Origin of the sequence: Acetivibrio sp. (assembly GCF_035371925.1) — a bacterium.
Classification (GTDB): domain Bacteria; phylum Bacillota; class Clostridia; order Acetivibrionales; family Acetivibrionaceae; genus Hungateiclostridium.
The window spans coordinates 1-47,024 of sequence record NZ_DAORXT010000012.1 but is presented as its reverse complement, the minus strand read 5'-3'; the positions used below and the strand labels follow the sequence as shown (position 1 = coordinate 47,024).

At 38.8% G+C, this 47,024-nt stretch carries 47 protein-coding genes, 2 tRNA genes and 1 riboswitch; of the genes, 12 read left to right on the top strand and 37 right to left on the bottom strand.

The window, feature by feature from the left end; all coding sequences use genetic code 11:
- Positions 1-550 precede the first annotated feature (550 nt).
- Positions 551-624 (bottom strand) — tRNA-Gly (locus PLH43_RS03270).
- A gap of 75 nt (positions 625-699) precedes the next feature.
- Positions 700-774, bottom strand: a tRNA-Gly gene (locus PLH43_RS03265).
- 356 nt (positions 775-1,130) lie between these two features.
- Here PLH43_RS03265 and PLH43_RS03260 point away from each other — a divergent pair.
- Positions 1,131-1,748: a PilZ domain-containing protein gene (locus tag PLH43_RS03260; RefSeq protein WP_324360053.1), complete on the top strand. Its 618-nt coding sequence runs from the start codon at positions 1,131-1,133 to the stop codon at positions 1,746-1,748.
- 67 nt (positions 1,749-1,815) lie between these two features.
- Here PLH43_RS03260 and ribE (PLH43_RS03255) read toward each other — a convergent pair whose 3' ends face one another.
- From ribE (PLH43_RS03255) to PLH43_RS03235, 5 genes are all read right to left on the bottom strand, one after another.
- Positions 1,816-2,283, bottom strand: a complete 468-nt coding sequence (gene ribE / locus PLH43_RS03255; RefSeq protein ID WP_324360051.1) for a 6,7-dimethyl-8-ribityllumazine synthase — start codon at positions 2,281-2,283, stop codon at positions 1,816-1,818.
- Complete coding sequence (locus tag PLH43_RS03250) at positions 2,273-3,514, bottom strand: bifunctional 3,4-dihydroxy-2-butanone-4-phosphate synthase/GTP cyclohydrolase II (protein WP_324360049.1); 1,242 nt, start codon at positions 3,512-3,514, stop codon at positions 2,273-2,275. The genes ribE (PLH43_RS03255) and PLH43_RS03250 overlap by 11 nt, the downstream gene beginning before the upstream one ends.
- A 39-nt stretch (positions 3,515-3,553) precedes the next feature.
- Positions 3,554-4,207 carry a riboflavin synthase gene (ribE, locus tag PLH43_RS03245; RefSeq protein WP_324360047.1) on the bottom strand — a complete coding sequence of 218 codons (654 nt, stop codon included), beginning with the start codon at positions 4,205-4,207 and terminating at the stop codon, positions 3,554-3,556.
- Between the two features lie 73 nt (positions 4,208-4,280).
- Positions 4,281-5,393: a bifunctional diaminohydroxyphosphoribosylaminopyrimidine deaminase/5-amino-6-(5-phosphoribosylamino)uracil reductase RibD gene (ribD, locus tag PLH43_RS03240; RefSeq protein WP_324360055.1), complete on the bottom strand. Its 1,113-nt coding sequence runs from the start codon at positions 5,391-5,393 to the stop codon at positions 4,281-4,283.
- Between the two features lie 97 nt (positions 5,394-5,490).
- Positions 5,491-5,642, bottom strand: a riboswitch (FMN riboswitch).
- Between the two features lie 109 nt (positions 5,643-5,751).
- Positions 5,752-6,147, bottom strand: a complete 396-nt coding sequence (locus PLH43_RS03235; RefSeq protein ID WP_324360045.1) for a secondary thiamine-phosphate synthase enzyme YjbQ — start codon at positions 6,145-6,147, stop codon at positions 5,752-5,754.
- 251 nt (positions 6,148-6,398) lie between these two features.
- Between PLH43_RS03235 and trmB the strand changes: the two genes are divergently transcribed.
- Positions 6,399-7,055 carry a tRNA (guanosine(46)-N7)-methyltransferase TrmB gene (trmB, locus tag PLH43_RS03230; protein WP_324360043.1) on the top strand — a complete coding sequence of 219 codons (657 nt, stop codon included), beginning with the start codon at positions 6,399-6,401 and terminating at the stop codon, positions 7,053-7,055.
- Positions 7,056-7,108: 53 nt separating this feature from the next.
- Here the strand turns inward: trmB and PLH43_RS03225 are convergent, their stop codons facing one another.
- The 3 genes from PLH43_RS03225 to PLH43_RS03215 are packed head-to-tail and all read right to left on the bottom strand — an operon-like array spanning position 7,109 to position 10,766.
- Entirely contained in the window at positions 7,109-8,278 is a 1,170-nt protein-coding gene (locus PLH43_RS03225) for an iron-containing alcohol dehydrogenase (RefSeq protein WP_324360041.1), read from the bottom strand.
- Positions 8,279-8,303: 25 nt separating this feature from the next.
- Positions 8,304-9,071: a hypothetical protein gene (locus PLH43_RS03220; protein ID WP_324360039.1), complete on the bottom strand. Its 768-nt coding sequence runs from the start codon at positions 9,069-9,071 to the stop codon at positions 8,304-8,306.
- Between the two features lie 57 nt (positions 9,072-9,128).
- On the bottom strand, positions 9,129-10,766 hold the full coding sequence (locus tag PLH43_RS03215; protein WP_324360037.1) for a phosphate ABC transporter substrate-binding/OmpA family protein: 1,638 nt from the start codon (positions 10,764-10,766) through the stop codon (positions 9,129-9,131).
- Between the two features lie 318 nt (positions 10,767-11,084).
- Between PLH43_RS03215 and metF the strand changes: the two genes are divergently transcribed.
- Positions 11,085-11,954, top strand: coding sequence for a methylenetetrahydrofolate reductase [NAD(P)H] (gene metF / locus PLH43_RS03210; RefSeq protein ID WP_324360035.1), 870 nt, complete (start codon positions 11,085-11,087; stop codon positions 11,952-11,954).
- 52 nt (positions 11,955-12,006) lie between these two features.
- Here metF and PLH43_RS03205 read toward each other — a convergent pair whose 3' ends face one another.
- Positions 12,007-12,768 carry a site-2 protease family protein gene (locus PLH43_RS03205; RefSeq protein ID WP_324360033.1) on the bottom strand — a complete coding sequence of 254 codons (762 nt, stop codon included), beginning with the start codon at positions 12,766-12,768 and terminating at the stop codon, positions 12,007-12,009.
- A gap of 164 nt (positions 12,769-12,932) precedes the next feature.
- Positions 12,933-13,808 carry a M23 family metallopeptidase gene (locus PLH43_RS03200; RefSeq protein ID WP_324360031.1) on the bottom strand — a complete coding sequence of 292 codons (876 nt, stop codon included), beginning with the start codon at positions 13,806-13,808 and terminating at the stop codon, positions 12,933-12,935.
- Positions 13,809-14,047: 239 nt separating this feature from the next.
- Here PLH43_RS03200 and PLH43_RS03195 point away from each other — a divergent pair, with 239 nt between their 5' ends.
- The gene (locus PLH43_RS03195; RefSeq protein ID WP_324360029.1) at positions 14,048-14,311 is read left to right on the top strand and encodes a YkuS family protein; all 264 of its coding nucleotides are present in this window, start codon (positions 14,048-14,050) and stop codon (positions 14,309-14,311) included.
- Between the two features lie 57 nt (positions 14,312-14,368).
- On the opposite strand, the gene PLH43_RS03190 is transcribed toward PLH43_RS03195, so the two are convergent.
- The 10 genes from PLH43_RS03190 to PLH43_RS03145 all read right to left on the bottom strand — a co-directional run bounded on the left by PLH43_RS03190 (position 14,369) and on the right by PLH43_RS03145 (position 23,336).
- Entirely contained in the window at positions 14,369-14,764 is a 396-nt protein-coding gene (locus PLH43_RS03190; RefSeq protein WP_324360027.1) for a methylglyoxal synthase, read from the bottom strand.
- 18 nt (positions 14,765-14,782) lie between these two features.
- Positions 14,783-15,067, bottom strand: a complete 285-nt coding sequence (minE, locus tag PLH43_RS03185; protein WP_324360025.1) for a cell division topological specificity factor MinE — start codon at positions 15,065-15,067, stop codon at positions 14,783-14,785.
- Between the two features lie 13 nt (positions 15,068-15,080).
- The gene (gene minD / locus PLH43_RS03180; protein WP_324360023.1) at positions 15,081-15,881 is read right to left on the bottom strand and encodes a septum site-determining protein MinD; all 801 of its coding nucleotides are present in this window, start codon (positions 15,879-15,881) and stop codon (positions 15,081-15,083) included.
- Positions 15,882-16,133: 252 nt separating this feature from the next.
- Positions 16,134-16,817: a septum site-determining protein MinC gene (gene minC, locus PLH43_RS03175; protein ID WP_324360021.1), complete on the bottom strand. Its 684-nt coding sequence runs from the start codon at positions 16,815-16,817 to the stop codon at positions 16,134-16,136.
- Between the two features lie 67 nt (positions 16,818-16,884).
- Positions 16,885-19,014: a penicillin-binding protein 2 gene (gene mrdA / locus PLH43_RS03170; RefSeq protein ID WP_324360019.1), complete on the bottom strand. Its 2,130-nt coding sequence runs from the start codon at positions 19,012-19,014 to the stop codon at positions 16,885-16,887.
- Positions 19,015-19,113: 99 nt separating this feature from the next.
- Entirely contained in the window at positions 19,114-19,629 is a 516-nt protein-coding gene (gene mreD / locus PLH43_RS03165) for a rod shape-determining protein MreD (RefSeq protein WP_324360017.1), read from the bottom strand.
- On the bottom strand, positions 19,626-20,480 hold the full coding sequence (gene mreC, locus PLH43_RS03160; RefSeq protein WP_324360015.1) for a rod shape-determining protein MreC: 855 nt from the start codon (positions 20,478-20,480) through the stop codon (positions 19,626-19,628). The genes mreD and mreC overlap by 4 nt, the downstream gene beginning before the upstream one ends.
- Before the next feature lie 16 nt (positions 20,481-20,496).
- Positions 20,497-21,519 carry a rod shape-determining protein gene (locus tag PLH43_RS03155; RefSeq protein WP_324360012.1) on the bottom strand — a complete coding sequence of 341 codons (1,023 nt, stop codon included), beginning with the start codon at positions 21,517-21,519 and terminating at the stop codon, positions 20,497-20,499.
- Positions 21,520-21,590: 71 nt separating this feature from the next.
- Positions 21,591-22,184, bottom strand: coding sequence for a Maf family protein (locus PLH43_RS03150; protein ID WP_324360010.1), 594 nt, complete (start codon positions 22,182-22,184; stop codon positions 21,591-21,593).
- A gap of 258 nt (positions 22,185-22,442) precedes the next feature.
- Entirely contained in the window at positions 22,443-23,336 is an 894-nt protein-coding gene (locus PLH43_RS03145) for a hypothetical protein (RefSeq protein WP_324360008.1), read from the bottom strand.
- Positions 23,337-23,675: 339 nt separating this feature from the next.
- Between PLH43_RS03145 and PLH43_RS03140 the strand changes: the two genes are divergently transcribed.
- Complete coding sequence (locus PLH43_RS03140) at positions 23,676-24,302, top strand: adaptor protein MecA (RefSeq protein ID WP_324360007.1); 627 nt, start codon at positions 23,676-23,678, stop codon at positions 24,300-24,302.
- A 248-nt stretch (positions 24,303-24,550) separates the two neighbouring features.
- A complete protein-coding gene (locus PLH43_RS03135; protein ID WP_324360005.1) occupies positions 24,551-25,096 on the top strand; it encodes a DUF6648 family protein in 546 nt (181 codons plus the stop codon).
- 14 nt (positions 25,097-25,110) lie between these two features.
- On the opposite strand, the gene PLH43_RS03130 is transcribed toward PLH43_RS03135, so the two are convergent.
- Positions 25,111-26,790 (bottom strand): MASE3 domain-containing protein, encoded by a 1,680-nt coding sequence (locus PLH43_RS03130; protein ID WP_324360003.1) that lies wholly within the window; start codon positions 26,788-26,790, stop codon positions 25,111-25,113.
- Between the two features lie 231 nt (positions 26,791-27,021).
- The gene (lon, locus tag PLH43_RS03125) at positions 27,022-29,469 is read right to left on the bottom strand and encodes an endopeptidase La (RefSeq protein ID WP_324360001.1); all 2,448 of its coding nucleotides are present in this window, start codon (positions 29,467-29,469) and stop codon (positions 27,022-27,024) included.
- Positions 29,470-30,037: 568 nt separating this feature from the next.
- On the opposite strand from lon, the gene argJ reads away from it, so the two are divergent.
- Entirely contained in the window at positions 30,038-31,243 is a 1,206-nt protein-coding gene (argJ, locus tag PLH43_RS03120; RefSeq protein ID WP_324359999.1) for a bifunctional glutamate N-acetyltransferase/amino-acid acetyltransferase ArgJ, read from the top strand.
- Between the two features lie 206 nt (positions 31,244-31,449).
- Positions 31,450-31,881, top strand: a complete 432-nt coding sequence (locus PLH43_RS03115; protein ID WP_324359997.1) for a chemotaxis protein CheW — start codon at positions 31,450-31,452, stop codon at positions 31,879-31,881.
- A gap of 26 nt (positions 31,882-31,907) precedes the next feature.
- Here PLH43_RS03115 and PLH43_RS03110 read toward each other — a convergent pair whose 3' ends face one another.
- The gene (locus tag PLH43_RS03110; protein ID WP_324359995.1) at positions 31,908-32,417 is read right to left on the bottom strand and encodes an amidase domain-containing protein; all 510 of its coding nucleotides are present in this window, start codon (positions 32,415-32,417) and stop codon (positions 31,908-31,910) included.
- 342 nt (positions 32,418-32,759) lie between these two features.
- Here PLH43_RS03110 and PLH43_RS03105 point away from each other — a divergent pair, with 342 nt between their 5' ends.
- Complete coding sequence (locus PLH43_RS03105) at positions 32,760-32,966, top strand: zinc-ribbon domain-containing protein (protein ID WP_324359993.1); 207 nt, start codon at positions 32,760-32,762, stop codon at positions 32,964-32,966.
- A gap of 65 nt (positions 32,967-33,031) precedes the next feature.
- Here PLH43_RS03105 and PLH43_RS03100 read toward each other — a convergent pair whose 3' ends face one another.
- The 6 genes from PLH43_RS03100 to PLH43_RS03075 all read right to left on the bottom strand — a co-directional run bounded on the left by PLH43_RS03100 (position 33,032) and on the right by PLH43_RS03075 (position 37,183).
- Positions 33,032-33,415, bottom strand: coding sequence for a hypothetical protein (locus PLH43_RS03100; protein WP_324359991.1), 384 nt, complete (start codon positions 33,413-33,415; stop codon positions 33,032-33,034).
- Positions 33,416-33,573: 158 nt separating this feature from the next.
- Positions 33,574-33,954: a YtxH domain-containing protein gene (locus PLH43_RS03095; RefSeq protein WP_324359988.1), complete on the bottom strand. Its 381-nt coding sequence runs from the start codon at positions 33,952-33,954 to the stop codon at positions 33,574-33,576.
- Positions 33,955-34,148: 194 nt separating this feature from the next.
- A complete protein-coding gene (locus PLH43_RS03090; RefSeq protein ID WP_324359986.1) occupies positions 34,149-35,009 on the bottom strand; it encodes a zf-HC2 domain-containing protein in 861 nt (286 codons plus the stop codon).
- A complete protein-coding gene (locus PLH43_RS03085; RefSeq protein WP_324359984.1) occupies positions 35,006-35,533 on the bottom strand; it encodes an RNA polymerase sigma factor in 528 nt (175 codons plus the stop codon). Before PLH43_RS03085 ends, PLH43_RS03090 begins: the two co-directional genes overlap by 4 nt.
- 211 nt (positions 35,534-35,744) lie before the next feature.
- Positions 35,745-36,710, bottom strand: coding sequence for a LiaF domain-containing protein (locus PLH43_RS03080; RefSeq protein WP_324359982.1), 966 nt, complete (start codon positions 36,708-36,710; stop codon positions 35,745-35,747).
- The gene (locus PLH43_RS03075; protein ID WP_324359980.1) at positions 36,707-37,183 is read right to left on the bottom strand and encodes a PspC domain-containing protein; all 477 of its coding nucleotides are present in this window, start codon (positions 37,181-37,183) and stop codon (positions 36,707-36,709) included. The genes PLH43_RS03080 and PLH43_RS03075 overlap by 4 nt, the downstream gene beginning before the upstream one ends.
- A 233-nt stretch (positions 37,184-37,416) precedes the next feature.
- Here PLH43_RS03075 and PLH43_RS03070 point away from each other — a divergent pair, with 233 nt between their 5' ends.
- The gene (locus PLH43_RS03070) at positions 37,417-40,242 is read left to right on the top strand and encodes a glycoside hydrolase family 48 protein (protein WP_324359978.1); all 2,826 of its coding nucleotides are present in this window, start codon (positions 37,417-37,419) and stop codon (positions 40,240-40,242) included.
- A gap of 95 nt (positions 40,243-40,337) precedes the next feature.
- On the opposite strand, the gene asnS is transcribed toward PLH43_RS03070, so the two are convergent.
- Positions 40,338-41,732 (bottom strand): asparagine--tRNA ligase, encoded by a 1,395-nt coding sequence (gene asnS, locus PLH43_RS03065; protein WP_324359976.1) that lies wholly within the window; start codon positions 41,730-41,732, stop codon positions 40,338-40,340.
- A 56-nt stretch (positions 41,733-41,788) separates the two neighbouring features.
- Positions 41,789-42,811, bottom strand: coding sequence for an aspartate--ammonia ligase (gene asnA / locus PLH43_RS03060; RefSeq protein WP_324359974.1), 1,023 nt, complete (start codon positions 42,809-42,811; stop codon positions 41,789-41,791).
- Positions 42,812-43,000: 189 nt separating this feature from the next.
- On the opposite strand from asnA, the gene PLH43_RS03055 reads away from it, so the two are divergent.
- Complete coding sequence (locus tag PLH43_RS03055) at positions 43,001-43,612, top strand: peptidylprolyl isomerase (protein WP_324359972.1); 612 nt, start codon at positions 43,001-43,003, stop codon at positions 43,610-43,612.
- Between the two features lie 67 nt (positions 43,613-43,679).
- Here PLH43_RS03055 and PLH43_RS03050 read toward each other — a convergent pair whose 3' ends face one another.
- Genes PLH43_RS03050 through PLH43_RS03040 form a run of 3 tightly spaced genes read right to left on the bottom strand, consistent with a single transcriptional unit; the run spans position 43,680 to position 45,273 of the window.
- A complete protein-coding gene (locus tag PLH43_RS03050) occupies positions 43,680-44,405 on the bottom strand; it encodes an NAD-dependent protein deacylase (protein WP_324359970.1) in 726 nt (241 codons plus the stop codon).
- A 56-nt stretch (positions 44,406-44,461) separates the two neighbouring features.
- Positions 44,462-44,938: a hypothetical protein gene (locus PLH43_RS03045; RefSeq protein ID WP_324359968.1), complete on the bottom strand. Its 477-nt coding sequence runs from the start codon at positions 44,936-44,938 to the stop codon at positions 44,462-44,464.
- Entirely contained in the window at positions 44,935-45,273 is a 339-nt protein-coding gene (locus PLH43_RS03040) for a YtrH family sporulation protein (protein WP_324359966.1), read from the bottom strand. The genes PLH43_RS03045 and PLH43_RS03040 overlap by 4 nt, the downstream gene beginning before the upstream one ends.
- 192 nt (positions 45,274-45,465) lie before the next feature.
- On the opposite strand from PLH43_RS03040, the gene PLH43_RS03035 reads away from it, so the two are divergent.
- Positions 45,466-46,422 carry a Na/Pi symporter gene (locus PLH43_RS03035; protein ID WP_324359964.1) on the top strand — a complete coding sequence of 319 codons (957 nt, stop codon included), beginning with the start codon at positions 45,466-45,468 and terminating at the stop codon, positions 46,420-46,422.
- Positions 46,423-46,434: 12 nt separating this feature from the next.
- Here the strand turns inward: PLH43_RS03035 and PLH43_RS03030 are convergent, their stop codons facing one another.
- Complete coding sequence (locus PLH43_RS03030; protein ID WP_324359962.1) at positions 46,435-46,770, bottom strand: rubredoxin-like domain-containing protein; 336 nt, start codon at positions 46,768-46,770, stop codon at positions 46,435-46,437.
- Positions 46,771-47,024 lie beyond the last annotated feature (254 nt).

Genomic DNA, 47,024 nt, shown 5'->3' with positions numbered 1-47,024 from the left:
CTATTTTAGCGTGGTTATGGGCTCTTTTTCCCTCTTCTAACTGCAAAATTCAGGTCTCAGCAAACGCTGCTGCCGGCAAAAAGGCAGTGACAAGGAGCAAAACAGCCAGTAGAAATGAAATTTTCCCTTTTGACATTTTAATAACCCCCTTAAAATAATTTAATGGATTGGCCTGACCCGGTAAAACATTTATTGTAATTAAAATTATAGAATATATATAGCGTATACATACTATAATTTTAATACAATATCCTAATATTTAGATTGCATTAAGCCAAAAATTCTATAAAAAGTATTAACATTTTACCAAAGTATAGGAAGCCCTAAGAACTACTGCAACCGGAATCTATACAATGAAGAGAGTTTGACATTATCATAAGAAATATTGCATTTATACATATATGAGCAAAAGCAATTAATTCTATATATATTATACCATTATAAGTATAAGATTTCAATATTTTTAAAAAGGAAAATAGATATATTTTTTAGCAGGGTATAGATGATATGCAAAAAAAAATTATGTATAATTTGTATACATAATTTTTTTTGGAGCGGGTGAAGGGAATCGAACCCTCGCAATCAGCTTGGAAGGCTGATGTTCTACCATTGAACTACACCCGCAAATATTTTTTAATTCCCTCAAAAAGAATTAATTATTGTCAGGATAACTTTTTCAAGCTATCCTGACATAAAATTTGGAGCGGGTTACGAGATTTGAACTCGCGACTTTCACCTTGGCAAGGTGACACTCTACCGCTGAGTTAAACCCGCACAACCAATTCGCAAGAGTTATTATACCTGTATCAAAGTTTTTTGTCAAGGATTTATTAAAAGAAATTTTTCACTTTTTTTTTCGCTTTTTTTATAGCATAAATTTTAAAAAAAATAAAATATATATGTTAATCATTCTCAATTAATGTTATAATGTAATTAATACTTTGTCTTTTTATCATATTTTCATGCAATGTACAGCCGGATTTACTAAATGTTTTATTGTTCTTTTGCATTTTATGGTGTATTATAAGTATTACAGGCTTTCTGAATTTGGTGATTTTTAGCTGTTCGTTCAATAAACTTGCGATTTATAAATAAATCGATAAACTTCTTTGAATAATGGAGTGATAAACATGGAAATAAGAGTTGGCGATCTCGTATCTATACGTCATTTTTCCGGTACAAAGCTTTTTAAAAGTCTGGTGCTCGAGTCAAACAACAACGTGATACTTTTAAAGCTCATGGAAGATGTCGCTCTTCTCAACTGTTCAAAAGGAGACCCTGTAGTTCTCGGTTCCGAATCGGAGAATAATGTTTATATCTCCAGCTGTACAACCTTAAATACAGACAAACAGCAAAACACTTTGGAGCTTAAAATCGACAATTACGAGACAACATCAAACAAAAGACTTTTTGTAAGATTTCCAGTGTCATTGTACGCAGAAGCCCGAATCGGCCAGTCCACCAAAAAGTATCTTACCATCATAAAAAATATCAGCTTCAACGGAATGATGATTCACACAAAAGAAGATTTTCCATTGTTTCAGGAGCTTAAATTCGATATTCGTGCCGAGATTCCCATACATTTAAAAGCTACTATCATCAGAAAGGTAAAAGATGAATATAATTACGAATATGGTTTGAAAATCAATTATACCGATGTACATACCCCGAATCTTTTAAAGAAATACCTGATTCTTTTGAAAAAAGAGCAGGAGGAATTTATTAAAAAGTTTAAAGAAGAACAATGACACGTTATATATAAAAATTAAAAATAAAAAGAAGGGTCTTTTTTAAAAGGCCCTTCTTGCGCTGTTTTTATATCATCTTAAGCAAATTTGCCATCTCAATTGCCGTAATTGCTGCATCATAGCCTTTGTTTCCTGCTTTGGTTCCCGCTCTTTCAATGGCCTGTTCGATGGTGTCCGTGGTAAGAACTCCAAAAGCTATCGGAATTCCCGTATCCAGCGATACTTTTGCAATTCCCTTTGACATTTCGCTGGACACATAGTCAAAATGAGGTGTTGAACCCCTTATAACGGCACCTATGCAAATAATGGCGTCAAATTTCTTTGAATTTGCCATCTTCTGAGCTGCAAGAGGTATTTCAAAAGCCCCCGGAACCCATGAAATTTCAATATCCTCTTCGGATGCTCCATGCCTTAAAAGTCCGTCAATTACTCCTCCTAAGAGCTTACTGCCGATAAATTCGTTAAAACGTCCTACAACCACTCCGAATTTCAAACCTGAAGCTATAAGTTTTCCTTCATTTGTTTTAATTGCCATCTAATTTTCCCTCCTGATGTTCTATTGTGTTTATACCGTTTAACAAATGCCCCATTTTCTCCTTCTTGGTTTTTAAGTAGAAACTGTTAACTGAGTTTTCTTTTATCTCAATGGGCACTCTTTCAACTATCTCCAGTCCATACCCCCCAAGTCCGATCAGCTTTTTGGGGTTGTTGGTAAGAAGTCTTATTTTCTTTATCCCAAGGTCACATAATATCTGTGCACCTATACCGTATTCCCGAAGGTCGGGAGGAAATCCCAAAAGCACATTGGCTTCAACAGTATCCTTGCCTTCATCCTGAAGCTCATATGCCCTAATCTTGTTTATAAGCCCAATTCCACGGCCCTCCTGCCTCATATATAAAAGTACGCCCTTATCTTCTTTTCCTATCATTTCCATAGCCCTATTGAGCTGTTCACCGCAATCACACCTTAAGGAATGAAATGCATCTCCCGTAAGGCACTCGGAATGCACTCTCACCATTACAGGTTCATCAGAATTTGCCACATCTCCTTTTACCAAGGCCACATGGTGCTCTCCGTTTATAGCGTTTTCATAGGCAACTATTTTAAAATCCCCATAGTCCGTGGGAAGCTTTGCCTCCGCCGCTCTTTTTATCAACTTTTCGTTGTTTCTTCTGTATTTTATAAGGTCTGCTATGGTAATTATCTTTAGCCCGTGTTTTTTTGAAAACTCTATAAGCTGCGGTGCTCTTGCCATGGTTCCGTCATCATTCATAACTTCACATATTACACCCGCAGGGTAGAGTCCTGCCAATCTCGCAAGGTCCACCGCAGCTTCGGTATGGCCTGCGCGCTTAAGTACTCCGCCGTCTTTTGCAATCAAGGGAAAAACATGGCCGGGTCTTACAAAATCCTCAGGCTTGGCATCGGGATTTGAAAGCTCCTTCATTGTTTTTGCTCTTTCAAAAGCCGAAATACCGGTAGTGGTGCTTTTATGATCCACTGTCACCGTAAAGGCTGTTCTCATGCGCTCGCTGTTTTTCGTCACCATTAATTCCAGTCCCAATTCCTTAGCTCTGGCCTCAGTTATTGGAGCACAAATCATACCCCTTCCGTATGTTGCCATAAAATTTACATGCTCCGGTGTAACCGTCTGGGCTGCCATAAGCAAGTCGCCTTCATTCTCTCTGTCCTCATCGTCAACCACCACAACCATTTTTCCCTGTCGAATATCTTCTATAGCGGATTCGATTGTATCAAATTTCATAAAAACGCCTCCTAGAATAATCATCTTTGTATATTGAATTTATGCAAATCCGTGCTCTCGTAAAAAATCCACAGTCAAAGCCTTTTTTTCTTCATTTTGAGGAGAATTTAGGCCCATCAGCTTCTCAACATACTTTCCCAGCATGTCACATTCAATATTTATTCTGTCGCCAATTTTTTTTGACCCCAATATTGTAACCGATGCAGTATGAGGAATGAGGGAAACCTTAAAGCTGTTTTCATCCACATATGCAGCAGTAAGACTGACACCATCCAAGGCAACCGAGCCTCTTAACACAATGTATTTCAATATGTCCGAAGGCGCGGAAATCTCAAGCCAAATGGCATTGTCCTCCTCTTCTTTGGACAATATCATCCCGGTACCGTCAATATGACCGCTGACAATATGCCCACCCATCCTGTCAACAGGCCTTAGAGCTCTTTCAAGATTCACCTTTTCTCCCGCTCTCAAGTTCCCCAAATTTGTCTTTCTCATAGTCTGGGGCATAACATCCGCAGTAAAGGCACCTTTATCAAGGGATGTCACCGTAAGACAGATGCCGTTTACAGCTATGCTGTCTCCAACCTTTACATCATCCAAAATTTTTTCACACTTTATAGCCAATTTTATAGACTTGCTGCCGTAAATTATTTCCTTCACCAAGCCAATTTCTTCCACTATACCTGTAAACACAGTTTCCTCCTGATTAAAATCCCTTTATCTTTATAGCAATTTAATCTAAAAAAATCTTTTCTGTGGCAAGCATCTATTGCCCCGGTATATATCCTTCCAAAAGTATATCTTCTCCCACTTTTACAACGCTTATATTTTTTACGCCTATGGCTTCACACATTCTTAAAGCTCCAATTCCTCCAACAGATGTGGGAGCATTCTCCCCGCCAACTATCTTTGGAGAAACAAAACACATTACCTTGTCTACTATCCCGGACGAAATAGCAGAGCTGTTCAGCGTTCCTCCACCTTCCAACAATACGCTGTCAATTTCAAGCTTGTAAAGCTCATCCATAAGAACCCCAAGGTCCACTCTTCCGTCACTGCCGTCAGCTTTAATTATCTTTACCCCTTTGTCGATTAGCATCTTTTCCTTTTCCTTGTCAATACGTGAGGTAGTGGCAAGTATAACTCCCGCTTTGGAAGTAGAATTTATAACATTGCAGTCAAGGGGAATTGAGCCTTTGCTGTCCACAACTATCCTTACAGGGTCGCTTCCTTCCTTGTCGGGAAGTCTTGTGGTAAGATACGGATTATCCTTTAACACGGTATTAATCCCCACCATAATTGCTGCAACCCTGTCTCTTACGACATGGACAAGGTTTCTTGCTTTTTCTCCCGTCACCCATTTGGAATCTCCTGAAGCTGTGGCTATCTTGCCGTCTAAAGTCATTGCCGTTTTTAAAATTACAAAAGGCTTTTTTCTTACAATGTAGCTTATAAATATTTCGTTAAGCCTTATCGCCTCTTCCTCAAGAACCCCTACTTCAACCTCAATTCCTGCGTTCTGAAGCATTTTAAAGCCTCTTCCCGACACTTTCGGGTTTGGGTCCTTTATAGCCGCAACCACTTTTTTAATACCCATATCAATAATCTTTTGAGCACAGGGGGGAGTCCTGCCAAAATGGGAACACGGCTCTAAGTTAACATACAAAGTGCCTCCGGATACGTCCTCCTTTGCATTGTTAAATGCCTCCACTTCAGCATGGGGGCAGCCCAACTTTGTGTGATAACCTTCTGCAATTATCCTTCCATCCTTGACAATAACCGCTCCCACCAAAGGATTGGGATTGGTTTTCCCCCATCCAAGCTTCGCAAGTTTGATGGCCCTACTCATGAAAAACTCATTTTCACTCACGTTAATCACCATTCATCCTGTTTAAACTATATTAAATTAAAACGTAAAATCAAAGCTCCCTTGAGATATCTTCCCAGGGAGCGTCACTTCTAAACAAAAAATAACACCTTATCTTCTCCCATCCAGACTTAATGTATTTAGAAAATACATCTCACTGTCGGCTCCGGACTTTGACCGGATCAACCAAATCGGCTCGCGGGCTCACAGTCAATACTGTCTACCGCCGGTAAGGAATCTCACCTATCCCTGAAGATAAATCAATTTTGGGTATATTCAAATTTTAAGTAAAATATATCACAACCGTTCCCTATAGTCAAGGAATATTAAGCTAAAAAAACTACTTATAAATATTGGGATTTATTAACCGTCAGGAGGTTATCTTTACATATACTTCCCTGTTTCTCGGCCCGTCAAATTCACAAAAATATATGCCCTGCCATGTACCCAGCAAAAGTCTTGAGTTTTCAATAATTACCTGCTGCGAAAAGCCAAACAGGCTTGCCTTTATATGGGCCGCAGAATTGCCTTCTCCGTGGGAATAACCGTCATCAAAAGGAACAATTTTATTTATCTCCATCAAAATGTCCGATACCACATCCGGGTCTGCATTTTCATTTATTGTAATTCCGGCCGTGGTATGGGGAACAAAAACAGTACATATTCCGGATTTTACCCCGGACCTTTCCACAACCTGCTGAATCTTTGAAGTTATATCAATCATAGCTGTTCTTGACGGCGTTCTTATGCTAAGTCTTTCCAACATTGTCCCACTCCTTGTCCTTTATTTCTATAGTATTTCACTTCTATCTTATTTATAATTCTATTTCTTCATCAATTTTTCCGCAAGGGCATTTAAATCTTTTTTAAAGGTTATCTTAAAAAACTTTGGATATACTAATTAAATTAATAGGTTGCATTTTTATTCAAACCGCCTTAAAATAATTTGAGTGATAGCTTTCATAAATAAAGACTATAAACTCCAACATAATTTCAGATTAATAGCGAGGTAATGATATGCGACTGAGAAAGAAACCATGGGCAAGACCGGCATTGGAAGCATGCAGCTTTTTTGTTGTCAACCCAACGGAATACAAAGGGAAATGGCGTGAGGTATTCGGCAACTCCAACGAGATATGGTTGGAGCTTGGATGCGGCAAAGGAGGTTTTATTTCAAAGCTTGCCTCTTCCAATCTCGATAAAAATTTTATTGCCGTTGATATTAAAGATGAGGTGCTGGTTTTGGCAAAACAGAAAATTGAACAGGAATATGGTTTGATTAACGCCGAGACACGAAATATCCGGCTTATGGCCCACGAAATAATGCTCATTCATAAAATGCTGGATGAGAACGATGCAATCAGCAGAATTTATATAAATTTTTGCAACCCTTGGCCTAAAAATTCGCACAAGACAAGGCGACTTACGCACCCAAACCAGTTAAACCAGTACAGAGCATTCCTGATTCCCAACGGGCAAATCCGGTTTAAAACCGATGATACGGCGTTGTTTCAGGATTCTATACGTTATTTTGAACAATGCGGCTTTCATATCAATTATCTAACTGAGGACTTGCATGCAAGCGGCTTTGAAGATAATATCGAAACAGAGCATGAAAGAATGTTTTTAGAGCAAGGCTTAAAAATTAAGTTTCTCATCGCCGAAAAAATATAAAGAGGACATAAACGTCCTCTTTATATTTTAATCTAATATTAAATTCATTGGGTTTATCTTGCAAGCTTTAAAATATTATATACATCTTCACGATTGAGCTTCACGAAGTTTCCAATTGTGGATTTTCCGCCGTTCGTGCATTTTGATGCCATTTCCTCCAACCTGTTGTCCCCTATGTTCATTTCCTTTAATGAAACGGGAAGACCTATCTTTTTAAAGAATTGCTTGAGTCGCTCTATACCTTCTAAGGCCGTTCTTTCCGGCTCCTCAAAATTCATTTCCACGTTCCAAACCCTTACGGCAAATTGTACAAACCTATCCAAGTTATTCTTGTAAACATATTTCATCCATGCCGGAAATACCACCGCAAGACCGGCTCCATGGGCCACATCGTAAATCGCACTGATTTCATGCTCGATATTATGGGATGCCCAGTCCTCAATCCTTCCAGTACCCAAAAGCCCATTGTGCGCAACTGTACCTGCCCACATAATCTCCGCCCTTGCATTATAGTTGTCCGGCTCCTCCAAAGCAATGGGCACATTCTTAATCATAGTTTTAAGCGTTGCCTCACAGAGTCTGTCCGTTAAATCCGTATGGGTTACATTCGTAAAATATCTTTCCATTATATGCGCCATAATATCAGCAGTACCGCACGCTGTCTGATATTCGGGAAGTGTATAGGTCAATTCCGGATTCATAATTGAAAATACGGGCATTATCAATTTCGAATACATTCCCCTCTTGTAAAGCCCGTCTTCTTTGGTTATTACAGAGTTGGGACTTGCCTCACTTCCTGCCGCGGGTATGGTCAAAACCACACCAATGGGAAGGGCTTCTTTCGGTTGGGCCTTGCCGCTGAAAAAGTCCCACACATCCCCGTCATACGGTAGACCGACTGCTATGGCTTTAGCCGAATCGATGGCACTGCCGCCGCCTACCGCCAGAATAAAATCAATTCCCTTTTCACGGCAGATTTTTATACCCTCGTTTACAAGTCCAAGTCTCGGATTGGGCATGACACCTCCAAGCTCAACCGCCTCAACCCCTGCCTGTCTGAGAGAATCAATCACTCTATCATACAAACCGGTCTTTTTTATGCTGCCTCCTCCATAATGGAGCAGCACTTTTTTGCCGTATTTTTTAACTTCTTCCCCAACCTTTAGCTCCGTTCCTCTGCCGAATATTATCTTCGTAGGATTCTCAAAAGTAAAGTTTATCATAAACTTCCTCCTCTTAAGCATCTAATCACAGCCTTAGTTTCTCGTTTCTGTGGGATGTCAATACGTTATCTAAAGCAATTGCCTCGTTTATCACATTGTCAATATCCTCAACGATAGGATCCGCGTTTGAGTTGGATACAATCTGATGTTTGAACATAAGTATGGCACTCTCAATATAGTCCAGTTTGGAGCTTATCATTTCCAGTTCGATTTTTTGGTTTTGTATTCTTTCAAGTATCTTTTCATCAAGCTCCACAGCCCTCTGCAAATCTTCTACAGCCTTCGGGTTGGTAAGAAATTCCTGTTTCTTTTTGTTGGCGTTTATTCGTTCTATGAACTTTTGAGCATTGACAGAATTTATTTCGCGGATTCTCATATTATAGTTCATCATCAGCTTAAAATAAACAATAACAAGATTTAAGGCCTGCTCCACAATACTCTGTTTTATGGGATCACTGTTGGTTTGAACGTAATACATCACCAGAGCTTGCTTCTCTTTATAGACATTCCTGATCCTTTCCCTCATTCCTCCCGGCAGAGCTCTAAAGGCATTTTGATAGAGTCTGTTGCATTCCTCATTAAGCTCCTGTATGCCTTCAATCTGTACGTCCGCATTAAACTCTTTCACAAACTTGGGGTCAGTTAGAGTCTGGTACATAAAGTATATATAAGCCGCAGCTCCTATCAAAAAGAAAGGTAAGTTTTGAGTCGTTAAGAATACCCCAAGTACTACAGCAAGTAAAAGAATATTTTTAAATTTTGTAGCTGCCTTAATAAACATTTTAAATTTCATAAGCCATACTTTCCCTCCAAATTTATAATCAGCACATCAAAATACTCCAAAACACTGTTAATTCTGAATCTCCCTGGTCAGAATAAATTCCGTCCTTCTGTTTTTTGCCCTGTCCTCTTCGGTAAGCTCGTTTGAAACCACAGGCCTGTATTCTCCCCAGCCTCTTGTAACTATTCTATTCTCATCCACACCTTTTTGCACTAAATATTTCTTAACCTCCGTTGCTCTATCCTTTGACAGCTTTAGATTTGCTTCATCACTTCCGACAGAGTCCGTGTGGGCATCAACAATAAGATAATATTCCGGAAATTGCGAAAGTATATCCAAAACTTCATCGAGAACAGGTATGGATTCCGATTTAACCGTAGCCTTTCCCGAATCATAATATACAGGCGGAATATCCACTTTTGCCACTCTCTCGGTGTTCCGCTCTATACTTTGCTCGTTCTGCTCCTTAAACACCTTCTTCTCACCGTCTGTCTGCCCGTTGCTTTCAGAAGTTTCCGTATCAACAACTCCCACCAAAAGTTCCTCGTCATTATTCAGTTTTTCCAAATAGTCGCTGCTAAATACATAATCTGACGCAACAAAACCTTTACTCATATCCCCATATCTTTTCCATGTTTCAACCGTATCGTTTATTATTGAACTGAGCCTGTCTTTGCTGCCATTTATACCAAAATATTCCAAGTTGTCATTCAGCGACATAAGTTTTATATCTTTGAAAGATGCTTCTACTTCTTCTTTGCTAACCGGCCCGTATTCCTCATTCTCACTCATCAATTCCGAAAGCTTTTCATAAGCCCTGTCAGGCTTTTCTATTATATATTTTGAAGCGGCAAACCAAGTCCTGAGGAAATCCTCTACCTTTTTAGGATTTAATTCGGCATAATCTTTATTGACAACCAATACCGTAGGCACCAAGTCAGGTACTTCTTTGGTATTTATAAGGACCTTGACCGAGCCGGGCTTCCTAGAATTTATTTCATTTACCGCAACATTCATATCGGGACTCCATGATACGATAAGATCCGAATATCCCGATTTTAAATCTTCGATTACTTCCGACATGTCTTCCCTTTCAACCGGCTCTATATCCTGATATCTTAAACCGACCAGACGCAAGAATTTATTTAATATAAATTTACCGGTACCGTTTGCAACATAGGATACCCTTCTGCCTTCCATGTCATTTAAATCTTTTACTTCCGATTTTGCAACAATACCATCGGCTCCACGGGAAAAATCCGTAATACCTACTATCACTGCCGAATCAGGATATTGCTCCTGAAATCTCATAAAAGACGGAAGAGACATCTCGGTAGCATGAATTCTACCTTCGCTCAACGCCTGTATTCTGTCACTGTCAGCAGATATGTATTTTATATTCAAATCCAAAGAATAGTCATCGTTGTAACCTCTGCTCAATCCGATTAAAATCGGTGTTCCCCCAATCCAACTATCCAACCCCACAGTAAATTCATCATCTGAAGGTATGATATAGTCGCCAAATATCTCATCAAAAATGTCATCATCTGTCGGACTGGGAATCCACCCCTGCACGTTTCCATCATTTCCCCCTTTATTAGAACCCCCGTTCCCCGGAAGATCCTTAAAATAAAAGGCGGCAAAGGCTGCAGCAACTACGAGTAAAAATATTATAACATTACCCCACTTTATTCTGATTCCCTGCATTTTAGTCCTCCTGTAATAAAAATAAATATAGTTATATGAGCATTATAAACTATTATACCCTAAAACTTCAACTATTAGTTTCTTATAGTACGCATATATTTTCTAAAAAATATTAAATAAAAAATTAATTTAATAAAATTCTGTATGCAAATTTTCAATATAAAAATAATTGCATTGCCGAGCAATATCTTTTTTTCCCAAACTTGACAGCTCAAGGCTCTGTGCTATAATTATTCTAACAATACAATAATAATATTAATTTTAAAAAGCCACACATCGATTTTAATAATACAAGATTCTTTCTTCCGGAGGTCAATTATGAACTTAGTGAATTTGTTCAAAAAAAAGAAACCAGTTATTTCTTTTGAAATCTTTCCTCCAAAGCTTGATACCCCCATTGAGTCCATATTCGGTACTCTAGAGCAGTTCAAAGAACTAAGACCTGACTTTATCAGTGTTACATACGGAGCGGGAGGAAGCGCAAAGGACAGAACCATTGATATAGCATCCAAAATCAAAAATGAATACGGCATAGAAAGTATGGCACACTTGACATGTGTCGGCCATTCCGAAAATGAAATAGATATGCTCTTAGAGTCCGTTCGTAAGCACAACCTTGAAAATATCCTTGCTCTAAGAGGGGACCCTCCGGCAAATCAACCGGATTTTGATTTTGGCAAAAATGCTTTTCAGTATGCAAGCGAACTTATTGCCCACATAAGAAAAAACAACAACTTCTGCATAGCTGCTGCCGCTTATGTGGAGGGTCATGTTAACAGCAAACGTCTTAAGGATGACCTATTATATCTTAAGCAAAAAGTTGACACCGGAGTTGATTTCCTTGTAACGCAATTATTCTTCGACAATAGGATATTCTATGATTTTCTTGACAAAACATCTTCAATAGGAATTACATGCCCAATCACTCCGGGAATAATGCCGATATTCAAGGCAGACCAGATTAAACGCATTACATCCCTTTGCGGTGCATCCCTTCCCGCAAAGCTGGTAATAATGATGGACAAGTACGGTCATAATGATGAAGATATGCGAAAGGCCGGTATTGAATACGCAAGCAATCAAATACGCGATTTAATCGATAATGGTGTGGCCGGCATACACCTTCTCACAATGAACAGGCCCAAATCCACCAGGGAAATTCTTATAAACACAGGATTGTTAAGATAATTCCAAAAGGGTGTATGTACAGGTTATTTTGCATATACCCTTTTAATTTATTTCAATCAATAGTTTCCATCAAATCCTTGAAGCTTATGTCCGCATTATATTTCATTATATTGTCCATGATTTCCTGTTCGGTAAATACCCTCACTACACGCATGTTTTCATTAACAACATATATAATATGAAATCTGTCAAAGTCCATGCTCCTTATCAGATCCCCCAAACGCGTAGATTCCAGCACTACCAATTCCCTCCCCGGATAGATTCCTTTCTTTAGAAATCTTGAGCGTTTAAAAAGCAGGTTCTTGAAATTCATTAATATCTCCCCCGGTCTGTCACTTTTTTGGAAATATAGCATATATCCAGCAATTAAAATCAAGCTGAAATTATATTTACTGATTATATATTGGAAAACTCCCAGAACCATAAGTAAAGCCGAAAATACTAAAGACAGCCTCCTTGCGTATTTGCATCCTTTAATCAGGCCCAGTCTGGAAACAAGAATATCTTTCAAAATCCTCCCGCCATCTAGAGGCAGTATCGGGAGCATGTTAAATATTGCAAGGCAAATATTGGCATAGATAAAAAAACGCATATTACGCAAAACGCCAAAATAATATGTGTCAATTATGATACAAATAATAAACATTAAAATATTTGCCAAAGGCCCGCTAAGGTTTATCAAAAGACGGTTTACTTCAATATCCGGATTTTCTTCAATAACAGCGTTTAATCCGGCAGGTGTGACCGCAACCGAAACAAGAACTCTTTTTTGCAGTACTGCCGCAGTAATGTGGGCCGCTTCGTGAATTACCATAGAAAAAAAAATCAATAAATACTCTGTCAAATAATTATTGCAATACATTATTGCGACCAGCAGGAAAAAAACAGGATAAACCTTGATTTCAAACGGTTTTTTTATAACTTTGATAAAAATATGATTATCCCCATTTCATATTTAGGATTATTTTCGTCTTAATTCTAATTTGAGGGAGACTGCATGAAATCAAGGGGATTTACTGCGTTTCCCTTCTCCCATACTTCAAAATGAAGATGAGGTTCCTGGGAAGTACCTGTATTTCCCACTTTTGCAATTGCCTCGCCTTTTGCAACGCTCTGCCCTTTGTTTACCAAGAGCTCCGAACAATGGGCATAAATCGATATTATTTCTTCCCCATGCTTGATTTTTATGTACTTTCCGTATGCTTGGCTTTCTCCGGTTTCTATTACTTCTCCTTTTGCGGCAGCTTTTATAGGAGTCCCCTTTAAAGCCTTGATATCTATTCCCTGATGGATTTCTTCCGCACCTTCAGCCGTGTATATTCTTTCACCGTGCAATGCTCCAATTATGCCGCCTACAGGTATGATAAAGGAATTATCGAAATCTTGACTGTCTGTATCTTTTTTATCCAAAGACTCTGTTTTGATTTCCGTCTCATCGGTTGTGGAAATACTTTCGACAGCTTTGACATACATGTCGTCCTCTTCCACATTCTCATATTTTTTCGGCTTGTCATTGTCTTCTTTGACAATACTGTCTTCATTAGCACCTTCTCTATTATTTCTGGCATTTTCCAAAAAGCCGTCAATACTGCCAAACACACTTTTAATGTCAACATTATAGGACAGCATACCCTTTATCTTTTCTTTACAATAATTAGTAACCGGTGAATCGATATTCTTTATAATTACTGACACCAAAAGAATAAAGACACATACAATAGTCTTAATCGCAATCTTTTGTGCAAAGTTAAGTCTTTCCCCGTTCCCTCTTCTCCTCTTGCTTCTTCGCGACTTTCTCGGGCTTTGCTGTATATTATACCTAGGATATCTTTGTCTGAAAACAATATCATCCACACCAAGCACATCCTTTGTAAAGTATTGTTTTTACTTTCCGGCAATGCAAAAATTCAAAGAGGACATCTTATTGCCTCGCTATATTTTGATTATATTTTGGTTGCACTTAGAATATTACACCAAATCGAATCTCAATTTATTTCCAATTATATTTGATAATTTCAATTGAGATAATATTAAATGATGCTGCTTTCTAACATTTGTGAGCAACAAGGAATTTAGCATTAGGAGGTGGAATTGTGAAGCCCAGAATTGCAATAGAAGAAAACCTGACACCTATAGAAGAATTTCTTTCGGAAAAAGGATATGAAGTTGAAAATATCGATTTTACAGATGCAGAAGAAATATCAAGCCTCATTGATGAGTTTGACGCTTTTGTGGTAACAGGTTTAGATACAAATATGCTTGGAATAGATGATGTCGAAACAGACGCAATTATTATCGATGCTGCCGGAATGACCCCGGAACAGGTGTATGACGAACTGGAAGCAAGACTTGAATAAATGCAAAACTTCACAAGGACCCGGCCTTTTTGTGCCGGAGTCCTTTTTAATGCCGCCTTATTTTTTAATAAGTTCTCTCCAATCAAGGTCCCCTCTTTCAAGACCTCTTATGAGCATTTCAGCCGTACCCAAATTTGTGGCAAAGGGTATGTTATTAATATCACATTCTCTTAACAATGAGTGAATGTCCGGTTCATCGGATTTGGCGCTAATGGGATCTCTGAAGAAAATAACCAAGTCCAATTCATTATAGGCTGCTCTGGCACTAATCTGCTGTTCACCCATAAGCCCAGGTAAAAACTTATGAACATTGAGTCCAGTAGCCTCAACTATCATTGCCCCTGTTGTACCCGTTGCAAAAAGAGTATGATTTTTCAGTATACTCCTGTAGGCAATACAAAATGAAGCCATTAATTCTTTTTTCTTGTCATGAGCAATTAACGCAATATTCATAAGAACCCATCCAATATTTTATTTGCCGCTGTTTTTGACGCTTCTAATAGGAATGTTTGCAACCAACGCAGGTACAACCGAGTCTCCATCTTCACTCTTTGTCCGTGTCATCTGGATATCCAGTGAGTCTTCATCCACGTCCATATAATTGGAGATGACCTTGATAATTTCCCCTTTTACCATCTCCAAAAACTGAGGAGAAACGTTTGCTCTGTCGTGAATCAGCACCAGCTTAAGCCTTTCCTTGGCAAGATCCTTTGAATTTTTGGATTTGCCAAATAATTTCGATAAATCTAGCAACATAGGTCTCATCCTCTCAATTTACTTTTAACCCTAAAAACTTTTTGATTTTAAACATAAACCCATCTTCAGATCCCAAATTGAGCAAAGGAACATCCTCGCCCATTATTCTCCTTGTAATTGCTCTGTACGCCTCTCCTGCTGCAGATTTGTTGTCAGTAACTGCAGGTTCGCCCTTGTTGGTGGAAACAATGATTTTTTCATCATCCGGTACTACTCCAATCAGGTCTATGGCAAGAATATCTATTATATCATCCATCGACATCATGTCGCCACGCTTTACCATATCCTGTCTTACCCTGTTTATAAGAAGCTTCGGATTTTTAAGCTCGTTTGCTTCCAAAAGCCCTATTATCCTGTCCGCATCTCTTACGGCAGAAACTTCGGGAGTTGTAACTACAATTGCCCGGTCTGCTCCGGCTATTGCGTTTTTAAATCCTTGCTCTATTCCGGCAGGACAGTCAATAAGAATATAATCAAAATCGTTTCTCAACTCTTCACACAATTTTATCATGCCCTCGGGATTTACAGCAGACTTGTCCCTTGTCTGTGCCGCAGGGAGAAGATGCAGTCCTTCAAAACGCTTGTCCTTTATCAAAGCCTGCTTGATTCTGCAGGTACCTTCAATAACATCCACCAAGTCGTACACTATCCTGTTTTCAAGACCCATGACAACGTCCAGATTTCTAAGTCCTATATCGGTATCAATTAAAACTACTTTTTTACCCTGTAGTGCCAATCCGGTTCCGATATTTGCAGTGGTTGTGGTTTTTCCCACTCCACCTTTACCGGAAGTTATTACAATGACCTCGCTCATATATATTCCTCCTACGTGTAATCAATTTCGAACGATTAAGAGATTTTTTCCTCCTCGTATGATTTATAATCAAAACAGCTTTCATGCGGTCTTAAAGAAAGTAAAAAGCACTCCATTACGGTAAAGTCTTTTCAAGCAAAACCCTTTTAGACTCTTAATTAAACTATATATTTCTTTTTTTGATTTGTCAATTCTTCATTTTTACATATAGAGTACTTTATGTTTTGTACACATCTTTAGATTGTGGAGTTTTTATCTTGCAGGCAAATACCTTTCAATATATACCATATCATCCTTGACATATGCCAATTCCGGGAAAAATTGCCCAACCGTTTCCTTCTCATCCGGTGGACGGGTAATTACATCAGCTATTCTAAGCTGCGTAGGCTGCAGATTCAAAGCAACAACCAATGCTTCCTTGTTTCCGTTTGCCCCTGCGTGAACTATGCCGCGAAGCGAACCCATAACAATAACATGCCCGGTTGCACAGACCTCGCCTCCGGGATTTACATCCCCGATTATCACAAGGTTTCCGTCAAAGCTCACCAACTGGCCCGAACGCACAGTACCTCTATGAAACTTTGTAATGCCTTCTTCCAATCCTTTGAAATAATAGTTGCTCATTCTGATTTTAAAATGGGGTCTGGGCTGCTTTTGTTCGGTTTGAACTTTCACAGGCTCCTCCGTATCCTCTTCAAGACTGTTTATTTTTGCTCCGCTTTTTTCCCTCAACAATTCCAAAAGCTTTCTTTCCTGTTCTTTCGTCAGCTTCTTCCCTCTATACTTCACAGAAAGGGTAGCCCCTTTAAAAAACCTTCCGGATGAAGCTATTTTCTCCTCAATTTGCTTAAGTATCGAATCGTAGTCTTCTTCTTCCCTCATTATAATAGTAAGCCAGTTTAATGACCCCTTGAAAATAACACTACCCTCACTCATTTAAGTAACCTCCAATATCGTGTCAATTTATCTCTATTATACATCCCGTATATAGCGAATATTCAAGTTAACGTGTAAAGCTTGGTTTATCGGTAGCAATTTTGTCTTTAGGCAGACTTTCATTGTTCACACCAAAATATTCCCTTAGTATATCCTTAGCCACAGGTGCAACCTCCGAACCCCAGACACCATGCTCTATCACTACCGCCACGGCAATCTTCGGATTGTCGGCCGGAGCATAAGCAATAAACACACCGTTTGACGATTGACCCAAATGCTCGAATCCCGTCTCCGGAGTACCGGTTTTTCCCGCGACTCTAAAGGGAAAATCGGAAAAAAGCTGATTTACTGTTCCGTCTTCGGTATTTGCAACAGCCAACATACCCTCATGAACAATTTTCATTGTTTCCTCTTTTATAGGCAGTTTCTCGTATTCAGGCTCGCTCTTTAGAACCGTTGAACCGTCATATTTGCGTATTTCCTTTACTACATGAGGCTTGTATCTTTTGCCTCCGTTTGCCAAGGTACTGACGTAATTTGCCAACTGTATCGGAGTAAATGCATTGTCAAACTGCCCAATGGCAGTTTGAGCCGTATCCGCAGGTCTCCATTCGTCATTCCTAATCTCCTTTTTGGTCTGCTTGTTTGCCCTGATCCCCTTCTGTTCCCAAGGCAGCTCAATGCCTGTATATTCGCCAAGCCCAAAGTTTTTTGCCCATAGGTCTATATTGTCAATACCCGTCTTTACTCCAAGCTCGTGAAAATAGATATTGCATGAAGTAGCCAAAGCCCTTACAACGTCGATTTTTCCATGGCCATATGTGGGATACTCCATGCACTTAAACGTCCAACCTCCTATTACATGAGTTCCCCTATCGGTGATATAGCTGTCTTGGGGAGTTATTGCCCCTGTCTCAAGTCCTGCAATGCTGCTCAGCGGTTTGAACGTGGATCCGGGAGCGTAACTTCCCTTTATGGCCCGGTTGAACAAAGGCTTGTTCTTTTCATCATTCAAAAGAGCATTTATCGTATCCTGAGCCTCTTTGTCCTGCGCTCCGGCCAAAAATACAGACGGGTCATAAGTAGGATAGCTTGCCATAGCCAGTACTTCTCCGGTGTTTACATCAATGGCAACAGCCGCTCCGGCAAAAGCATCTCCAAAGTTCTTTTTATAATCAGCCTTGGATTTGATTCTTTCAATATTCTCCTCCAGGGACTTAATCGCTGCTTTCTGAAGTCTCATATCGATTGTAAGAACAACATCATTGCCGGGTATTGCAGGCTCGCTGCTAAGCTCTGCTGTGAGCCTTCCGTTGGTGTCAACCTCAACTCTTTTCTTTCCGTTTATACCCCTAAGCTGACTTTCCTGAGTCTTCTCAATTCCTTCCTTTCCAATCATATCATTAAGGGTGTAACCGTTGTCCTTATAAATCTTATACTCATCCTCACTTATAGCACCTATATGCCCTAATACATGAGCTACCCAACTGGCATCCACATACTTTCTCTGAGGAATTATGTCAATAAGAACTCCCGGAAACTCATGACTCCTCTCTTCTATCTGGGCAACAGTTTCAGCTTTAACATCCTTGGCAACAAGCAAGGGATTGGTGGCGGAATAACCTTTTATCAGCATGTCATATTTTATAGTCATTATCTTGTATGCTTCTTCATCGGTGTATTTTTCATCAATGAAAAATTTCTTTTTAAGATATTTGAAAACATCGTCCGGGGTTTCTAAAAGCTTCATATCATCCGCTTTTACAACCATGTCCTTTTTCCATCTTTGAAGCGCATCCTCAGACTGGTTTCTAGAGCCAAAAGCTATAGGGTTGAACGTAAGGTAATAGCTTAAATTCTTTTCATAGGAATCGCCGTTTTTTTCAAATATATTTATGAGTTTTAATATCATTTCATTTTTTTGACTTTCAGTCATGCTGGTTTTTGCAATTTTTACAGTATATCCCATCCTATTAACAGCAATTGGTACACCGTTTCTGTCGACAATTTTCCCCCGGGGGGCAATAATATCCCTCTCTGCCAAAAGCTTTGTCTGGGATTGTTCATCATAGTACTCCCCATTAATAATCTGAAGGTTTACCAATTGAGCTACGATTACGGCAAAAATCAGAGTAAAGCAAATTACCATAATTCTGTATCTTTCGCCTATCTTGTCTTCCGGCTTCTTCTCACCCATACTTGAACCCTCCGTTTAATTATCCGACGTCCGGGAAACCCCCATGTACTTATTTTACTCATTATCGTAAACAATACGGTAAAAAACTTTGTCAAGGCACTAATAACGCCTTGAAAGCTTCTCTACTTCATTAGACCAACGGTTTATCTTCAAAACTATCAAAAAAATAACAATCGCTACTACACTATTGTAAACGGCCTCGGGCAAAATTACATATTTAAACGGAAAAACCAGCTGTAAAGAGCCTCTAAAAAACATACTCAGAAAATAAACAGTAAATTCATATATTATTGAAGAAATAAAAGTCGTGAAAATTGCCACCAAAACATTTTCTTTATACAATCTTTTATTAATAAAAGATATTACAAGTCCAAGATAGAGCCCCAATAGAGCATAAAAACCCAAAACCCTTCCGGAAAGCATATCCTGAGTCAATCCACACAAAAAACCAATTACAGCACCTTCAACATTATTGCCTAAAAGTGCTGCTGAAACAGTCAATATTAACAACAAATTCGGCTTGACATTGAATACACTGATACTTTCCAAAACTGTTGACTGAATTAATGCTAAAATAAACATAAGAACAGCGTATGAAATTACTTTAACCCTCATTGGTTGTCTTCGCCTACTTTTTCATAATTATTTTTGTTTTCAAGGACAAACACTTCTTCAAGCCTCTTAAAATCAACGGCCGGTTCGATAATTGCATACCTGTTGAGGTCGTTGGTTTTACGCCTGACTTCCTTGACTTTGCCTATAATAATACCTTTCGGATATATTCCTCCCAATCCTGAGGTCTCTATTGTATCGCCAACCGCTATGTCCATATCGGGAAAAATATTGTCGAGCCTGCATAGTCCCTGATTCTTAAGCTCCAAATCGCCTTTGACGAAGACCAGATCCCTCGTTTTCGAAACTCTTGCACTTACCGTACTGTCTTCGTCAATAATTGTAATTATCTTCGAGGAGAAAATATCGGTACTTATCACTCTCCCCACAAGCCCATCCTTTGTTATTACGGCAGAATCGACAGTAACACCGTCAGTTATTCCCCGGTCTATGGTAAAAGTGTTAAACCAGTTTCCCATGTCCTTGGCAATAATATTGGCACCCAGGAACTCCACATCACTAAATTGGTCCTTTATATTCAATGCCTCTTTGAGCTCTTTGTTCTTTTCCCTATAATCGGAAAGCTCCTTTACCTCTTTTTCCAGCTCGTTAATCCGCGCCTTCAGCGCTTCATTTTCCTGACTTAAGGCCTCTATATCCTGTAAGTACTTGGCAGACCCCTCTACTCTGTCCCCAATATAGTTTATAAACTCCTGAAAGGGACTTAATACAACAGTAAGAACATTGCTGACAGAATTTATCTTGCTGTTTTTTCTGGCAGACAGCCCCATTATAATCAAAATTGCCACCGTTATCGTCAGCAATATAAACAGTTTGTTTTTAAAAAAACGCAAAGAAATTATCTCCCTTCTATCTAGGTTTTCTAGGAGAAATTAACACCTTTCTTAATGTTTCTATGTCTTCAAGCACCTTTCCGGATCCCATGGCCACACAATCCAAAGGATTCTCTGCTATGGTTACAGGCATTCCCGTCTCTTCGTGAATGAGTCTGTCCAACCCGCTCAATAAAGCTCCTCCACCAGTTAGCATTATTCCCCGGTCCATTATATCAGCCGCAAGCTCCGGAGGTGTCTTTTCCAAAGTAAATTTAATAGCTTCCACTATGGAGTTTATCGGTTCTTTTATAGCTTCCATTACTTCTGACGATGTAATGACTATATTCTTGGGAAGTCCTGTAATAAGATCCCTTCCTCTTATTTCCATAGAATCTTCTTTAGCTCTAACATAGGCAGAACCTATATTCATCTTGATTTCTTCAGCAGTTCTCTCTCCTATCATTAAATTATATTCTTTTTTAATGTAGTGTACAATAGCATCATCCAGCTCATCTCCGGCAATTCTTAAAGACTTGCTTGTAACAATACCTCCAAGGGAAATAACCGCAACTTCGCTGGTGCCACCTCCGATATCGACAACCATGCTTCCCGAAGGCTCCTCAACCGGAAGATTTGCTCCTATAGCTGCCGCCATAGGCTCTTCAATAAGATAAGCCTCTTTTGCGCCGGCCTGGATGGTAGCCTCTTCAACTGCTCTTTTTTCAACTTCTGTAACCCCCGACGGAACACAGATAACAACCCTGGGCTTCCCAAACACCCCTTTTGACATGGCCTTTTTTATAAAGTACTTCAGCATGCTTTGAGTTACTTCAAAATCTGCAATAACTCCGTCCTTCATGGGCCTTATTGCCACTATGTTTCCCGGCGTTCTTCCTATCATTTCCTTTGCGGCATCACCCACCGCAAGTATTTCACCGTTCTTTGTATTTATTGCCACCACAGACGGTTCTCTTACTATAATTCCCTTGCCTTTAACATGAACCAACGTATTTGCAGTTCCCAAATCGATTCCTATGTCTCTTGTAAAAAAACCCATTATTTTCTCCTCCCGAACAATTCCAATTTATCTTTTGTAATACCCAAATACGGTTTTAGCCTGAATTTTTTTTAAAACACAGATACTCCAAAACCTTTCAGCAAATCGGAAAGTCTTGCCAGCGGCAAGCCCACCACATTAAAATAGCAGCCTTCTATTCGTTCCACAAGTATGGCTCCCTTTTCCTGGATACCGTAAGCCCCTGCCTTATCCATAGGCTCTTTTGAATCAACATATGCCAAAACAGTGTCATCCGACAACTCCTTCATCTTGACTTTGGTAACCTCTACACTTTTTTCGCTTTTAAAGTCTTTTGTATCAATTATCGCTATACCTGTCATCACTTCATGCCAGCTCCCGCTAAGGTGCTTTAACATCCTTACGGCATCGTCCCTGTCTTTAGGCTTTCCCAATATTCCATCTTTAACAACTACAGTATCTGCACCGATAACCAGATACCTATTTTTTCCGCTGTCTCTACTTTCCAATTTTTTCGCAACATCAAGCGCCTTTTTATATGCAAGATGCTGTACCAGTTCATCTGCTTTAAGATTTTCTTTGTTGCTTTCATCTATATCCGACAAAACAACCTCAAACTCAAGCCCTAACTGCCGTAACAGCTCAGATCTTCTAGGTGATGCAGAAGCCAGAACAATTCGTATCATATCCACCTCATACAAACAAACCTATTTTTTTACATTTACAGTGAAATCAAATTTGATATTAAGCAGAACCTTCCAACCTAGCTGTAATATAACCTTAGGCATATAATATATTATAATCATACATACTGTCCTATTTCAACAAAATATGAATTTTTTTGATTAATTTCTTGTTACAAATCTATTAACTCTTATATACTTTTTTATATATTTGTTTTTGCTGATTATACAATAGCAGTCATGGGTTTTAAATAGCAATTTTTACTGCTCGGTAATTTCTCCCGTATTCTCATTTTCTCCCCTGATTTTGTTGGCAAAACTGTTCAAGCTTTCTATTATCCTGCTCATGTCTCCAATACTTAATTCGTCAACATCCGCCGGTTCAACCCCAACCTCGTCAAAAATCCTTGACAAAACCCCGGGGTCGTCGGGATTCATACCCATGTTTTTTATTCTCTGTTTAAAATAATTAATTTGTCTTGGAGTTGCTTTCTTTTTTTGCACCAAACCTGTTTGTTTTTTCTCCTGCCCTTTTTGTATACTGTTCTGGACAAAATTAAACTCCTCATCAAGAAGCCTTGCTTCTTCGGGGGCAAGCCAATCGTTTTCTCCCATGAGTTTCCTTATTATCCTGTCGCATGCCCCGGTTATAGTCTTTTCAAGCCCAAATTCCTTATCGTCAATAATATCCTTGGCAATTCTAAATTTCTCCCAGTCAGTAAGGGCAAATTCCGGATTTTCTTTTACAATACCCCTTTTGCCACTTTTGGCTTCTTTGCCGCTTCCGTCTTTTAGCGTATTTTTCTCTTCTATTCTTTGGGCAACATATTTTTGGTATCGGTTGTAGTAGTCAATTTGCTTTCCGTCAACTATGATTTGTCCGCTGGTCATATCCCTGCCCCTAATTTTTACAATAAATGTCGGAAGCTCCACTTCCCCAAGGCCTGGAAACTCCGCACGATTTTCCTTCAAGATGTTAATCGAAACATCTTCAATGGAAATTCCCTTTTCCTTCGCTTTTTTAAACAAGCCTTCCGCTTTCAGCCGTAATTCTCCCCCAATAGCGCGGTAAAAATCTTTTTCCTGATTATATACAATTTCCGGCAATAAACTGTTAATTTCCTTTGATTGAGTTTTATCTATAATATTCCCCATATTTTCATCCCCTCGGCAATATTCATAATTTTTAAATTATTCTTTGCATAGGATAATATTCAAGTATTAAGTAAAAATCATATTTATTATTTGAATAAAAACCGTTTGCAAAACAGCTTTTTTTTTTCATCCGCATGAAGTATTTCTTCACTTTGTATTTTTTATCTACCTCTGACAATAATATTTTTTATTTATGCCACTTTTTGTTAACACAATTTATATAGATTTCTAATTAAAGATTTTATATGTTGTTAATTTTTTTATACTTCTCTTTTTCATTTATTAGAAGTATAATATATATAAGGGTATATAATTTTACAAAGAATTCTGGTGATACTTATGAAAATTGAGAGAATAAACGAAAATAAAATTAAAGTAACTATCTCCATTGACGATTTACTCGAAAGAAACATAGACTTAGATACCATCAATTATAATACACCGGCAGCTCAGGAATTATTCTGGGATATGATGGAACAGGCAGAAATGCAGTTCGGTTTCGATGCCTCCGATTCCCAGATATGTGTTGAAGCCATCCCGGATTCCGAAGAAGGCTTTGTTATCATTATTACAAAGCTGGATGAAGACGGTGAATTCGAGTCTATTCAGAAATATATAAAAAACAGATTTAAAAGGTCCGATCTTCGGGTTAAAAGGAAGAATTGCAGGGTTTCCTCTTCCGTAATCATGTATTTCTTCAGCAATTTCGATGATTTATGCCTCTTGTGTCGGAAACTTACGCACATATACTCGGGCGAAAGCACCCTTTACAGGCTAAAAGGGGTTTATTACCTTATGCTTACCAAAAATTCCTGGTCTGTTGAGAATTTAAAGTCGTTTGAGCATATTTTAAATGAGTTCGGAACTAAAGTTATAAACACCAACTTTTACGAAGGCTATTTAAATGAATACGGTGAGAAGATTATTGAGTATAACGCCGTGGAAACAATAAACGATTATTTTTAACAGATAATCTCCATTATATTCTTATTAACTTTCAAAGCAATCTTCTGTTTTTCGCACAAAAGAAAAATGGTCTTTTTACTTCGTGTCTAAAATTTGGAAGTACCCCGATAAAATTTATTTATAGTATTGGAAAGTACACTATTACTTCTTAAAAAACAGCAGTCCTTTACTTTTTGGCTTTAATATTTTAAAATATATAGACAATGCAATAAATTTAATACATTATATAATAGACAGGTTGGATAAGGATGCCATCAAAGAAGATTGTACCGAATAAATTTGAACAGTTTCTAAAAAACAGGGAAAGCCTTATCGAGCAGTATGCCAAAGGGGATCTCACAAAAGAAGAGTTTATTGAAGCAAACTACAGATGCATTAATTCTTTAGATATAAAACCTTTTCAAAAAATTGACAATGTAAAAAAGGCAATATACAATTATCAATATTATAATGTTCTTGCAAAATACTATCAGAAAAAGGCCCATGACTTAAATCGCAACAACGAGGCAAGAAATGATTTCCTTGAACAGTCCAACTACTTCTATTCAAAAAAAGATGATGTTACATCGAAGCTTCTTACACTTTTGGACTTTAGAGGAATTGAAGCATATTTTGTAAGGGTAAAGTCTAAGAACCTTAAAAGAAAGCTTTTTGAGATTGTTCTTTTAGACTACGACAACATTATTCTTCACTCTAAAAGTGAGGCTATTTTAAACATGCTCATAAAGGAAAATGTTTTCATCAACGAAGTAAGAAATTCCCTGGTTGACAGCTATATTAATCAAAAATATTAGCATAACATTCCTTTTCACTCTACCACTTCCATGAGAAGGAATGTTATATCATCCTTAATCTCTTTAGTCCCGGCAAACCCGAAAATGCTGCTGGAAATAAGCCTCGAAAGCTCTTGGGCGGGCTTTTTGTGATTTTTCTTTAAAATTTCTTTCAATCTCACATCTCCAAAAAAGCTATTTTCCGTGTTCTGCACTTCAATAAGGCCATCGGTATAAAATAAAATCTTTTCATCTTTATTAAGCTCCAGCATGTGATTTTCATATTCTCCACTATAAAACTCAATAAATTTGCATATTGGAAAGCCCTTTATTTCTATTTCGGATATTTCTCCCGAGGGTTTTATTAGAATGGGAGAAACATTAAGCCCTGCCGAAGAATAAGTCAGAATATGCGTGTGTCTGTTGTATACCCCATAAATCATGACAATGTAAACATGTTCATCAAAATTTGTAGTATTGAAGGAGCGGTATATGTTTTCCAAAACCTCTGACGGGCTGATTATGTTAAGTTCGTTTATTTCCATCTCTATCAGCGTCTTTATTGTCTGATTCAAAAATATTGTCAGCATTGCCGCCGGCACACCATGCCCGGATACATCCCCAATGTAAAACCCGATATTGTCATTGTCAATTTTGAAAACATTGCAAAAATCGCCGCTTACCATCTCAGACGAATAATTTTTCACTTCAAACCGTACTTTTTCCCAATCCTGATTGCGCAGCGTAAAAACGGATTTCTGTATATCCCGGGCGTATTTCAAATCCTCCATAAGTTTCTGATTCAAACTCTCAAGTTCCTTGGTTCGTTCCCTGACCATCATGTCAAGGCTTTCGGCATGCTCCCTCAGCTTCTGTTTTGCTTTTGAAAGCTTGCGGTACGGCTCTTGTATATTGTTAATAAAAACAGCTCTGAAAATAATGAAAAATGCAATAAATTTATATATGTGCCCCAGGTAATTGTATATGTCATAGACGCTAAAATACAGCACAAACGCCGCTTCGCTGAAAATTGCTATCTCAAGAGATATACATAAAAGAAGCACCATTTTGTTTTTTGAAGTTTTGTACTCGCGGATAAACATTAAAATAGACAAAGCAAACAACATAATAATCAGATGTTCAAAATAAATCTTGTGGTGAGTAAGGCCGCTTCCCTCGACATACATTGGCGGAAGCACCCCAGGCCGGTATGTAACCAAATACAGCATCCCAACGCTTGAAACCAAGGGAACTACAACAAACACTACTCTATTGACTCGAATCTTGGCATTCGGGGGTATGAAGCTTGAAACAAAAAAACCCAAGGACGTAACCGTTCTTGCAAAGATCCAGAGGGTTGTGGCTCTGTTTGCACTAATGTTTTCAATCAAAAATGAAGGCATACCCTTATAGGATAATGTATGAAAAGCATCCAGCATACCCACTCCCAGAAAAACGCTGCCTAAAAAAGCGGAACGCAGATTCCCCGTCTGCTCATAAGTATAATAAGATACTACAAAAACGGTAAAAGAAATTAACACACTTGTAAATTCAAGTACGTTGTGCCATGCCAAAAAGCTCTCAACACTCATTATCGTACCAAATTTTTCCTTCAACAGATATGCAATTCCAAATATTATACTGGCAATAGCAGCTATTATTACAAGCAGTACATATTCCTTGTATTTTGAAAAGATGCTTACAACGTTTCTCATAGCTTGCCCTCATTATTGCAATAGCCTGTTTCAATCTTTTTACTACAATTCTAATTCTACCATTAGACATTTCAATCTGCAATTGTATAATTATATAAACTTTATATGAAAACTTTGCTTTGATTTTTACTTTTAAATGAATTAATTTTACAAAAAAGCAGCCGTCTTATTTTATAAAACAGCTGCTTTATATATTTACATATTAACTTGCCTATATTAATTGTCCCATATTTACTGTTCGATTGTAGCAGTTCCATGATCCAATTCATCGAGCTGTGGCGGAACTTCGGGCATAGCAGTCTCTTCTTCACCGGGAACACTCTTCTGCCTGCTCTTTGCCTTGGTTTTGGCCAGTGCCGTATTAAGCACCGTTTCCATATTTTCTGCAATAACAAATTTTATTGCCTTCCTTACGTTTTCAGGTATCTCTTCAAGGTCCTTCTTGTTTTCCGCCGGGACTATAATTGTATCTATTCCAGCTCTATGGGCTGCAAGTACCTTTTCTTTAACGCCGCCTATTGGAAGAACTCTTCCTCTTAGGGTTATTTCCCCAGTCATAGCCACATTTTTTCTTACTGGCCTTCCGGTTAATGCAGACACCATCGCAGTGGCAAGGGTTATACCGGCTGAAGGGCCGTCCTTTGGAATAGCTCCCTCCGGTACATGTATGTGAATATCATACTTGCTGTGAAAGTCCTTGTCTATTCCATAAAACTCCGCTTTTGAACGTATATAGCTCATTGCAGCCCTGGCAGACTCTTTCATGACATCTCCCAACTGTCCTGTAAGCTCGAGACTGCCCTTGCCTTCCATAAGCGTTACTTCAATGGACAAAGTATCTCCGCCGACAGGAGTCCACGCAAGACCTGTAGCAACACCCACTTCATCCTTTTCATTTGCCATATCGTATCTGTATCTTTTTGCTCCCAGATACTTTTCCACACTGCCTGCAGTGATTTTAACGGTCTTTTGATTTGAGGAAACCAGCTTCTTTGCAACTTTTCTGCAAACACCGGCTATTTGCCTTTCAAGCTCCCTCACTCCGGCTTCTCTTGTATAACAGTTTATTATTTCTCTTACAGCCGGTTCGTCTATTTTCAGGTTGCTTTTCTTAAAACCGTGGGCCTCTATCTGTTTGGGGAAAAGATACTTTGTTGCAATCTGAACCTTTTCTTCCTCAGTATAGCTGGACAGAGATATTACCTCCATTCTGTCCAAAAGCGGCCTTGGAACTGTGTCAAGGTTGTTTGCCGTAGTTATAAACAACACATCGGACAAGTCAAAGGGAAGCTCCAAATAGTGGTCTCTGAAAGCATAATTCTGCTCGCCGTCCAACACCTCAAGCATTGCCGATGCAGGGTCCCCTCTAAAATCGCTGCTCATTTTGTCAATCTCATCGAGCAGTATAAGAGGATTTTTAGAACCTGCCTGCTTCAAAGCCGAAATAATTCTTCCGGGCATAGCTCCCACATAAGTTCTGCGGTGACCTCTTATCTCAGCCTCATCCCGAACTCCGCCCAAAGACATTCTTACATAGTTTCTGTTTAAGGCACGGGCAATGGACTTTGCGATTGAGGTTTTACCAACCCCCGGAGGTCCGGCCAGGCAAAGAATGGGCCCTTTAAGATCGTTTTTCAGCTTTCTTATGGCAAGATACTCAATTATTCTTTCTTTTACCTTTTCCAATCCGTAGTGATCTTCGTCAAGAATCTCCTGAGCACGATCCAAATCTATGATTTCATCCGTTTTCTTGTCCCACGGCAAATCAAATATCCAGTCAAGATATGTTCTGATGACCGAACCTTCCGCAGAACCTGAAGGCATTTTAAGGAGACGATCCAGCTCTTTTAATACTTTTTTCTCAACTTCCTCGCCAAAGTTGCCTTCAGCAAGCTTTCTCTTGTACTCCTCAACTTCGCCGGTTATGCCATCCTTGTCTCCCAATTCGTTCTGTATGGCTTTTAACTGCTCTCTCAAATAGTATTCTTTCTGAGTCTTGTCTATTTGCTTTCTAACTTTTATATTAATTTCTCTTTCAATCTGCATTATGCCAATTTCTCTGATAAGAGTTTCCAAAACCTTTTGAAGCCTTATTTTAGTTTGGAACTCATCTAATATTTCCTGTTTTTGCTCCACCTTCAGCATTAAGTTGGAGGTTATGATATCTGCCAACTGGTCGGCATCGTCAATGTTCATGATGGATAAAACAGTTTCGGGAGAAACCTTGTTGTTGAGCTTTGAATATTCCTCAAAGGTAGACAACACTCTTCTCTTTAGAGCTTCTATCTCTGTCTTGTCGCTTTCCTCTTCCTCAAGATATATTTTTTCTACTACCTCAGCCATGAAAAAAGGTTCTGTCTGTGTAAACTCGCATATTTCCGCCCTGCTTATTCCTTCCACTAAAACTCTTATTGTGTCACCTGGAAGCTTCAACAGCTGTTTTACTTTTGATATCGTACCGATAGTATAAATATCTTCCGGTCCGGGCGAATCATTTTTAGCATCCTTTTGAGCAACCAAAAAAATCAGCTGGTTATTTATCATTGCTTCTTCTAAAGCCTTAATTGATTTTACTCTTCCAACATCAAAATGCAAAATCATATAGGGAAACACTGTTAACCCTCTAAGGGGCAATAACGGTAACACCTGTTTTTTTATAACTTTCTTTGCTTCGGACATTTGACCATCCCCTTACTATTATTTGAGGTTTACTGCAAAACTTTAAACTCGGTACCAAACCTCGTCCAAACTCACAAGCCGGTAAAGATGTCTATCGCTTCAGTTGCTCTATCTGCAAAAATTTCGAATACATAAGTTGCTAATCTGCCGCTAATATTTTTAATACCCTTTTTTACATGTATATAACAGCGTATAAAAATAGTTGGGAAGTAAAGGCAACGGACATATGCATTATATAGTTATGAATCCTCATTATTATAACCTTTACTTTGTTTTATTTCAATTATTTTTATCTGGAATTAAAGGGAACAGCTTCATTAATATTTGATCTTTAAAACAGATGTCAAAATTGGAGTTATACATAATTAATTATACTACTATTTGCCTTTTTAAAAAATAGGTCTATTTTCCCTTTTTTGCTTTGCAGATTGCTAAAAAAAATCTCAAATAAAAACACCTGTTCTATTGAATACTATTAAATAAAATTATATAATCTTTCTGTTATACAGATTCCAATTATGCCAAACAATATACATCAATTTTAAAATATAAAAATGGGGTGAAAGAAATGATAAACATAATAGACGGAGGAGTTACAGCCCCAAAGGGATTTAAAGCTTCGGGAGTTGCCTGCGGGCTTAAAAACAAACAAAAAAAGGACCTTGCAGTTGTTTATTCCAATGATATAGCGGTTGCTGCGGGGGTGTTTACAAAAAATGTTGTAAAAGGGCATTCCCTTCAACTTACCATGGAGCATATAAAAAGCGGTCATGCGCGGGCATTGGTCATAAATAGCGGCAATGCCAACGCCTGTCTCGGGGAGCGGGGATATAGAGATGCGGAGGAAATGGCTTCTCTTGCCGCCCAGCTTCTAAATTGCGATACAAAAAATGTTCTTGTAGGCTCTACAGGAGTAATCGGAATGCCTCTTGATTTGCCAAAGGTATGCTCCGGTATAAAGGACGCAGTTTCCCTCCTTTCCGAAGAAGGCGGTCACGATGCGGCTGAGGCTATTATGACTACAGATCTCGTATCAAAGGAAATTGCCGTAGAATTTGAAATTCAGGGGGAAAAAGTAAGAATCGGAGCTATGGCAAAAGGTTCCGGAATGATACATCCCAATATGGCAACAATGATAGGAGTTATAACAACGGATGCAAATATTTCCAAGGAACTTCTGGACAAAGCACTAAAAGACGCTATTGCCCACACTTTCAACCGGGTATCGGTTGACGGAGACACCAGTGTTTGTGACATGGTCGTCATTCTTGCCAACGGAGAAGCAAATAACGAGGGTATTGTAAAAGAGGATATTGACTATTCTACCTTCAAATCCGCTCTTGAATATGTTTGCACACACCTTTCCAAAATGATAGCAAAAGACGGAGAAGGTGCCACCAAGCTTATTGAAGTCGTTGTAGAAGGAGCTAAAAATGATGAAGATGCTTATAATGTAGTAAGTGCAGTTGCAAAATCCCCTCTTGTAAAAACAGCCATCTTCGGTGAGGATGCAAACTGGGGAAGGATCATAACGGCTGCAGGTTATTCCGGGGCAGACTTTGACCCGAACCTCGTTGATATCTATATCGGAGAGCTTATGGTATGCCATAGCGGTACCGGATTGAATTTCGATGAGGAAAAGGCAAAAGAAATACTCAAGGAAGACGAAGTTAGAATTAAAATTGATCTTAAGATGGGAGATGCATCCGACAGAATTTGGACCTGTGATTTCTCGTACGATTATGTAAAAATAAACGGAAGCTATAGATCCTGATACATCCTGATAAAAAACCATGTCCTTTAAACTTGGGGCATGGTTTTTTATTTAAATGCAGCCAAAATAACTTAAGCTCGTATTTGATTATCCTTTCAAAAGTTGATATAATATATTATAAGGGTCAGTTTGTTCACATCCGATTTTTTGATCGTTTCAGAAAGTTCCATAGAAAATAAAAACATTGCGAAGGGAAGGATATAACTATGTCACAGCAATACGTTATATTTAGGCTAAACAATGAATGTTTCGGCGTCAATATAGCTCATGTAATGGAAATTATTTGGCCTCAGAAGGTTTTTAAGGTCCCGGACACTCCCTCATATGTGGAAGGACTTATAAATGTTCGGGGCAAAGTTTTCGCGCTGCTCAATCTGAAGAAAAAATTCAAGCTTCCGGAAAGAGAAACCATCGATGAGGAAGCAAAAATGCTTATAATAACAATAGACTCCAAAACTCTTGCCTTCATGGTCGATGTCGTGGATGAAATCGTATCCGTAGAAGACGAAGAAATAAAGCCTGTCCCGGAAAATGTTTCAATACACTATAAAAAATATCTCATAGGAACTGCCCAAGTTCAGAATCGCTCCATACTTCTTATCGACTTCGAGCCTATACTGAATGAAACTCACAAATAGCCAGTTTTGTCCATGCTCTAATATTATTATGTTCTGACACCTAATATATGTATAAATCTGATGTCTACCCAGTTATAGTTTGTAATCGGATAATAATCCCTATCATATGTATGGGCTGCCACAAGTATATTTCGAAGGCTTACAGGGGATCCAACCTGCACCACAACCGGAGAATGATCAAAGACAGGGTCTTTACCAAAGGACAGCTGGATTATATCCCCGGGCTTTATATCTTTGACGTCTGACTCCTCTGCATAGGGTCCCGGTCCCTTGTTGCTTACCAGAAAGTTGTATAAGTAATTTACTCCTGTCCACGAAGGAGTCCTCCTGTTTGCGTCAATATAATACCAACCGTACGTGGGAGTATAATTCATCACATTGCTTCCTGCAAATAAAACCTGCGATGCAAAATTGGTGCAATCTCCCCCAAGTTTATCAAAATTGAAATATTTAGGATTTCGCCCAAAAGCCCATTTGTGCGCATACTCCACTGCTTTTTCCCTGTTGTAAGGACGAATTGCTCTTTTATCGTTCATTCTTATTATCCTTTATTCAAAATGCCAAACTCCCTATAACATTGTTATGATATTTTTGGAGCAATTATTAGTGTTTTACAACGCGTAAGCTCAAATAGAATCTTTCGTTGCTAAAGAATTTTCTTAATAAGCAGTGCTTGAGCAAGTCTAAAGGCTTGTCTAATAGCCCTAGGCTTGTTACCTTTTGAATAAAATATATTGATTGTGGAAAAAATTTGTGATATGATAAGTATATAAAAGTGATTTAATCAAGTTCCTGACTCATGTTCTCCTTAATCGTTTGGATGAATGTGGTCTAAGTCTCGAATAAGTTAAATCCAAATTATTAAGGAGGGCTGTAAAGTGGCAGATAAGACTTTAATTTGCAAAGATTGCAACGCTGAATTTGTATTTTCCGAAGGAGAACAGGCTTTTTACCAGGAAAAAGGGTTCCAAAATGAGCCTCAAAGATGTCCTGCGTGCAGACAGGCTAGAAAGCAACAGAGAAGAAACAATGGGTTTGGCGGAGGAAACAGAGGATTTGGAAGGAACTTCAACGATAGATGGTAAGATTCTTCTAAACTTGTGAAAATCCAAAGGAGAGCTATTTAGCTCTCCTTTATTATTTGTCGTATTTATTTTCTCTTTCCCATTGGAAGCCTTTTAAATAAAGCCTTAATTACTTCACCCGCTATGTTTACAAAGTCAAGCAAGCCTTCTGTCCCTTCAAGCAAAGCCAGTATACTGTCGCAAACCGATGTCTCCACAGCGTCAATTGCTTCCCCTGCTTTATCCACGCCCTTTTTGACTCCTATTGTCACTTCATTGACATTTTTAGCTATTTCAGGGATGGTGTCCGCTGTCTTGTTGATGTTGCTTTCATTTTTCTCCACAAGCCTGTCTAATCTCTTTATAAATTTGTTTAAATTAAGGAAAGTAATAATAGCAATTATTATTAAAGCTGCACCCAAAGAATACATAATAAAATTGGCCAGCTCATAAGGAATTGTTACCGACACGTGTGTCCCCCCTTCTAATAAGCCCGGGGGCATTGCCCTTCCCGACTTATGCGTTTTTTCCTTCGTAAATCAAATAATTATAATACAAAGAAAAAACAAATTGTACAATTTGTTTTTTCTTTGTATATTTTTCTTAAACCTAAAACTCTATTTCAGCTTTATTTTTTAACCTCAGCATCTTCAACGGCTTCCTCGGATGCCGCTGCTTCCTCTTTTGCTTTAGCGGCTTTTCTTTCCGCTATTTTGGCTTTTGCATCATTTATAGTCTCTTTAATTGTGTCTACAGCCTTCTTTGAAGTCTCAGATACCTTGTCAACAGCCTTCTTCGTATTTTCGGATACTGCATCGGCAGCCTTTTTGGCATTTTTCGCAATATCCTCTCTGGTTTCTTTTCCTGACTTAGGTGCCAACAATATTCCTGCTGTCACACCAACAGCAGCTCCCACTCCTGCGGTTATTGCTGCGTTCTTTACAGCTTTCTTTCTTGCAGCTCTTTTCTTTGCGGTTTTTCTTTTCTCAAGATAGTCCTTTATTCCCATGTAAGAGCACCTCCTAGACCGTAATAGTTTTATTTGAAACTGTATCCACAGATAATATTATACTATAGTTTGGAGGAAAAAACTAGTAACTTTTTGCCATTTTTACACTTTTTACGGTTTCAATTGACTTTATGGCAAGGTTCAATTAGGTGGTTTCAGCTCTTTTGCGTGTACTTCAAAAAATAACAATAATCTTATGCATCCTTTCCTGCAAAGGAAATAAGAAAATCATTTCCCCTCTTTACAAACTCAAAATTCCACTGGTAGTCGGAAATATCAGCATCTCCACCATCATTGAGCCTTACAAATACCATATATGAATCTCCTTCTTTTGCAACATTTGTTATATGGGTAAATAATATTTCTCCTCTATTTATCATAAGATAATGCTTGGCATTTTGTGCTAATTCCTTTTTAAATTCTTCAGTGGAAATTTTTTTTGCTGCCTCAATATCTCCCCTATAGATGGCTCGGATAAACTCTATTACCATCTCCTGAATCCTTTGATTGTCTTCTTCGTTTATGCCTTCACTGGTCTGGTATTCCGGAATGGAAACCCCTCCAATTTCCTTTATTCTCATCTTAAGTTCTTCGTTCTCTTGCTTGATTTCCTCATTTTCTTTTTTCAATATCTCATTCTGCTGTTTAATGGCATTATACTCATTCTGTACATCCTTTAGCTGTTTTACAACCGGAACATCGGGTAAATAAGTTGAAGCAAAACTTGGAAAAGCGACAATCGAAGCTGTCAAAAGAAACATACCCAAAAATACAACTGCCGCCGCCCCAGAGACAAACCTCATAAAAGGTCTTTTATTTTTTAAACTACCCGCTTTTTTAACAATATTTTTCTTATTCATATTCAAAACATCCTCCTTAATTACCGCTGATTCTTTAATACCTCTAAGATTTCCGATAATCTCTTTTGTTTCCCTATACTCTGCCCGGCACTTCTCGCATTCCGAGAGATGCTTTTCCATCATTCTGTTTGCAACTTCATCAAGCTCCTCCATTATATACTCTTCCATTAATTCTAAGAATTTGTCGCAGTTCATATTTTCACATCCTCTCTCTCGCCGACTTTCATAATTTTCCTTAACTCTTTCAAACCATTACTCAGCCGTGACTTGACAGTGCCTTCAGGAATATCCGCTATTGAAGCAATCTCTTTTATAGAAAGATCCTGAAAATACCTTAATGTAAGTATGATTCTAGTCTCATCTTTGAGCAAAGACAAAGCTTTTAAAAGATCTATATTTTCTTCCTTGGAATCTTCAATAAACCCTTCATTTTCAATAAAATCCACAACTGTAAACTGTTTTTTCTTTCTGAAATTATCGTTGCACTTGTTTATTAATATTCGGTTTATCCATGCCCGAAACTTTGAAACATCTTTAAGTGTATCCAAAGAAGAAAACGCTTTCAGGAAGGTTTCCTGACATATATCAAGGGCATCCCAGCCTGATTTTACTATCCCTAATGCGGTATAGTACAGCTCGTTATGATACCTTTGAACAATTTTGTCAAAAGCTCTTTTGTCACCTTTTTTTGCAGCCTCAACAAGCATATCGGTTTCCACCCCCACACCCCCATTTTTTTATTTATACAATAATGACGCTCAACTTCTCTATTCGGTTCAATAAATTTTATCCCAAATAAAAGCTCGGGACATCGAGTTCCTTCGCTTTTGCCTCTTTCATTTCATTCCAAGAGGCCAAATAAAAAAAGCCAAAGTCCGGTACCAAATACCTCCTCTGGCTTAAAATCATACCGTAAAGACCAAAGTAATATTAAATCGCACTAATTTCAAGAGCACCTGCTCCAATATCTATATCGATTTCTATTTTGATTTCTGCCTTGTCATATCCCGGTGAAATATATAATGATTTGTTTTTCTGCTCAAGATCAAGACCTATAAAATCGATGGAACTCATCACACCATCAACATCAATTTTTACACCCGAATTTTTAGGTACAAATATTTTAAATCTGGCAGCCCCCGCATCAATATCAACCTTTGTGGAAGGGTATTTATCCCCCAATACCAGCTTGATATTTCCCGCGCCCCCATCCAATTCGAACTCTTCTACTTTAAGATCGGACAGGTCTATCTCGCCGTTGATACCTCCTACATCCAAATCAATATCCCAAACCACATCAGTATTTAACAAAATCTCCATCGGTTCGTCAGCAGTCAAACTTCCTGAAGAAAACTCTTTTGAAGAAACAAAGTTTTTTATTTCATTCAGCGAATGATTGGATTTAGTTTTAAAATCAATAACTGCAGTTTTATTATTCTTTTTGTAATCCACTTCATATTTGATGTCGGTATCTGTAATAACTCCCTCAATCAGGTTCGAACCGGTAGAACCAATCTTTAGATTTTCGCCGCTTAATTTCATCTTTAATCGTCCTTCTTCGGTTTCGGGCATTTTCTCCTCCAAAAAGGACCTGACATAATTTTTACCGGTGTTTCTTTCCGATTCATTTCCCACTGCTCCTCCATATAAACAGCCGGATACCAACAACACTGCAAAAAAAGCCGTCCACGAAAAAGTTTTAACTATATAATATTTATCGAAAATAAGGTTTATTCCTATCACAATAAGCATTAAAGAAATTATCGTCGGTATATGACTTAGAAGAAAACTCAATATATTATTGAAGTTTAGCATTTCAAGCTGAGATAATATCACTAATAAGCCTACAAATATCATAAAAACCCCAAAAACTACACCACCACTGTTTTTTTTCACGGTAAACGCCTCCCCCCTTTAAATACAATCAGTGCTCCAATACCTATAAGAAGCAACGGTCCTAAGATTTTAAAATCAATGTGAATATATTTTTTAAGGTACTCTTTTGCCAAAAACACAACTCCAAGTACGATAAGACAAATACCCACAAAAGCCTTGTTACCCCGATAATCTTTCCTCATATATTCCTCATCGTCTCCCAATACGCTGCTAAAATCCTTGTCCGGATCATAATCATCGTTAAATACACTTTGGGTATAATCGGTAAAGTTACCGGCGTTATTGCCGTCAGCTTCAGGCATTATAAAAAACGCCACAATGTATGCAAACAGTCCGGCCCCCCCGGATAAAACAGTCGCTATAACAAAACCAAGTCTTATAATGGTAGGGTCGACATTAAAATACTCTCCAATTCCTCCACACACCCCCGATATGACTTTGTTATGTTTTGAACGAACCAACCCTTTTTTCATTAAATTTTCCTCCTCTATAATTTACAACCATTTTAAAACCAATATTGCCAATCCTTTTTCATTTCATATCATATATACGGTCAATGCCGAAAAAAGTCTTAAAAATTAATGAAATATATTTTTTCATCATGGCAGCAATATAAATATTTGTAATATTTCAAGTTCCTTAGTATAATAGTATTTGTAATAATACTTGAGAAACTGGTTTTAAAGGAGGTTTATAGGGGAAGATTATGAAGTTACGATACAACGTAAGACGTAAAAGAAAAATTATAAGATCGTGCGGTGTAATTGCCGCTGTTATCGCTGTTTCAGCTCTGATAATCACAGTCAAAAACAGCTTTAACTCTTCCCGGGAAATATCTGGTCCAAACGGTAAATACCCCGTCTCATCAGGTACACACTCTCAAGAAAACGTCCAGTCCGTATATTCCGACAGATTTATAGCACTTTTTGAAAATATACAGAAAGAAGGTTATCTTAGCGAAGAAGGAATTCCGTATCATTCCATAGAGACACTTATGGTAGAAGCTCCGGATTACGGACATCTTACCACCAGTGAAGCCATGAGCTACATGGTATGGCTTGGAGCAACCTACGGAAAACTTACCGGAGACTGGTCATACTTTAAAGATGCCTGGGACAAAACAGAACAGTACATAATACCCCACCCCGAAAGGGACCAACCCGGTGTTAATACATACATTCCCACCCAACCCGCCCAATATGCACCGGAGGCCAATTCTCCCGAGGAATATCCCACTTCCGGAGATATCAACTTGCCCACAGGTATTGATCCCATTGCAGAAGAACTGGCTTCTACTTACGGTTCAAAAGCCATATATCAAATGCATTGGCTTCTGGATGTGGATAACTGGTACGGGTTCGGCAATCACGGGGACGGTACAAGCCGCTGTTCCTATATAAACACCTACCAAAGAGGAGCCGGTGAATCCGTCTGGGAAACAGTCCCCCACCCTTCTTGGGAAGACTTTAAATGGGGGCAAGTCAATAACGGCGGATTTCTTAAGATTTTCGGAAACTTTGGAGAGCCTGCAAAGCAATGGCGCTACACTTCCGCCTCCGATGCCGATGCAAGACAGGTTCAGGCAACCTATTGGGCATATCTTTGGTCCAAAGAGCAGGGAAATGAAAAAGAGCTTCAGCCCTACTTTGAGAAAGCATCAAAAATGGGGGACTATCTTAGGTATACTTTCTTTGACAAGTATTTCAGGCCAATAGGGGTGCAAGACAGCCAAAAAGCCGGTACGGGATATGACAGCTGCCATTATCTTTTATCCTGGTATGCCTCATGGGGAGGCGATATCAACGGCGCATGGAGCTGGAGAATCGGAAGCTCACACTGCCATCAGGGCTATCAAAATCCGGTGGCCGCCTACGCACTGGCAAAGGAATCCGTACTGACACCAAAATCCAAAAACGCAAAGAAAGACTGGGAACAAAGCCTTAAACGCCAACTGGAACTGTATCAGTATCTTCAAAGTTCCGAAGGAGCCATAGCAGGCGGTGTAACCAACAGTTGGGAAGGCTCGTACCGCAAATATCCCGAAGGCGCAAGCACCTTCTATGACATGGTCTATGACTGGCAACCCGTTTACCATGATCCGCCAAGCAACAATTGGTTTGGATTTCAAGCATGGTCAATGGAAAGGGTTATGGAATATTACTATTTGACCGGAGACCGCCAGATTAAGAATCTTTGCAAGAAATGGGCTTCATGGGCAATAGAAAATACCCGTTTAAAAAATGACGGAACCTATGAAATTCCATCTACTTTGGAGTGGTCCGGCCAACCCGACCCATGGAAGGGAAAACCCAGTGAAAATAAAAACCTCCACTGTACTGTCAAAGACTGGACTGTTGACGTAGGGGTAACTGCTTCATATGCTAAAGCGCTCATTTACTATGCAGCCGCTACCGAGAAACACGAAAAGAAAATTGATGACAAGGCCCGCGAGACAGCCAAACAGCTGCTCGACAGAATGTGGCACAACTACAGAGATAAAAAGGGCGTGGCTGCAAAGGAATCAAAAGCAGATTACAAACGTTTCTTTGATGAAGTATATATTCCCCTCGATTATACCGGAGTAAATGCCCAAGGTGCAGAGATAAAGAACGGAATAACCTTTATAGACCTTCGTCCGAAATACAAAGAAGACAAAGACTACAAAATGGTGGAAGAAGCCATAAAGAACGGCAAAGATCCTGTAATGACTTATCACCGTTATTGGGCACAGGCTGAAGTGGCAATGGCAAACGCCATGTACCATATTTACTTTGAGCAAAAGGAAAATGGATTGGTACCGGGCATAGGTTCCGGCGACAACGGTTCTTCTGCCAAACCTCAAGAAACCGATATGCCGCAATCAACCCCTGAAAGCCTGCCGTCTTCCGATGCAGCAACAGAAAGTCCGGCAAACACAGACAGCCCAAGTGAAGATTTCTTGCCACAGAATACTTTAGCACCAACCAACACACCATTTAATCCAACCAACACTCCACCTGCTTTATCCAGCACAGCAACCAGGTCAGCCACCAATCCAACCAGAACATCATCCGGGCCGTCCACAGGAAACAGCAGTGGTGGTAAAATAGTATTGCAATACGCCAACGGTAACGGTTCCGACAATACAAGCTCTATAAATCCGAGATTTAAGCTCACCAACAGCTCCAATTCGGCTGTAAAGCTGTCGGATGTTAAAATAAGATACTATTACACTATTGACGGCGAAAAAGGCCAGCAGTTCTGGTGTGACTGGAGCTCTGCAGGGAACTCTAATGTTACCGGAAAATTTGTAAAGCTTAATTCATCCAAAAGCAATGCCGACTATTATCTGGAAATAGGCTTTACTGAAGGAGCCGGAACTATTGAGCCAGGTATGAGTGTAGAAGTTCAGGCAAGGTTTTCAAAGGATGATTGGTCCAATTACAGCCAATCAAACGATTATTCATTCTCTTCCTCGGCACACGACTATTCAAATTCAAACCGTATAGCTCTCTATGTATCGGGAAGACTCGTGTCGGGAAGCGAACCGTAAATAGAAAAACTCCTATAAAAACTCCTATAGAACAGTAATTATAAAGATATAAAAAAGAAAGGGTTGTGCGTCCCTTTCTTTTTTAATTATTAGAATTAAAAATCCGCTGAATGAACAGTTCTCGGGAAAGGTATTACATCTCTGATGTTTGTCATACCTGTAATATACATTATTGCCCTCTCAAATCCCAATCCGAAGCCTGCATGTCTGGTGCTGCCGTACCTGCGAAGGTCTAAGTACCACCAGTAGTCCTCCATTTTAAGTCCAAGCTCCTGCATTCTCTTTTCCAAAAGATCCAGTCTTTCTTCCCTCTGGCTTCCGCCGATTATCTCACCGACTCCGGGTACAAGAAGGTCCATTGCCGCAACGGTTTTATTATCGTCATTCATCCTCATGTAAAAGGCTTTTATATCCTTCGGATAGTCAGTAACAAACACTGGCTTTTTAAATACCTGCTCTGTAAGGTATCTCTCATGCTCGGTCTGCAGGTCATTTCCCCACTTTACAGGATACTCAAATTTTTGGTCTGCTTTTAGCAAAATATCAATAGCCTCGGTATATGTAACATGAGCAAACTCGGAATTTACAATATTGTTTAACCTCTCAAGCAGTGTATTGTCAATAAACTTGTTAAAGAATTCCATCTCCTCGGGAGCATTTTCCAAACAGTAATTTATGATATATTTGAGCATGTCCTCTGCAAGCTCCATATCATCTTTAAGGTCGGCAAAAGCTATCTCCGGCTCCACCATCCAAAATTCTGCCGCATGTCTTGCCGTATTGGAATTTTCAGCTCTGAAAGTCGGCCCAAAGGTGTATATGTTCCTGAAGGCCATACTATATGTCTCTCCCTCAAGCTGTCCGCTGACAGTGAGGTTTGTTTCCCTGTCAAAAAAGTCCTTTGTAAAGTCCACTTTTCCGTCTTCATTTTTCGGCAGGTTGTTCATATCAAGGGTTGTAACTCTGAACATCTGGCCTGCCCCTTCCGCATCACTTCCCGTGATAATTGGAGTGTGAACATATACAAAGCCTCTCTCCTGGAAAAATTTGTGTATAGCATATGCCACAAGGGACCTTACTCTGAACACTGCCGAAAATGTATTTGTCCTGGGTCTTAAGTGTGCAATTGTCCTTAAAAACTCAAAAGAGTGTTTCTTCTTTTGCAGAGGATACTCGGGAGTCGATGCCCCCTCTATCTCAATTTTAGATGCCTTTAACTCAAAAGGCTGCTTTGCATTTGGAGTCTCAATCAAAACTCCATGCACAATAATTGCAGAACCCACCGGGAGCTTTGCTATTTCTTTAAAATTCTGAATATTAGCCTCTTCAAACACAATTTGAAGATTCTTGAAAAATGAACCGTCATTTAATTCAATAAATCCGAAAGACTTTGAATCCCTTATGGTGCGGACCCATCCCGCAACAACTATTTCTTTTCCCGCATAATCTCTTGTCTCTCTATAAAGACTTTTTACCAATGTAGTTTTCATTTCCACTAACCCCTTCTTGTAAAGTGATGTTTTAGTTTTTCCAAAATGAATATAATCTATAATAAATAAATATTTGCATTTTCACAAATTTCAATCATTGAATCCGGCCATATTGAAGATTGAACCTCTCCTATATGGGCCTTTTTCAGAAAATACATACAAATTCTCGATTGTCCGATGCCTCCTCCTACTGTATAAGGAAGCTTTCCTTCCAATAAATCTTTGTGGAACTTCATTTCTTTTCTTTCTTCGCAACCTGCTTCTTTAAGCTGGCTTATCAATGAATCCTCATCCACTCTTATTCCCATGGAAGATATTTCAAAGGCTCTTTCCAGCAAAGGATACCATAAAATGATGTCCCCGTTTAATGCCCAGTCATCGTAATCCGGTGCTCTGCCGTCATGCTTCTTTCCGGATTTTAAAACGCCGCCGATTTGCATAACAAATACTGCTTTTTTCTCCTTTGCAATGGCATCCTCCCTTTCCTTCGGAGAAAGAGTAGGATACATATCTTCCAGTTCCTGCGTTGTAATAAAGAATATCTCTTCCGGCAATATTTTTGGTATTTGAGGATACTGCCCAGCAACAAAGTCTTCGGTCTTCTTCAATGCATTGAATATTTTTTTCACAATGCCCTTTAATGTTTCTTCATTTCTATCCTCTTTATTAATTACCAATTCCCAGTCCCATTGATCCACATATATGGAATGAAGGTTGTCCAAATCCTCGTCCCTTCTTATGGCATTCATGTCGGTATAAAGCCCTTCTCCAACTTTAAATCCGTACTTTGCCAAAGCCATACGCTTCCATTTTGCGAGGGAATGCACAATCTCAACAGTATTTCCGTCAATAGCTTTTACATCAAAAGACACAGGTCTTTCCACACCGTTTAAATTATCGTTCATTCCAGTCTCGGGTCTTACAAAAAGAGGCGCCGAAACCCTGCTCAAGTTCAATTCTGCTGCCAATGCCGTCTCAAAAAAGTCCTTTATCTTTTTTATTGCAGTTTCTGTCTCTCTAACCGATAAAGCCGGATTATAATCCGGCGGAATTATAAGCCTATCTATTTTTTCAATCACAATATTTTCCCTCCTATAATTACACAACACAATTGAGTCAACTCACATTATACCATTTAATAGTCTCAAATCCAATAGTTATATTTAATACAAGTCTATAAATCCATTAAAAAGGCTTACATTATGTAGACATACCCCAAAAAATGTTGTATTATTTCTTTAGAACTTTTAGGATATGGAGGTTTTAAAATGCTTGGAAGGATTAACACAAAATTTCTTGCAATTATTTTGATTTGCTTAATGACTGCGGTCTTCACCGTTGGCTGCAAGGATTCAAACACCACTGTCAAACACCCGAAAGTGCAGATTGAAATGGAAGACGGGGGCAAAATGATCTTAGAACTGTATCCGGAATACGCACCCGAAACTGTTCAAAATTTTATAAGCCTTGCGGAAGAAGGCTTCTATGACGGTCTCACTTTCCACAGAATAATAAAAGGCTTTATGATACAGGGTGGTGACCCAAACGGTGATGGTACCGGCGGCTCCGGAAAAAACATAAAAGGTGAGTTTGCCAGCAACGGCTTTAATCAAAACACGCTATCCCACACTAGAGGAGTAATATCCATGGCTCGTAAGTCCAACGATCCAAACTCTGCAACCTCCCAATTCTTTATCATGCATGCAGACGCACCGGGCCTTGACGGAGACTACGCAGCTTTTGGAAAGCTTATAGAGGGGGAAGATGTGTTGGATAAAATCGCAGATACCCCTGTTGCTCAAAACCCATCCATGCCTAGTGAAAAATCTGTTCCTCTGGAGGAAGTTAAAATCAAAACAATAACTGTACTTGAAAAATAAATATCTATATTCCAAACGGATTGTCTCATTTACAAACGAGACAATCCGTTTATTTTGCCTTTAAGTACTAAATAACTCTACTTAGCGCTTTACCTATGCTATCCCTTATAATAAGGTCAGCCTTGCCGTCATACGGTGTCTCCGACTTGTTTATAAGAACAAGCCTGTCCCCCCGGTAATACTGAATAAGTCCTGCTGCAGGATATACCACAAGGGAAGTTCCGCCTACAATCAACATATCTGCCGACTCTATGAAATCCACTGCCCGATTTATACTATCGGTATCTAAAGGCTCCTCATACAAAACCACACAGGGCTTAACAATTCCGTTGCATTTTCTGCACTGCGGCACAATCTCAGGGCTGTTTAAAACATAGTCCAAATCATAACTTTCGTTGCAGTTCATGCAATTATTCCTGTGAACACTTCCATGGAGCTCAATAACATTTTTAGACCCGGCCGCCTGATGCAGCCCATCAATGTTCTGGGTTATCACCGCTTTCAGCTTACCCCGCCTCTCCAGTTCTGCCAGCGCAATATGAGCAGCGTTGGGCTTTGCATCCTTGTATATCATTTTATCTTTGTAAAATTTGAAAAACTCCTTGGTATGCTCTATAAAAAAACTATGGCTTAGCATAACCTCCGGCGGATAAGAATACGTATTCTTTTGATTGTATATTCCCCCATTAGTTCTAAAATCAGGAATCCCACTTTCGGTAGATATTCCTGCCCCGCCAAAGAATACAATACTGTCGCTTTTTTCGATCATTTCCCTGAAAGTATCAAATTCCATATTATCGCCTCTGTTTCTACAAATTATTGCTTATTTTATAATTATATCATAAAAATTTAGTCAATTTTCTTTACAGTTACCCATATTTTAAACACATCGGAAATTAGAACCCTGTTTACCGACAGCTTGTAATTTTTATCCTCAATCCTGTAAATATCCTCGTCCACAAGCTTTACCACCAAATCCATATCTATATTTTTGACTTCCTTCCACAAAAGGTCTTGATACCTGTCTTTAATATACTTTTCAAGCTGCATTTTGTCAAAGCCGTCTTCCTCATTGCCTTTGCAAATGAGAAATACCTCAATATCGGAGACCAGAAACTTTTTCTTGTTCATGCTGTCAAAGGATTCCTTAAGCTTGTTGTATTTCGCATCACTTTCCTCAATACGGGTTTTCAGCAGTATTATTTCCTCATGGTACTTATCTATCCTGTAACTTACCAATGTACTCATTAAAGTACATCCTATCAGAATTCCTCCAAATAGCCCGGTAACAAAGCAGATAAAGAAATTATAAGCAATTCTTCTCATTTGAACATTGTCTCCCCACATCTTTGGACAAGCCTAATAAAGCCATATCCCACATTGGCTCCAATTACAGCTACTACAACGTAAACCGCCTGTTTGATTATGGACCTTATTTCCCCTTTGAATATGCCTTTCTCCAGTATCTCAAAAGTGGAAAACGTACCGCCCAGAGCAACGGCCACCGCCCAGATTTTAATGGAGCTTGCTATTTGAAACATGCTTTTTAGGGGAGGATGATCGTTTATCAATGCCCCTAATCCTGCAAAAAGGCTTGCACCTACAATTACCCCAAAGGCTATTAAGAAGTTATATATTATATTGCTCGGAAAAGTAGACACTAAACCACCTTTTTCCTGTTAGTTTTTCTCCTATAAAACTATGTTGCTTTTTATAACTTTATACTGAAGTTTCAAAGTTTACTCAAACTTTTTTAATTGTCCGAATTTTTTGTTCTAATTTTGATTCATTGCGCTTATCTTTTATTATAGGAACGGGGCTTATAAATTTTTAAGGAACGGTATAAAAAAAGAATGAATTTTAGACTTGCTATACTTATTGTAAATATAATAATCGGCACAGTCTGCATTGTATACGGTGTAAAGCTTATGAGCACAAGTCTTGAAAAGGCAAATATCCGCAGGATGAAAAAGTGCCTGTCCCTCTTTACCGCCAAAGTGCCGATGGCAACCCTTACCGGTGCTGTCATTACGGCACTGGTTCAAAGCAGTGCAGCTATAACTGTTATAACCGTTGGACTGGTAAACTCCGGAATGCTGAAACTAACCCAAGCTGTGGGTATCATATACGGTGCAAACATCGGTACCACAATAACAGCCCAGCTCATGTCCTTTAACCTCACCAACTCCGCAAATATCATAATCGGGCTGGGGCTTTTGATTGCTTTCTTCTCAAAAAGAAAAAGCCTTACAAACATGGGCTGGGCACTGACCGGCCTTGGTATCATGTTTGCAGGGCTTAACATACTAAACTCCGGCGTTCCGTACATAAAAGAAAACCAAAGTATTTACGAACTTTTCAAGACTTATGGACAAAATCCCTTAATCGCCCTTCTTATCGGCATGGTAACAACCATGCTTATTCAAAGCAGCAGCGCTACTGTAGGAATTACGATTGTCCTTTTCAATGCAGGACTTATCGGATTTGAGTCTGCACTGGGACTTACCTTAGGCGACAATATCGGAACATGTATCACTGCACAACTTTCCAGTATCGGCGCCTCTATTTCTGCAAAGCGAGCTGCATGGGCCCATACCCTCTATAATGTTATTGGCGTCATAATAGCCATTATTCTACTAAAACCTTTTGCTTCACTGGTTCAGGCTGTCACTTTCGGCATCGGTCAGGACAAAACCCGCCTGATTGCCAATGCCCACACAATTTTCAATGTCTTGAGTGCCATCATTTTCCTGCCGATAACAGGATACTATGTGAAATTTTTAGAATGGCTTATAAGGGAAAACGAATAGCTTTCTATATGTTTACCATTTTCCTCTCTTCATGTGACTTTCCATTTCGGCTTTTGACCTTTGCTTTACAACCCATAATTCATTCTTGGCTCTATTAAATGCTTCCACGCATGTTGGGTCCAGATTTATTTTTATACCTTCGTCGCAGAGTTCTATTATTCTGCCTGCAAGGTTAACAATCTCCATATGAATATCATTTGTCCTGTCAGAGATATATACCTTGTTGGCATCTTCATCGCTAAGCTGGGCAAATTTGTCCCTTGGAGCATCACATTTCGGGCACTTTTCCGGTGCCTCATCCCCTTCATGAATATATCCGCATACCGAACACTTCCAAAGCTTCTTCATTTACCATTCCTCCAATTCATATATTTACTAATGATATATTTATTAATACCACTTGTTAAATATTTTAAACATAACAAAAATAATAATTATTATATAAATATATAGAAAATAATTGTTTATAATTAATTTAGAATTTCTTTAAAATTTTTTTAATGTTTTATTATAAAATAAAATCGTGTATAATATAATGGTAAATTTTAAATAGTTATTTATAAAACTTAATTACAAAAATTATCACAAAATGTAAATTATAT

Coding starts and splice junctions, on each gene's coding strand:
- PLH43_RS03145 (WP_324360008.1), bottom strand. CDS start 23,336: ATGGGGAATATTATAGATAAAACTCAATCAAAGGAAATTAACAGTTTA.
- PLH43_RS03110 (WP_324359995.1), bottom strand. CDS start 32,417: ATGAACGATAAAAGAGCAATTCGTCCTTACAACAGGGAAAAAGCAGTG.
- PLH43_RS03215 (WP_324360037.1), bottom strand. CDS start 10,766: ATGCAGGGAATCAGAATAAAGTGGGGTAATGTTATAATATTTTTACTC.
- lon (WP_324360001.1), bottom strand. CDS start 29,469: ATGTCCGAAGCAAAGAAAGTTATAAAAAAACAGGTGTTACCGTTATTG.
- PLH43_RS03130 (WP_324360003.1), bottom strand. CDS start 26,790: ATGAGAAACGTTGTAAGCATCTTTTCAAAATACAAGGAATATGTACTG.
- PLH43_RS03135 (WP_324360005.1), top strand. CDS start 24,551: ATGCCATCAAAGAAGATTGTACCGAATAAATTTGAACAGTTTCTAAAA.
- PLH43_RS03075 (WP_324359980.1), bottom strand. CDS start 37,183: ATGAAAAAAGGGTTGGTTCGTTCAAAACATAACAAAGTCATATCGGGG.
- minD (WP_324360023.1), bottom strand. CDS start 15,881: ATGAGCGAGGTCATTGTAATAACTTCCGGTAAAGGTGGAGTGGGAAAA.
- PLH43_RS03250 (WP_324360049.1), bottom strand. CDS start 3,514: ATGAAATTTGATACAATCGAATCCGCTATAGAAGATATTCGACAGGGA.
- metF (WP_324360035.1), top strand. CDS start 11,085: ATGAACTTAGTGAATTTGTTCAAAAAAAAGAAACCAGTTATTTCTTTT.
- PLH43_RS03225 (WP_324360041.1), bottom strand. CDS start 8,278: ATGATAAACTTTACTTTTGAGAATCCTACGAAGATAATATTCGGCAGA.
- minE (WP_324360025.1), bottom strand. CDS start 15,067: ATGTTGCTAGATTTATCGAAATTATTTGGCAAATCCAAAAATTCAAAG.
- argJ (WP_324359999.1), top strand. CDS start 30,038: ATGATAAACATAATAGACGGAGGAGTTACAGCCCCAAAGGGATTTAAA.
- PLH43_RS03235 (WP_324360045.1), bottom strand. CDS start 6,147: ATGTTGGAAAGACTTAGCATAAGAACGCCGTCAAGAACAGCTATGATT.
- PLH43_RS03155 (WP_324360012.1), bottom strand. CDS start 21,519: ATGGGTTTTTTTACAAGAGACATAGGAATCGATTTGGGAACTGCAAAT.
- PLH43_RS03260 (WP_324360053.1), top strand. CDS start 1,131: ATGGAAATAAGAGTTGGCGATCTCGTATCTATACGTCATTTTTCCGGT.
- mrdA (WP_324360019.1), bottom strand. CDS start 19,014: ATGGGTGAGAAGAAGCCGGAAGACAAGATAGGCGAAAGATACAGAATT.
- PLH43_RS03055 (WP_324359972.1), top strand. CDS start 43,001: ATGCTTGGAAGGATTAACACAAAATTTCTTGCAATTATTTTGATTTGC.
- PLH43_RS03070 (WP_324359978.1), top strand. CDS start 37,417: ATGAAGTTACGATACAACGTAAGACGTAAAAGAAAAATTATAAGATCG.
- asnS (WP_324359976.1), bottom strand. CDS start 41,732: ATGAAAACTACATTGGTAAAAAGTCTTTATAGAGAGACAAGAGATTAT.
- PLH43_RS03045 (WP_324359968.1), bottom strand. CDS start 44,938: ATGAGAAGAATTGCTTATAATTTCTTTATCTGCTTTGTTACCGGGCTA.
- PLH43_RS03050 (WP_324359970.1), bottom strand. CDS start 44,405: ATGGAATTTGATACTTTCAGGGAAATGATCGAAAAAAGCGACAGTATT.
- PLH43_RS03140 (WP_324360007.1), top strand. CDS start 23,676: ATGAAAATTGAGAGAATAAACGAAAATAAAATTAAAGTAACTATCTCC.
- PLH43_RS03205 (WP_324360033.1), bottom strand. CDS start 12,768: ATGGTAATTCACGAAGCGGCCCACATTACTGCGGCAGTACTGCAAAAA.
- trmB (WP_324360043.1), top strand. CDS start 6,399: ATGCGACTGAGAAAGAAACCATGGGCAAGACCGGCATTGGAAGCATGC.
- PLH43_RS03090 (WP_324359986.1), bottom strand. CDS start 35,009: ATGAACTGCGACAAATTCTTAGAATTAATGGAAGAGTATATAATGGAG.
- minC (WP_324360021.1), bottom strand. CDS start 16,817: ATGAGTGAGGGTAGTGTTATTTTCAAGGGGTCATTAAACTGGCTTACT.
- PLH43_RS03190 (WP_324360027.1), bottom strand. CDS start 14,764: ATGAATATTGCGTTAATTGCTCATGACAAGAAAAAAGAATTAATGGCT.
- ribE (WP_324360051.1), bottom strand. CDS start 2,283: ATGGCAATTAAAACAAATGAAGGAAAACTTATAGCTTCAGGTTTGAAA.
- PLH43_RS03220 (WP_324360039.1), bottom strand. CDS start 9,071: ATGAAATTTAAAATGTTTATTAAGGCAGCTACAAAATTTAAAAATATT.
- PLH43_RS03150 (WP_324360010.1), bottom strand. CDS start 22,184: ATGATACGAATTGTTCTGGCTTCTGCATCACCTAGAAGATCTGAGCTG.
- PLH43_RS03030 (WP_324359962.1), bottom strand. CDS start 46,770: ATGAAGAAGCTTTGGAAGTGTTCGGTATGCGGATATATTCATGAAGGG.
- mreD (WP_324360017.1), bottom strand. CDS start 19,629: ATGAGGGTTAAAGTAATTTCATACGCTGTTCTTATGTTTATTTTAGCA.
- PLH43_RS03095 (WP_324359988.1), bottom strand. CDS start 33,954: ATGGGAATAAAGGACTATCTTGAGAAAAGAAAAACCGCAAAGAAAAGA.
- PLH43_RS03115 (WP_324359997.1), top strand. CDS start 31,450: ATGTCACAGCAATACGTTATATTTAGGCTAAACAATGAATGTTTCGGC.
- PLH43_RS03035 (WP_324359964.1), top strand. CDS start 45,466: ATGAATTTTAGACTTGCTATACTTATTGTAAATATAATAATCGGCACA.